Genomic DNA, 54631 nt, shown 5'->3' with positions numbered 1-54631 from the left:
GCTCGCGCCGCCGTAGGGCGAATTGTTGGTGTGCAACAGGGTTGTGCGGTACCAGTCCAGGCCGGCAACGAAACGGTTCTTCAGGCCGCCGAGCGTGCCGTCGAGCGTGGCATCGAACCGGTTACCGGTCTGCTCCTGGTCGTGCAGGATCTCGACGTAGTCGCTGCGGCCGACCCGCGTGCCTGCCCTGTTGAACGTGTAGGCCTCGGTGTTGCGCCAGTGGCGCCCGGCCGTCAGGTGGTAGAGCTCATTGCGCAGCTGAATGCTGTCGCCGAGCTGGTATTCGGCCTTGGCGCGCCACATGCGGTCGTCATACTTCACGACGGAATCGTCCACGTTGAAATTGGTGCGCCGCAGGCGACCGTCGAGCACGCCATCGACGAGCGGCGTGCCGAAGTAGCGGGCATCGTCATTGCGGCCGCCGTCGAGCGACAGCGTGAACTTGAGCGCGCTGCTCGGGCGCGCCGCAAGGGCGAGCGCGTAGTTCTGCCGGTCGTAATTCTCGAAGCGCCGAAAGCCATCGCTCTTGCCCGCGTCGACGTAGACGGAATAGGCCAGGCTGTCATTGATCGGCCCGCGCAGGCCGATACTGCCTTGCCGGGTGCCGAAGGAGCCCAGGCTGAAGAAGGCTTCTCGCTCCGTGCGGTCGAACCGGGGCTTCTTGGTGATGTAGTTGACTGCCGCTCCGATCGCACCGTCGCCAAAGAGCACCGAGGCCGGCCCCCTGAGCACCTCGACCGACTCGAAAGGCCAGGTGGAGAACGGATAGGTCACAGTGCCGGACGCCACCACCAGCCGGGTGCCGTCGACCAGTTGCGCCACCGAGTTGTGCCCCGCGAAGCCCCGCGCGACCAGGCGGGTGCCGCCGTTGCCGGGCGCCGGCGATTCGGTGACGCCGGGGAATCGAACGGCGACATCCTGCGCACGGGCCAGGTTGCGTTCGGCGATGTCGGCGCTGCCCAGGCTGCTGACGCTGGCCGGCGTCTCGCGCGGCGCAAGGCCCAGGCGCGAGCCGGTCGCGCTCGGTGCGTCGAGGCCCAGGCTGCTGCCGGGAGCGGTTTCGCCGGCCGATACCTCGACGGCCGGCAACGCCGCCTGGGCGCGCGATGCGACGGGGTGCATCGCCAGGCCGGCGATGCATGCCATGGCGCGCATCGCCCTGTGGCGGCGGATCGATGGGCAGTTCGCGGATGGTTTCATGCTGCGGCCAGGCATTGTTCGAGTCCCTGCACCAGCACATCCCTGGGCAGCTGCTTGCCGATGAAGACGATGCGGCTGTGGCGCGGCTCGTCCTGCTTCCAGTTCGCCCCGGCCTCGGTGCCCATCAGCATGTGAACGCCCTGGAGCACGACACGGGTGTCCAGGCCGGTCACCGCGATCACGCCCTTGTAGCGCATCAGATGGGTGCCGTAGATCCGAAGGATGGCGCCGAAGAAATCCTCCAGCCGCGCCGCATCGAAAGGCCGCTCGGCGCGAAACACGAAGCTGGAGACATCATCGTCGTGCTCGTGCTCCACATCGGTCAGGAAGTCGGGTTCGATCTCCAGGATGGCGTTCAGGTTGAACCCGCGGATGTCGAGCAGCTGGTCGATCGGCGCCTGGCCGAAATGCGCCGCGGTGATCGGCGCGCGTGCATTCATGCGCACAAGGCGTTGCTCGAGCGCCCTCACCTCGTCGGCCGACACCAGGTCGGTCTTGGACAACAGGATGCGGTCCGCGAAACCCACCTGCTCCTGCGCTTCATGGTGCTCGTCGAGCTGCGCCATCGCATGCTTGGCGTCGACCAGCGTCACGATCGCATCGAGCAGATAGGTCTGGCTGATCTCTTCATCGACGAAGAAGGTCTGCGCCACGGGCGCCGGATCGGCCAGCCCGGTGGTCTCGATGATCACGCGCTCGAAGCTCGCGCTGCCGTTCCTGCGGCGCTCCGCGAGCTCGCCGAGGATGCGCACCAGATCGCCGCGCACCGTGCAGCAGATGCAGCCGTTGTTCATCTCGATGATCTGTTCACCCTCGTCCTGCATCAGCAGTTCGTTGTCGATGCCGGCTTCGCCGAACTCGTTTTCGATCACGGCCACCTTGTGGCCGTGCTGCTCCTTCAGGATGCGGTTGAGCAGCGTGGTCTTGCCGCTGCCGAGAAAGCCGGTGAGGATGGTGACGGGAATGAGGCTCATGGATGGGCTCTGAGTGAAGGTTGATCGGGCGCTCGACAAGCTCAGCGCTTCGCCGAGAGAGCCGAGGCAATGGTTGCGGCGTTGTGCGCGAACAGCTTCAGGTAGGTGTCCGCCTCGGTTCCCGGCGCCGACAGCGCGTCGGAATAAAGCCGGCCGCCGACGGTGACACCGCCTTCGCGCGCAATGCGCTGGACCAGGCGCGGGTCGGAAATGTTCTCGACGAACACCGCGCGCACGTCCTCGCGCCGGATCTGGTCGATCAGGCGCGCAACCGAGGCGGCCGAGGCTTCGCTGTCGGTGTTCATGCCCTGCGGCGCAAGAAACTCGACGCCGTAGGCGGCGCCGAAATAGCCGAATGCATCGTGCGAGCTGATCACGCGGCGATGCTGGCGCGGCACCGCGTCGAAACGTGCGCGAACATCGCGGTCGAGCGCCTGAAGCCGCTCGATGTAGCTGGCGCAGCGCTGGCCAATCTCGGCTGCGAACGCCGGCCGTGCCCGCACCATGGCATCGCGAAGGTTCGCGGCATAGCGCTGCGCGTTCGCAAGGTCCTGCCATGCGTGCGGATCGGACGCGCGGCCCATGCGGCGCACCGGCACGCCCTCGCTGGCCACGAGGACGGGACCGCGATAGCCGGATGAGCGCACCAGGCGGTCCATCCAGCCTTCGAACCCGAGCCCGTTGACGACGACCAGCTCGGCATTGGCGAGGCGACGCGCATCGGCCGGGCTCGGCTGGAAGACGTGCGCGTCGGAATCCGGGCCGACCAGGGCCGCGACGTCGACCGTGCTGCCGCCGATCTCGCGTGCCATGTCGGCGAGGATCGAAAAGCTCGCAACGATGCGCAGCGGATGCGGCGCAGTGGATTGGGCAAGCACCGGCAGCGGCAGTGCGATGAGCGACGCGGTGAAGAACCGGCGGCGCGCGGAATCTGATGGGAAGTTCATGTCAGGCATTTCGATGAGCGCGTGAACGCAAAAACCGGGCGAGCAGTCCGCCATTCGGGCCGAAGGCCAGCGACAGCAGGTAGGCCACGCCCGCCACCAGCACGATCGCGGGACCCGAGGGCCACTGCGCATGGAAAGACAGCAGCAGCCCGGCAAAGCCGGACAGCAGCGCCATGCCGGCGGCAACGAGCGCAAGGCTCCAGACTTCGGCAGCCCAGAAGCGCGCCGCGGTGGCCGGCAGCATCATCAAGCCGACCGCCATCAGCGTGCCCAGCGCCTGGAAGCCCGCCACCAGGTTGGCGACGGTAAGAACCAGAAAGACGCCGTGCACCAGCGAGCCGGGCCCGCCCACATTGCGCAGAAAGCCCGGGTCGAGGCATTCCACGAGCAGCGGCCGATAGACCACCGCCAGCACGACCAGGGTCAGGCTCGCGACGCCGGCCATCAGCAGCAGCGCCGCGTCGTCCACGGCAAGGATGGTGCCGAAAAGCATGTGCATCAGGTCGACGCTGCTGCCGCGGGTCGACACCAGCAGCACACCCAGCGCGAGCGCAATCAGGTAGAAGGCCGCGAAGCTCGCGTCTTCGCGCTGAGACGTCACGCGCGTGACGAAACCCGCCGCCAGCGCCACGGCGAGCGCGGCGAAGAATCCACCGGCACTCATCGCCGCCAGCGAGAAGCCGGCAAACAGAAAGCCGAGCGCTGCGCCCGGCAGCAGCGCGTGCCCCATCGCGTCGCCCACGAGGCTCATGCGCCGCAGCACCAGCAAGGTGCCGATCGGCGCGCTGCCCAAGCCGAGCGCCAGCGTGGCCACCAGCGCGCGGCGCATGAAGCCGTATTCCACGAAGGGCTGCACCAGCAAGGCCCCGGCGTTCATGCCAGAACCTCCGTGCTGCGCACTGCGGTGCGAGCTTGCTTGGGGCGGCCCGGCGCTGCGTTCATGCCGCCTCCTTGCACACGGGCGCATCCTCGTCCCACGCCTCGGCCATCTGGCGCGCGCGAAACAGGTTCTCGGCATGCAGCACTTCGGCCGTGGGCCCCCAGGCCACGCAGCGCCGCGCCATGAGCAGGGTGCGATCGAAATGCAGGCGCACCTGCTCGAGGTCGTGCAGCACCGCGATGACGGTGCGCGCCTCGGCATGCCAGCGCGCGACCACGGCCAGCAGGTCGGCGGTGGTGCGCGCGTCGATTGCATTGAACGGTTCGTCCAGCAGGATCACCGGTGCGTCCTGCAGCAGCACGCGTGCAAAGAGCACGCGCTGGAACTGCCCTGCCGACAGCTCGGCGATGCTGCGGCGCTGGAAGCCGCCAAGGCCGACGGCCTCCAGCGCCTCTCCCACGGCGTCGCGCTGCCGCGCGACGATGCCCTTGAAGCTGCCGAGCCGCCCCCAGTGCCCGAGCGCCACCAAGTCGAACACCCGGATCGGAAAGCTCCGGTCGATCTCGGCCTGCTGCGGCAGCCAGGCAATGCGATCGTGCGAAACGCCATCGAGAGAAATGCGGCCCTCGCTCGGCCGGATGCGCCCCATGATCGCGGCGAGCAGACTGGTCTTGCCGGCACCGTTCGGCCCGACGATGGCGGTGAGCGAGCCCGGTGCGAACTCTCCCGACAGGTGATGCACGGCGGGATGACCGCGATAGGCCACCGTGAGGTTGTTCAACAGGATGGCGGGAGGAAGCATCGGGGCCTTGTTCATGTCAGCGCCCACGCAACAGCCAGCCACAGCGCCGCGGACAACGTCAGCGCGCCTGCCACTCGCATCCACACGCTGGCCATCAGCAGGCTTTGCGGCTTCTCCCGGGAGGCATTGCGCATTGCTTCAGGTTGGCGGGTCGACTGTTCCATACCCCGGACTATATTGCAATTGAGAATTCATTCGCAATAACAACAAGTTCTTTCGCATCTCTGGATGACTCAATATATGATTAGTCACCATACAATATGGTGGCTATGGAAAAACTCGAACAGAAATACTTGGCCCTTCTGGGCGAAGCCGAACGGCGCCAGCTCCCTGACCTGGACAGCATCCGGCTTTGCTTTCAGGTGCTGTCGCTCGCCTCGTCCATCGACCGCGACTGCGCCGCGCTGCTGGCCCCGCTCGGTCTGTCCGAAGGCCGCTTCGTGCTGTTGTTCCTGCTCGACGCTGCCAGTGACGGCCTGGCTCCCAATGCGCTGGCCGAGCAGGCTGGCGTGACGCGCGCCACCGTCACCGGCCTGCTCGATGGATTGGAGCGCGAGTCGTTGATCGAGCGGCATGCCGATTCAAGCGATCGGCGTTCATTGAACATTCGACTGACGCGCAAGGGCAAGCAGATGGCCCGGAAGGCGTTCGATCAGCACGGCCGCTGGATTGCAAGCCTGTTCCTCCATCTGTCCGTACAAGAGCGAAAGACGCTGAATGGCCTGCTGCAAAAGGTGGCGGCAGGAATGGCCGACCGCAACGATGGGGCGGGAGGTCGGCCATGACCAACGGCGCCGCGCATCACAACCTCAAGCAAAGGAGCTTTTCATGTCCCACTACCTCGTTGAACTCTATTCCCCCAAGCCCGGCTGGCTGGCGTTGTCGGCGGCGCAGCGCAGCCGGTTCCTGGATGGAATCAAGGCAGGCATGAGCGGCCTGAGCGAGCTTGGCGTCGAAATCCTGATGCTGGGCCAGACCGAACCGGGCATCGACCAGGCCAGCGGCCATCGCTTCCTCGGCATCTGGCGCTTCCCCGATGCCCAGGCCCGCGAAGCCTTGCTGGCAGGCATCAAGGCGACGGGTTGGTACGACCATTTCGAACACGTGAATGCCGCCGGTGCCGGGGGCGACTTTTCAAGTCATCTCGTGGAGCTGGCGAATGCTTGAAGGCTGATCTTCCGGTGCGGGCTCGGAATCGCGTCAGGGCTGCGCGCCCTGCCCTATGTCACCGCGCCAAGCTCAATTTATTCGTTCATGCGCCACGCCAGCCTTGGCCACATTTCCAACCGATCCAGCACCAACACCAGCAACCGCGCCCGCGGGGACGGCGCGTAGAGAACCCTGCGGGAAAACTCACCGGGAGTTCGTCATTGGCCGTGCAACGCATCACCGCTGCCTGCCGCCGGTGGACCGATCCCACGCACCTGATCTATCCTGCCGCAGATCCGCCGATTCAGCATGATGACTTCACCCCTGCCCGTCAGTTCAACCCTTCGGACTGCGATCGACGAGATCGTCGACGCTGCCGGAAAGGCCGATCGCCTCGATCGCGTCGCCAAGGTGTTGCGCGACATCACTGCCCGCTTCCATTCGCTCGGCGAGCTGGTCCACGAGGCGGGTGACGATGAAGTCCTGCTGTGCGCGAACGACACACTGACGATCTATCACATCACGCTCACGCCGGGTCTGCAGTACCCGCCTCACAACCATCTGATGGACGCCCTCATCGGCATCTATCGGGGCAAAGAGACGAACTTCATTTATCCACTGTCCGACGGCCGGCTGCGAGTTCCGCAACGGAGCGAAGCCATCGCACCCGAGGTGGTTCACCTGCCTCCCGATACCGTGCACGCGGTGGCGAATCCGGGCACGGCGCGCTCGGGCGCATTGCATGTGTACCTCGGCAATCTGCTGCACACGAAGAGGCAGATGTGGCGCTTCGCGGGAGATCGGCCCGAGGCGTTCGACAACGACCGGTATCTGGCCGAGGCGCGCCCCATCGAGCCCTGACTGCCTGCCGCCGGGATTCATCAACAGGTCCCCAACGCCCGCAGGGTCAAGGGCTTGGCTGTGATCGGCAGGAGGTGGAACATGGGCGTCATGTCTTCGCCAAGGCACCGATACATCAGCGTCGGCGGAACGCAGATCTTCTACCGCGAAGCAGGGCCGCCGAAAATGCGAGACGTCCAATGAAAGAACAGGTCTTGCTGTGGAGCACCTGATGCCGACCCGACCCTATGCCATCGTTGAAGCGCCCTCCACGCTGGGCCTGGCGACCGACGGCGTGGAGGGCTTGCCCGGCCGGCTGCTGGAACTGGGCCTCGCGGACCGCATCCATGCGCGGTGTGCCGGGCGACTCGCCGTTCCGCCGAAAGACCCGAAGCCCGATCCAGCCACCCTGACGCTGAATGCCGGCGCGATCGCGTCATGGTCGCCCACGCTCGCGGATGCCGTGGAGAAGGTGCTGGACGCGGGCGAGTTCCCGGTGGTGCTGGGCGGGGACTGCACGATCGTGCTGGGCTCGATGCTCGCGCTGCGCCGGCGCGGTCGCTATGGCCTGTTCTTCATCGACGGCAACGCCGATTTCTTCCAGCCCGAGGCCGAGCCCAACGGCGAATGCGCGTCCATGGACCTGGCCCTTGTCACCGGCCACGGGCCGGCGCTGCTGACCGACCTGGAGGGCCGCCGTCCGCTGGTGCGGCCCGAAGACACCGTCGCCTTCGCATTTCGCGACCACAAAGACCAGGCCCAATTCGGCAGCCAGCCTTTGCCGGCGGAGCTCATGGCCTGCGATCTCCCCACTATCCGCCGCTTGGGCGTCGAAGCCGCCACCCGTGCGGCCGTTGACCACCTGACGCGGGCCGAGCTCGACGGTTTCCTCATCCATCTGGACGCCGATTGCCTCGACGATGCGATCATGCCGGCAGTCGATTTCCGCGTCCCGGGCGGGCTGTCATGGGACGAACTGTCGACGGCGCTCCGGCTCATCCTGGCGAGCGGAAAGGCGCTCGGCATGGAGGTCACCATCTACAACCCGCGCCTCGACGAGGACGGCAGCGCCGGCAGCGGCCTTGCAGCGGTGCTGGCCACAGCGCTGGGCATGGCCGCGCCTGCTTGATGGGTCGGGGCATAGTATTTACCGCCACTTCTACCGTCGAAAACCGAGCGCTTTTTGCTGGCCTCCGATCACGACCGGGTCGGTGGCCACAGGCGAGCGGTATGCACCAAGGTCAAGATCCAGACGGTATCAGCCCGCACCTCATAGACCAGCCGATAGCTCTCGTGTGGGATCAACTCGCGGGTGCCCGGGATCTGTCCGGCCCGTCCCAGCAGGGGGTGCTCGGCCAGCCGGCGGACGACTGCCGAGAAAATCTCATCCATGCGGATGGCGGCGAGCGGGTTGTCCTGAGCGATGAAGTCGACGATGTCGGCGCGGTCTTGCTCGGCGGACAAGGTCCACAGGACCCTCATGCGTCAGCGCCGCCGGCTTTGGCCCGCAGCGCAGCGCGGCGGGCAGCAAAGCGTGCCTCGACGTCGGCATCACTGGCGTATTGGCCGGAAGCGATCTGCTCGCGCGCCGTGTCGACCTTGTCGCGCAGGAAGGCGTCGTACTCACGGGCCTGCCGTTGACGCTCGATGAACTCGCGCATCAGTTCGCGCACCACCTGCGACGCCGGGCGGTGGCTGGCTTCGGCCTCGGCCATGAAGGCGTCGCGCAGCGACGACTCGAGCTTCATGGTGAACATGGCTTCTTTGGACATGGCCGGCTCCGGAAACGTTGATATCGACGAAGTATATACAACGTCAATACTTTCTGCCACGCTGCCGTCGCCGATAGGGCTGCCCGTTCGCTCCCATCCTCCAGCGCCAGTACGCGGCCTCGAGCAATCGGCGTCAATCAGCAACGCCGGGTTGCCGTCAGAAATATCGTCAAAAGAAGCGCTGCATTCTTCGTTGAGCACTTTCGGAAGGGTTTTTGCTGCAACAAAAAACCCCATATCTTTCAACAACTTAGAGTTCTCGAGAAGCACCATTGATGTCGTGCTCACGGGCATCAGAACTCGATCTAAGTCATTGATTTATATAGGCAATATCCGCGCCCCTCACTCCCACTCGATCGTCGCCGGCGGCTTGCTTGACACGTCATACGTCACGCGGTTGATCCCGCGCACTTCGTTGATGATCCGCCCCGACACCTTCTTGAGCAGCGCATAAGGCAGCTCGGCCCAGTCGGCGGTCATGAAGTCGCTGGTCTGCACGGCGCGCAGCGCGACCACGTAGTCGTAGGTGCGGCCGTCGCCCATCACGCCCACGCTCTTCACGGGCAGGAACACGGTGAAGGCCTGGCTCGTGAGGTCGTACCAGCTCTTGCCGGACTCGTCCTTGAAGTTGCGCAGTTCCTCGATGAAGATCGCATCGGCGCGGCGCAGCAGGTCGGCGTATTCCTTCTTCACTTCGCCAAGGATGCGCACGCCCAGGCCGGGGCCGGGGAACGGATGGCGGTACACCATCTCGGGCGGCAGGCCGAGCGCCACGCCGAGTTCGCGCACTTCGTCCTTGAACAGGTCGCGCAGCGGCTCTAGCAGCTTGAGGCCGAGCTGCTCGGGCAGGCCGCCCACGTTGTGGTGGCTCTTGATCGTGACGGCCTTCTTGCTCTTGGCGCCACCCGATTCGATGACGTCGGGATAGATGGTGCCCTGCGCCAGGAAGGTCGCGCCCTTGTGGCCGCCATCACCCGCCTTGAGCTTGGCGGCCTCCTGCTTGAACACGGTGACGAACTCGCCGCCGATGATCTTGCGCTTGGCTTCGGGGTCGCTCACGCCCGCGAGCTTGCCGAGGAACAGGTCGCTGGCGTCGACGCGAATCACCTTCGCGTGCAGCTTGCCCTCGAACATCTCCATGACCATGTCGCCTTCGTTCAGGCGCAAGAGGCCGTGGTCGACGAACACGCAGGTCAGCTGGTCGCCGATGGCGCGGTGAATGAGCGCGGCGGCCACGCTCGAATCGACGCCGCCCGAGAGGCCGAGGATGACTTCCTCATCGCCCACCTGCTCACGGATCTTCTGCACGGCTTCGGCGACGTGGTCGCGCATGACCCAGTCGGGCTTGGCCTCGCAGATGCCGAGCACGAAGCGCTCGATGATCGCCTTGCCCTGCTGCGTGTGCGTGACTTCGGGGTGGAACTGCAGCGCGTAGTAGCGGCGCGCCTCGTCGGCCATGCCGGCGATGGGGCAGCTGTCGGTGCTGGCCATGAGCTTGAAGCCCGGCGGCAGCTCGGTGACCTTGTCGCCGTGGCTCATCCACACGTTGAGCATGCCGTGGCCTTCAGGCGTGGTGAAGTCGGCGATGTCCTTCAAGAGCGCGGTGTGGCCATGCGCGCGCACGGACGCGAAACCGAACTCGCGCTTGTGACCGCCCTCGACCTTGCCGCCGAGCTGGTGCGCCATGGTCTGCATGCCGTAGCAGATGCCGAGCACCGGCACGCCCAGGTCGAACACGGCCTGCGGGGCCTTGTCGGTGGTCTCTTCGTACACGCTGGCGTGGCTGCCCGAAAGAATCACGCCCTTCAGATGGCCGTCGGCCGCGTATTCGCGCACCCATTCGTCGCTGACGTCGCAAGGGTGCACTTCGCTGAGCACATGCGCTTCACGCACGCGGCGTGCGATGAGCTGCGTGACTTGCGAGCCGAAATCGAGGATGAGGATCTTGTCGTGTTGCATGGAGAAGACTCGGTCAGAGCGTTGAAATGTCGAACAGCTTCACGCCCGCCTTGGGCGCGGCCTGGATGAGTTGCTCGTCGAAGGTGGCGAGCGGGAGATTGAGCGACTTGGCGAGCCAGAGGTAGCCCGCTTCGTAGAGCGAGACGCCGGCGTCGATGGCCACGGCCAGCACCGCCTTGTGCTGCGCCGGTGCGAGTTCGTGCAGTTCGACGCGATGGCGGATCGCGTCGAGCACGCTCCACAGCCCTTCGACCGCGGACGTTGGAATGCGGCCGCTGCGCACGCCATTGGCAAGGATGTTGGCGCACTCCCATTGCCAGGCGTTGGGCGCCTGCGGCTCCACTTCGTCGCGGCGGATGGCGGCGTAGAGCTTGCGGGTGTGTTCGCTGGCCTGGTCGGGCAAGAGCCAGGCGGCGGTGACGGACGCGTCCATGACGAAGGCTGTCACGATTGGCGCCCTTCGTCCCGCAGTGCACGCACGGTGCGGCCGGGCTGGATGCTGGCGTGCAGCGCGTCGATCTGGCCGAGTTCGCGCTCGATCTGCTCGTCGGTGATGACCGGCTTGCGCCGCACCGGCAGCATGCGCACCACCTCCTTGCCGTGGCGGGTGATGCGAACCTCCTCGCCCTTTTCGACCAGGTCGATCAGGGCCGAGAAGTTGTTCTTGGCTTCAGCGATGCCGATGGATTGCATTTGGGCCAGAAAAATTGAAACTGGCCCGAATTCTAAACCAAGTCTGGCCTGACTTTCAAGGTCTGGCCAGATTGGGCTGAGGCCGGCGCCGGGCCGCCCCAAGCCGGCCTACGGCCCCCTCGGGGGGCAGCGATCCACACGCAGTGGGAGAGCGTGGGGCCATTTATTCAGCCCGGTAGTTCGGCGCTTCCTTGGTGATCTGCACGTCGTGCACGTGGCTCTCGCGGATGCCGGCCGTGGTGATCTCGACGAACTCGGCCTTGTTCTTCATGTCTTCGATGGTGGCGCAGCCGCAATAGCCCATGCTCGCGCGCAAGCCGCCCGACATCTGGTAGACGATCGACACCATCGAGCCCTTGTACGGCACGCGGCCTTCGATGCCCTCGGGCACGAGCTTGTCGGCATTGGGATTGCCGGTGGTCGATTCCTGGAAATAGCGGTCGGCGCTGCCCTGCTGCATGGCGCCGATCGAGCCCATGCCGCGGTAGCTCTTGTAACTGCGGCCCTGGAACAGCACGATCTCGCCCGGCGCCTCTTCGGTGCCCGCGAACATGCCGCCCATCATCACGGTGCTGGCGCCCGCGGCAATGGCCTTGGCGATGTCGCCCGAATAGCGGATGCCGCCATCGGCGATGAGCGGAATGCCGGTGCCCTGCAGCGCGGTGGCGACGTTGTCGACCGCCATGATCTGCGGCACACCCACGCCGGCCACGATGCGCGTGGTGCAGATCGATCCGGGGCCGATGCCGACCTTGACTGCGTCGGCACCCACGTCGGCCAATGCACGCGCTGCATCGCCGGTCGCGATGTTGCCGCCGACCACGTCGACCTGGGGGTAGTTCCTTTTGACCCAGCGCACGCGCTCGATCACGCCGGCGCTGTGGCCATGCGCGGTGTCGACCACGATGGCATCGACGCCGGCCTTCACCAGCGCCTCGACACGCTCCTCGGTGCCCTCGCCCACGCCGACCGCCGCACCCACGCGCAGCCGGCCCGAGGGGTCGCGCGCGGCGTTGGGAAAGCTGGTCTGCTTGGTGATGTCCTTGACGGTGATCAGCCCCTTGAGCTCCCACGCGCTGTTGATGACCAGCAGGCGTTCGAGCTTGTGCTTGTTGAGCAGCGCCTTGGCCTCGGCCAGCGTGGTGCCGTCGGGTACGGTGATGAGCTTGTCGCGCGGCGTCATGATCTCGCTCACCGGGACGTCGTAGCGGTTCTCGAAGCGCAGGTCGCGCCCGGTCACGATGCCCACCACCTTGCCGCCGTCGAGCACCGGGAAGCCCGAGATGCCGAGTTCGTCGGACAGCTGCATCACCTGCAGCACGGTGTGCGTGGGCGTGATCACCACGGGATCGCGCAGCACACCCGATTCGTAGCGCTTCACCTTGGCCACCTGCGCGGCTTGCTCGGCGGCGGTGAAGTTCTTGTGCACGATGCCGATGCCGCCTTCCTGCGCGATCGCGATCGCGAGGCGTGCTTCTGTCACCGTATCCATCGCGGCGGAGACCAGCGGCAGATTCAGCGTGATGTTGCGGGAGAAACGGGTGGCGAGGGAGGTGTCCTTGGGCAGGACCTGGGAGAACGCTGGCACCAACAACACGTCGTCGAAGGTGAGCGCTTTGCCGAGAAGGCGCATGGGTGAAGCTCCAAAAGACGGATTGTAGCGACCGTCGGTACTTACCCGCCCCGCCGGGGGCTTCGGCCGGCCTTGGCCGGGCCGGCAAGGCGGCGAAAACGTAGCCAATTTCCAACTCGCCGACAACGAAAGCCGGTGCCACCGGTGTTGCAAAACGTAAGGCAACGCTAAACTCGCCGCATGAAATTCGCGCATTGGCTCGTACTGGGATGTGTTTGCCTGCTGCCGATGTCGGCCAGCGCGCAATGGCAATGGATCGACAAGAACGGCAAGAAGGTCTTCAGCGACCAGGCGCCGCCGGCGGACGTGCCGGAAAAGAACATCCTGCGCCGTTCGGGCTCTCCGCCGCCTCGAGGCGGTTCGGCGCCGGCCGCTGCCGAAGCCGACGCGCCTGACGCGGCGGCACCCAAGGCCGCAGCCGCGCCCAAGCCCGCGGGTGTCGACAAGGATCTCGAGGAAAAGACCAAGAAGGCGCAGGCCGAGGAAAAAGCCAAGCAGGCCGCCGAGGCGGAAAAGAACGCCAAGGCCAAGGCCGACAACTGCGACCGTGCGCGCCAGGGCAAGGCCACCTTCGACAGCGGCATCCGCGTGGCCAAGATCAATGCGAAGGGCGAACGCGAAATCATGGACGACCCGGCCCGGGCGGCCGAGCAGAAGCGCCTTCAGTCGATCATCGAGAGCGACTGCAAATAGGCAGCTCGCGCCGATTCAGTAGCCGGCCTTGCCGCCCTTGCGGCGGTTCGCGAAAAGACCGGTGCCGCGCGCGCCCTGGCGCTGAAAGCGCTCGCGGCGCGCCACCTTCGGATCGACCGCCAGTGGCCGGCACAGTTCGATGCGGTCGCCGTCTTCGAGCGGCTGGTCCCAGCCGACCTCCCTGCCCCAGATTCCCGGCGTCATGGCGTGGCGCCAATCCAGCTGCGGAAAGCGCTGCGCAAGCTCGCTGGCCCTCACGGCATCGTCCACGGTGGCCTCGGGCACGAGCCGCAGCACCTGCTCGAACACCTCGCGCGGTGCGGGCGAGCAGCTCAGTGTGACTTCGATCATCATCAGGAAGCGCCGTAGACCTGCTCGGCGCGCTTGACGAAGGCTTCGACCAGGCTGGAAGCAACGGTGTCGAACACCGGCCCCACCAGCGCCTGCAATGCAAAGTTGCTGAAACCGTAGCTCAGGTGCAGCTCGACGCGGCAGGCGCGCTCGCCGGGCTCGCCCACGGGCACGAACTTCCAGAGGCCGTCGAGGTTGGAGAACGGCCCGTCGACCAGCTTGAGGTGCACTTCGCGCCCCGGCACATGGGTGTTGCGGGTGGTGAAACTCTGATGCAGGCCGGCGAAGGCCAGGCCCACTTCGGCGGTCATGCCGGCCTCGTCCACCTCGATGACCCGGGACTTGTCGCACCAGGGCAGGAACTGCGGATATTTCTCCACATCGGTGACGAGCGCGTACATCTCTTCGGCGCTGTACCAGATGAGGACGGACTTGTTGACGGTTTTCATAGAATCGGGACAGCGTGCGCGACGGATTGTATTGAAGCCATGCGTCCCCACCTTCCCGAGCCATGGCCACCAAGAAACAAGATACCTCCTCCCGCATTGCCGACAACAAGAAGGCCGCGTACAACTATTTCTTCGAAGAACGCTTCGAGGCCGGCATCGTGCTCGAAGGCTGGGAAGTCAAATCCCTGCGCGAAGGCAAGGTCCAGCTGACCGACGGCTACGTGGTGATCCGCGACGGCGAACTCTTCGTCGTGGGCTTGCAGATCAACCCGCTCAAGAGCGCTTCGACCCACGTCAACCCCGATTCCATCCGCACCAAGAAGCTGCTGCTGCACAAGGAAGAGATCCGGCGCCTGGTCGGCAAGATCGAACAAAAGGGCTACACGCTGGTGCCGCTCAACCTGCACTGGAAGGCGGGCAAGGTCAAATGCGAAATTGCGCTGGCCAAGGGCAAGGCCGAGCACGACAAGCGCGACACCATCAAGGACCGCGAAGGCAAGCGCGAGGTCGAGCGCGCGATGAAAAGCCGTAGCCGCTAGTTCTTTTTATTTTGCGCGGCATGGAATAAAACGCCGGTTGCAGGCGTTTGTGCGGTGTCATCGGATCGTCGGTGCCACCACAACCTCCAGGAGTCTTCCATGTCGCCTTTGCGCCCTTCTCCCGCCGGCCTTGCCGCCGCGCTGCTCGCCGGCCTGCTCGCGCTTCCCTCGTTCGCACAGCCCAAGGCGGCCGACGGCGCGCTGGTCGGCCCCAACGGCATGACGCTCTACACCTTCGACAAGGACACGGCCGGCAGCGGCAAGTCGGCCTGCAATGGCGGCTGCGCGGCCAACTGGCCACCCTTCATGGCCACCGACAGCGACAAGCCGGCCGGCGACTTCACCATCGTCACGCGCGACGACGGCAAGAAGCAATGGGCCGCCAAGGGCTGGCCGCTCTACTACTGGTCCAAGGACAGCAAGCCGGGCGACAAGACCGGCGACGGCGTCGGCGGCGCCTGGAAAACCGCCAAGCCCTGACCCGCGCCCGCATCCGCTTCGCATGGACGCGCGCCTGCTGGCCGACCAGATCCCGAGCCTGCGCCGCTATGCACGCGCGCTCACGGGCAATGCCTGGGCGGCCGACGACCTGGTGCAGGACACGCTCGAGCGGGCCTGCAGCAAGTGGCGGCTCTGGGTGGTGGGCAGCGACCTGCGCGCCTGGCTGTTCACGGTCATGCACAACATCTTTGCGAGCCAGCTGCGGCGCACGCCGCCGCCGCACAGCGTGGTGCCGCTGGACGACGCGGCGCAGGAACTGCACGGCGGCGCCGATCCCGGCCGCGACCCCGGCATGGGCCTGGACCTGCAGCGCTGCCTGATGCAGCTGCCCGAAGAGCAGCGCGCCGTGCTGCTGCTCGTGACGCTCGAAGATCTTTCCTATGCCGAGGTGGCCAGGGTGCTCGGCATTCCTGCCGGCACCGTGATGTCGCGCCTGTCGCGCGCCCGGGTCCGGCTGCAGGAGCTGATGGACGGCGCCTCGGCGCCGAATCGCCCCGGCCTGCGCCGCCTCAAGTGAAACCTGCCGCTGAAATCATGAATCGCCCTGCCCCGCCCCCCACCGACGACGAGTTGCACGCCCTCGTCGATGGCCAGCTGGCACCGGACCGCCGGTCCGCGGTCGAAGACGCCGTGGCGCACGACCCCGCCCTTGCGGCGCGGGTGGCGGCCTGGCGCACCCAGCGCGACGCGCTGCGCCGGCTGCATGGCGAACTGCTCGACGAGCCTGTTCCTGCCCCTTTGATGAGTGCCCTCGATCGCAACCGGCCCCGCCGACATCGGCAAGGCAGCTGGATGCGATGGGGCGGCATGGCGGCCGGCGTGCTGATTGCCTTTGCCGCCGGCTGGCTCGGCAGTGCCCAATGGTCGATGCACCGCGCCGCTGCGGCCCAGTTGACCAGGGCCCCTGCGATGCGCGAATTCGTGCACGATGCATCGATTGCGCACGCCGTCTATGCGCCTGAAAAAAGGCATCCGGTCGAAGTGGCCGCCACCGAGCAGCAGCACCTCGTGCAGTGGCTGTCCAAGCGCCTCGACAGGCCGCTCAAGGTGCCGGACCTGACGGCCATGGGCTACACGCTCGTCGGCGGCCGCCTCTTGCCCGGGGAAAGCGGCGCGCGCGCCCAGTTCATGTTCGAGGACAGTGCCGGCGAGCGCATCACGCTCTACATCGGCACCCTCGACAGCCAGGCCGCCGCCGGCACGGCCGCGGCGCGCGAAACAGCCTTCCGTTTTGCGTCCGAAGGGCCGGTGCCCAGCTTCTATTGGATCGACCAGGGCTTCGGCTATGCCGTTGCCGGCAAGCTGCCGCGCGATGTTTTGCTGAAACTCGCGACGCTCGCCTACCGCGATCTGTCTTGAGGCCGGCATAAACTGCCGTGTCGCGCAACCACCTGCCTTGTTTTCGCGATTTTTCAACTGAAGGAGAAACTGCATGAAATTGCTCAGCGCCTCGATCCTCGCGGCGGCCCTGCTCGCCGGCTGCGGCGGCATGTCCAACAAGACCGCCAGCGCCCCCGACACCCCCACCCGTACCGCCGATGGCGTGCTGGTCGGCCCGAACGGCATGACGCTGTACACCTTCGCCCGCGACACGGCCGGTGCAGGCACCTCCGCCTGCAATGCCCAGTGCGCCGCCAACTGGCCACCGCTCCCGGTGGCCGAAACGGCCAAGCCGATGGGCGGCTACACCATCATCGCGCGCGAAGACGGCAAGAAGCAATGGGCCTACAAGGGCTGGCCGCTCTACTACTGGACGAAGGACAGCAAGCCGGGCGACAAGACCGGCGACGGCGTCCTGAACGGCGCCTGGAAGGTGGCGCGGCCCTGATTCCGTGATCCCCTGATTGCTCGAAGGCCCCGGCAGACGCCGGGGCTTTTTTGTTTCCGCTCGCTGGCGCGGCTCAGTGCGCGCTGGGAAGCGCGTCGTCGGCCACCGTGGCGCGGCGCCCGCGCAGCGCCAGCAGCTCGTTGAACACCAGCGCGCCAATGACCAGCGCGCCGCCGGTCAGCACGCTCGCAGCCGGCTCCTCGCCCGCGCCGATCCAGGCCAGCGCAATGCCGAAGATCACTTCGAGCAGCGCGAGCAAGGCTACTTCGGGCGCCTTGAGCACCTGCGCGCACAGTACCGCCAGCACGCAGGGAATGGCCAGCTGGAAAACGCCCAGGAAAGCGAGCAGGCCGAGGTCGTGCGCGTTCGCCTGGAACGGCAGGGCAAAGGGCAGCGTGAGCAGCGCGCTGAGCGCCGCGCCGATCAGCACCGCGGGAACCAGGTCGATGTCATGCCCCTTGGCGCGCTCATGCTGAACCACCGTCCAGTTGGTGGCACCCGCCAGCGGCACGCACAGCGCGACCAGCGTTCCGGGCAGCGATCCGCCCGCGGCTCCGCCCTGCATCAGTTGCGTGCCATACATCCAGGCGATGCCCAGGCCGGCCACCACGATGGCCGCCCAGGTGCGCATGGGCAGGCGATGGCCGATGAAGAGTCGCGCCGCCAGCGCGGTGAGCAGCGGGCCGAGCGACATCGTGACCAGCACGCTGGCCGTCGACGCCAGCGTGAGCGCCACCATGAAGGCCGTGAACATCACGGTCCAGCAGACACCCGAGATCCAGAGCTCGCGCCCACCCGAGCGGATCTGTGAAAACACCGCCCGGCCTCGCCAAAGCGGCAAGATCACCAGCAGCGCAAGCATCGTGAAGAAGCTGCGCCAGAAGGTGATCTCGAAACTGTGCGCCTGAGCGAGGTGCCGTGTGACGACGCCCGCCGTGGCCCACATGAGGGTCACGGCGACCATCAGCCACACAGCCCCGCCGTGGGTCAGGCGCATGGGCCCTCGAGGGTCAGGCCGCCTGGGTGTCGCGGCCAGCGCGCTTGCGCTCATGTTCCTTCAGGTGGCGCTTGCGCAGGCGCACGCTCTTGGGCGTGATTTCGACCAACTCGTCGTCCTCGATGAATTCCACGCCGTATTCGAGCGTGAGGTCGATCGGCGGCGTGACCTTGATCGCATCTTCCTTGCCCGAGACGCGGAAGTTGGTCAGCTGCTTGGTGCGCGTGGCGTTCACCACCAGGTCGTTGTCGCGGCTGTGGATGCCGACGATCATGCCCTCGTACACCGGATCGTTGGCCTTGACGAACATGCGGCCGCGGTCGTCCAGCTTGCCCAGGGCGTAAGTGAAGATCTCACCGTCGTCCATGGAGATCAGCACGCCGTTCTTGCGGCTGCCGATGTCGCCCTTGTGCGGCTCGTAGCTGTCGAAGATGTTGCTGATGAGGCCCGAGCCGCGCGTCAGGTTCAGGAATTCGTTGGTGAAGCCGATCAGGCCACGTGCCGGAATGCGGTATTCGAGGCGCACGCGGCCGCGGCCGTCCGGTTCCATGTTGACCAGTTCGCCCTTGCGCTCGCCCAGGGCCTGCATCACGCCGCCCTGATGCTGGTCTTCGATGTCGGCCGTCACCAGTTCGATGGGTTCGTGCTTCTCGCCGTTGACGGTGCGGAACACCACGCGCGGCTTCGACACGGCCAGTTCATAGCCTTCGCGGCGCATGTTTTCCAAGAGGATGGTCAGGTGCAGTTCGCCGCGGCCCATGACTTCGAAGATGCCTTCTTCGTCGGTTTCCTTTACGCGCAGGGCCACGTTGTGCTGCAGCTCCTTTTGCAGGCGGTCCCAGATCTGGCGGCTGGTGATGTACTTGCCTTCGCGGCCGGCCAGCGGGCTGGTGTTGACGCAGAAGTTCATGGTCAGGGTCGGTTCGTCGACCTTGAGCATGGGCAGCGGCGCCGGATTGGTGGGGTCGGTGATGGTCACGCCGATGCCGATGTCGGCCACGCCGTTGATCAGCACGATCTCGCCGGGTCCGGCTTCCGTGGCCTGCACGCGCTCCAGGCCCTGGAAGGTCAGCACCTGGTTGATGCGGCCCTTGACGGCCTTGCCGTCCGGGCCTTCCATGACCACCACATCCATCATGGGCTTGAGCGTGCCCTGGCTGATGCGGCCCACGCCGATGCGGCCGACGAAGGTCGAGAAATCGAGCGCGGAAATCTGCAGCTGCAGCGGCGCTTCAGGGTCGCCCTTCTGCGCCGGCACGTGCTTCAGGATGGTGTTGAACAGGGCCGACATGTCGGGGCCCCACTGCTCGCCGGCAGCGCCCTCTTCCAGCGACGACCAGCCGTTGATGCCCGAGGCGTAGACCACGGGAAAGTCGAGCTGCTCGTCGGTGGCGCCGAGCTTGTCGAACAGGTCGAAGGCGGCGTTCACCACCTTGTCGGGGTTGGCGCCCGGCTTGTCGACCTTGTTCACGACCAGGATCGGCTTGAGGCCGAGGGCCAGCGCCTTCTTGGTCACGAAGCGCGTCTGCGGCATCGGGCCTTCCTGGGCGTCGATCAAAAGCACCACGCCGTCCACCATGGAGAGCGCGCGTTCCACTTCGCCTCCGAAGTCCGCGTGGCCGGGAGTGTCGACGATGTTGATGTGCGTGCCTTCCCAGGTCACGGCGCAGTTCTTGGCCAGGATCGTGATGCCACGCTCTTTTTCAATGGCGTTGTTGTCCATCACCGTGTCGACGACTTTCTCGTGCTCGGCGAAGGTGCCCGACTGGCGCAGCAATTGGTCGACCATCGTGGTCTTGCCATGGTCGACGTGGGCAATGATGGCGATATTGCGGATTTGCTTGGTACTCATGGTGTCGCTTCGGTCTGTTGTGCGTTCAAAAGAATTTGCTGGATTTCGATGGGGTTCAGCAAGCGCCCCGGAATCAATTCGTTGGCGGCGACGTGCGCCGTGCCGAGGAAAGCAGGCGGCGTGTCGCCGAACACCGCCACATGGTCGGCATCGGGCCAGGTGCCGCGGCGGCGCAGGCCGGACAGAAAGCGCCCCGCATCTTCGCTGCCGAGCGTGACGATCGTATGGCCCTCGACCAGGGATTCGGCAGGCAACAATTGCGCCAGCCGCTCTTCCTCGCCCATGGCTTCGAGCGCTTCGAGCGTGATGCACTGCGCCACGCCGAAGCCGCCGGTGGCCGTACGGCGCAGCGACGTGAGGTGGGCACCGCAGCCCAGCGCCTCGCCAATGTCTTCGCCCAGCGTACGGATGTAGGTGCCCTTGCTCACGCAAGCCTCGATCCTGATGGCGTTGCCTGCCGATTCGGAGGCTGCCTGCGTGATCTTCAACGCATGAATGACCACGTCGCGCGGTGCCCGCTCGATCTCGATGCCTTCGCGCGCGTACTCGTACAGCGCCTTGCCGTCTTTCTTGAGCGCGCTGTGCATCGGCGGAACCTGTCGGATCGGGCCGGTGAACTGCGCCTCGACGCGGGCCAGGTCTTCAGGCGTGACGTGCACCGGGCGCTCGGCAATCACCTCGCCCTCGGCATCGCCGGTGGAGGTCTTGATGCCAAGGCGGGCCGTGGCCTCGTAGGTCTTGTCGGCATCGAGGTGCAGCTGGCTGAACTTGGTGGCTGCGCCAAAGCACAGCGGCAGCACGCCGGTGGCCAGCGGATCGAGCGTGCCGGTGTGGCCTGCCTTTTCGGCGCGCAGCAACCACTTGGCCTTCTGCAAGGCCTGGTTGCTGGAGAGTCCCAGCGGCTTGTCGAGCAACAACACCCCATGCACAGGGCGCCGCTGCACCCTTGTGCGTGGCGCAGGAGCGTCGCCCCCACGGTCTTTCACTGCGTGTAAATCCCCGCCCCCCAAGGGGGCCTTCGCACCTTGGGGCGGCCCGGCGATGCTCACGCTATTCGTCTTTCGAACGCGAAGCGACGGCCTGCGCGATGAGCGCATTCATGTCGGCCGCACGCTCGGTGGTGCGGTCGAACAGGAAGTGCAGCGTCGGCACGGTGTGGATATGAAGGCGCTTGAACAGGCCGTTGCGGAGGAACCCCGCGGCCTGGTTCAGCGCTTCGGTGGTTTCGGTCACGTCGCCCGTGAGCATGCTGAAGTAGATCTTCGCATGCGCATAGTCGGGCGTGACCTCGACCGCCTGGATCGTGACCATGCCCACGCGCGGGTCCTTCAACTCGCGCGCGATCAGCTCCGTCAGATCGCGCTGGATCTGGTCGGCAACCTTGAACGCGCGGTTGGGGGCGGCGGCTTTTCTTTTAGGCATGTAAGGAGCGAGGACTCGGCATGGTCTCAGACTTCATCGAGTTCGTGAACCCTTCGCGAAACACCGCGGAACCGGCTTTGCCGGGCCGCAGGTGTTGCCCCCGGAAGGGGGGTGGCGAAGCGACACGAAGTGCGCGAAGACTGGGGGTGATCAAAGTGTCCGCGCGATCTCCTTGATTTCAAAGAACTCGAGCTGATCGCCCTCTTTGATGTCGTTGTAGTTCTTGAGCTTGATACCGCACTCGAAGCCTTCGCGCACTTCGCGGACGTCGTCCTTCATGCGCTTGATCGAGTCGACTTCGCCGGTGTAGATCACCACGTTGTCGCGCAGCAGGCGGAAATGCGCGCTGCGGTTGACCGAACCCGAGGTGACGTACGAACCCGCGACCGTACCGATCTTCGAGGCCACGAACACCGTGCGGATCTCGGCCGAGCCGATGATTTCCTCGCGGCGCTCCGGTGCCAGCATGCCCGACATCGCGACCTTGATCTCGTCCACGGCGTCGTAAATGATGCTGTAGTAGTTCAGCTGCACGCCATTGCCTTCGGCCAGCTTGCGCGCACCGGAATCGGCACGCACGTTGAAGCCGATCACGATCGCCTTCGAGGCGATCGCAAGGTTGATGTCGCTTTCGCTGATGCCGCCCACGCCGGCATACACGATCTGCACCTTGACCTCTTCGGTCGCAAGCTTGAGCAGCGACTGAGCCAGCGCTTCCTGCGAGCCCTGCACGTCGGCCTTGATGATGATGCGCAGCGTCTGCACTTCGCCGGCCGAGAGGTCGGTGAACATGTTCTGCAGGTTCGCGGCCTGGGCCTTCGCCAGCTTGGTGTTGCGGAACTTGCCGGCACGGTAGGTCGCGATTTCGCGCGCACGGCGCTCGTCGCTCATCACCATGAACTCGTCGCCCGCCTGCGGCACTTCGGTCAGGCCCTGGATCTCGACCGGAATCGACGGACCCGCGGTCTTGATGGACTTGCCGTCTTCGTCCAGCATGGCGCGCACGCGGCCATAGGTCGAGCCCGCCAGCACCACGTCGCCGGTCTTGAGTGTGCCGGACTGCACCAGCACGGTGGCAACCGGGCCGCGGCCCTTGTCGAGCTGCGCTTCGATGACCAGGCCCTTGGCGGCGGCATCCACCGGCGCCTTGAGTTCCAGCACTTCAGCCTGCAGCAGCACCTGCTCGAGCAGCTCGTCGATGCCCTGGCCCGTCTTGGCGGACACCGGCACGAACGGCACGTCGCCGCCGTACTCTTCGGGCACGACTTCCTCGGTCACCAGTTCCTGCTTCACGCGGTCCGGGCTGGCATCGGGCTTGTCGATCTTGTTGATGGCAACCACGATCGGCACACCCGCGGCCTTCGCGTGCTTGATGGCTTCCTTGGTCTGCGGCATGACGCCGTCGTCGGCCGCCACCACGAGGATGACGATGTCGGTGGCCTGCGCACCGCGGGCACGCATGGCCGTGAAGGCCTCGTGACCCGGAGTGTCGAGGAACGACACCATGCCGCGTTCGGTCTGCACATGGTAGGCACCGATGTGCTGCGTGATGCCACCGGCTTCGCCCGCAGCAACCTTGGCGCGGCGGATGTAGTCGAGCAGCGAGGTCTTGCCGTGGTCGACGTGGCCCATGACGGTCACGACCGGTGCGCGCGGCAGGGCTTCGGCGGTTTGCGCCGACACGTCCTCGTCGGTGAAGGCTTCGGGGTCGTCCAGTGCGGCAACGACCGCGTTGTGGCCCATTTCCTCCACCAGGATCATCGCGGTGTCCTGGTCCAGCGACTGGTTGATGGTCGCCATCTGGCCGAGCTTCATCAATTGCTTGATGACCTCTTGCGCCTTGACGGCCATCTTGTGCGCGAGCTCGGCCACCGTGATGGTTTCGGGCACGTGCACTTCGAGAATGCGCGCCTCCACCGGTGCGGCCTGCACATGCTCTTCGTGGCCTCCGCGATCATTGCTGCCACGGCGGCCGCGCGGGCCTCCGCGCCAGTTGCCGCGGCCGACACCGCCGCTGGCATCGCCGCGGGTCTTGATTTCCTTCTTCTTGGCCGGATCGCCCGCCCAGCTCGACGAGAGCTTGGCCGACTTGACTTCCTTGCCGGCACCAGCGGCGCCAGCGGCTGCGGCAGCACCCGGTGCGGCCGGCGCACCGGGACGCGCTGCGGGCGCGGCCGGCTTGTGCAGCGTACCCTTGACCGCGGCCTTTTCGGGCTGCGGCTTCTCGGGCGCCTTGTGCGGCACCAGCACGCGGGCCGGCGCGTTCATCATGGCGCGAATGGCTTCGGCCTCGGCGAGTGCCTTGCGGCGGCGCTCGTCCAGGTCCTTGGCGCGGGCGGCTTCCTCGTCGGCACGGGCCTTCGATTCGGCGGCGGCCTTGGCCTTCGCGTCTTCCTTGGCTTGCGTGGCTGCCGTTTGTGCGGCCAGCTTGGTGTCGGCGGCCTGCTGTTCGGCGGCGGCAGCAGCGGCTGCGGCAGGCGCGGCGACCGGCTTGGCCGCTTCCTTTGCAGGCGCGGTGGCAGCGGCGTCAGCGGCCTTCTTCTCGGCGGCGGCGCGTGCGGCTTCCTGCTCGGCCTGCTCTGCGCGCTCGGCCTTTTCGGCCTGTTCGCGTTCGCGGGCTTCGGTTTCTTCGCGCAGGCGGCGCTTCTCGACCAGTTCTTCTTCCTGGCGGCGGATCAGCTCGGCCTGGCGGCGCGCCTCTTCCTCGCGGCGAGCCAGTTCGGCTTCGTCGATGCGGGGTGCGGCGGGCGCCGGAGCGGGCGCTTCAGCCGCCTGTTGCGCCTCGGGCGTGGCCGGGTGGCCATCGTCGCGCTGGATGAAGGTGCGCTTCTTGCGCACCTCGACCTGGATGGTGCGGGCGCGGCCGGTGGCGTCGGCCTGCTTGATCTCGCTGGTCGACTTTTTCGTCAGCGTGATCTTCTTGCGCTCGGGCTCGGCGGTGCCATGGCTGGCTTTGAGAAAGCCGAGCAGGCGCTGCTTGTCAGCCTCGGTGAGTGCATCGGTGGGTGCCGCCTTGGGCACACCTGCACTCTTGAGCTGGTCAAGCAAGGTTTCGGGAGTCTTCTTGAGTTCGTTCGCGAACTCGGCGACAGTGGTACTGGACATATTGATTTCGTGCCTCCATGACCGTCACTCTTGGCCGGCGAACCAATGTTCGCGGGCTTTCAAGATGAGGGCTTTGGCGTCATCGGCGCTGTGGCCGGTGATCTCGGTGAGTTCATCGACCGCGAGGTCGGCGAGGTCGTCGCGGGTGTGTACACCCGCCTCGGCCAGCTTGGGAATCAGCTCGGGGTCGAGGCCTTCGAGGTCGCGCAGATTCTGCGAGACGGTCTCGACGCCCTCTTCCTTGGCGATTTCCATGGTCAACAGCGCATCCTTGGCGCGCGTGCGCAGCTCGTTGATCGTGTCTTCGTCGAAGGCTTCGATCTCCAGCATTTCGGAGATCGGCACATAGGCCACTTCTTCGAGGCTGTTGAAGCCTTCGGAGATCAGGATGTCGGCGATTTCCTCGTCGACGTCGAGCTTTTCCATGAACAGCTTGCGGCTGGCGTCGGTTTCGGTCGCCTGCTTCTGGGCCGATTCATTGGCGTCCATGATGTTGATCTTCCAGCCCGTGAGGTCGGAAGCCAGGCGCACATTCTGTCCGCCGCGGCCAATGGCGATGGCGAGGTTTTCCTCGTCGACCACCACATCCATGGCGTGCTTTTCTTCATCGACCACGATGGACGACACGTTGGCCGGGGCCAGCGCGCCGATCACGAACTGGGCCGGGTCTTCGCTCCACAGCACGATGTCCACGCGCTCGCCGGCGAGCTCGTTGGTGACCGCGTTGACACGCGTGCCGCGCACGCCGACGCAGGTGCCGATCGGGTCGACACGCTTGTCGTGCGAGAGCACGGCGATCTTGGCGCGCGAGCCCGGGTCGCGGGCGCAGCTCTTGATTTCGAGCAGGCCTTGTTCGATTTCGGGCACTTCCTGGCGGAACAGCTCGATCATGAACTCGGGCGCCGAGCGCGACAGGATGATCGGCGCGCCGCGCAGCGTCAGGTCGACCTCCATGATCATGGCCCGCACGCGGTCGCCGTTGCGCAGGTTTTCCTTGGCGATCATCTCGCTGCGGCGCAGGCGCCCTTCGACGCGGCCGGCCTCCACGATGATGTCGCCCTTGTCCAGGCGCTTGACGGTGCCCACGAAGATCTTGTCGCCGCGCGACATGAAGTCGTTGAGCAGCATCTCGCGCTCGGCGTCGCGGATCTTCTGCAGGATGACCTGCTTGGCAGCCATCGCGCCGATGCGGCCGATCGGCACCGAGTCCACCGCTTCCTCGATGTACTCGCCGACTTCGATGTCGGACATTTCTTCCTTGGCTTCGAACAGGAGGATTTCCTGGTCGGGCAGCTGCAGGCCGGCTTCGTCGGGAACGACGTGCCAGCGGCGGAAGGTCTCGTAGTCGCCGCTGTCGCGGTCGACCGAGACGCGGATGTCCACGTCGCCCTGGTGGAGCTTCTTGGTGGCTTGCGCCAGCGCGGACTCGACCGCGCCAAAGACCACGTCGCGCTCGACGTTCTTCTCGCGCGAGATCGCATCCACCAACATCAACATTTCGCGATTCATGCCACCCACTCCTCTAGTCAGTCCGGAACATTCGTTCCGTCGTCAATATCCGAAAAACCCGGTTGGGTTTTGGCCCTGCGGCCCTTGAAATCCACAATTGGCGCGAGCCGCGCATCGCGCAGCTCATCCAGCACGAAACCGAGCGCCTGCAACTTTGCAGGTGCGCGCTTCTTGCTGACTTTTTGACCCGGTTTCGGCTCGGGCGCATCGCTCCAGACGATTTGCCAGCCCGGGGCTCCATCGGCCCCTTCCGCCTTTTCGGCACGCTCCAGCGTGCCGCGAAACTTCTTGCGAGTGGCAGACACCTGCCCCGCCGCCGCGGCACCCATGGGCGCCTTGAGCGTGATGTCGATCACCTCGCCCACGAAACGCTCGAAATCCTGCTCATTGCGAAGCGGACGGTCAATACCCGGCGAGGAAACCTCGAGCCGCTTGTAATCGACACCATCGACCTCGAGCGCAAACTGCAGTTGGCGCGTCACCTTTTCGCAATCCTCGACCGTCACGAAGGGTTCGGGAATGCCTGCAGCCACAGCTTCCGATGTGGGGGCAGTCCAGGGCAAATCAATTGTCACGCGCAGCAACCCTCCGGCCGAGCGTTCGATCTCGACCAGGTCGTAGCCGAGACCGGCCACGGTTTGTTCCACTGTCTGCTGCAATGCCACGTGTTCGAAAGTGCCTTGTAAAAATGCTTATGCGTGCCACCCGCCCGCCACGGGTGTCACGCATCGAAAATGCATAGACCAAAAAAAACGGGCGGTTGGTACCCGCCCGTTTGGTCGTGAGCCTCGAATTATATGCTATTCCCGTGATAAATGAAGTGGCTTGGGCTGCTCAAAGCGCCACTTTGCGCCGGGATTTTGACCAGACCAGCGCAAACAGCACCGAACCGAGCGCCAATGCGGCGGCAGCCACCAGCAGCGGGAGCTCGAAAGACCCGGTCCGCTGGGCCAGCGGCGCCGCAAACAGAGGGCCGATGATCTGCCCGACGCCATAGGAAGCCGTCGCATAGCCGATCAGCCCCGCCGCGGCGTTGCCGCGCAGTCGGCGCGCATCCCGCATGGCAAAAAGAGTGATGGCCGTGAACGGCATGCCGAGCAGCAGGCTGCCAAGCGCAAAGCCGACGATGGTGGGCCATGCCACCGACAGCACCACGCCCAGCGCCTGCAGCGCGTACGCGGCCGCCAGCAGCAGCCGGTTGTCCCAGTGGACGGGTGCGCGGGCACCGATCAGCGCACCCGGGATGATCGCCAGGCCGAACAGCGGCCAGAAGAAATCAGGCCAGGGCGAGCCCGGCAGCGCCTGGCGCGCGATCACCGGCAGGAAGGTCGCGGTGATGATGTAACCGAAGCCGGCCAGCCCGTAGAGCGCGACCAGCCAGACGGCATCGCTGCGCGCAGCAGCCGGCGCGGCCGGACTTGCCTGGGCCGCCGATGGGCCCGCAGAGCCTCCAGCCGACGGCAATTCGCCATCGTCGAACACGCGCCAGATCGAGGCCACCAGCACCACCGCCAGCAGCCCGAGGCCGATCCATCCCGCTTCGGAGCCCCAGCGCCCGAGGGCACCGCCAAGAAGCCCGGTCATCGCGATGCCGATGCCAGGCCCGGTGTAGATCACGCCGGCCAGGGCCGGGGAATTCGTCTCGGCCAGCCGCCGCAACCCCCATCCCGATGCAAAAACGAAGACCCAGGCGCTCATCACGCCGGCCGCCGCACGCAGGATGCCCCAGCTCGTGAAGCTGTGGAGCACGCCCATGCCCACCAGCAGGACGGCCGTTGCCACCAGGCCGCCGCGCACCATGCGCTTGGCCTTGATGCCGATGGCGGCGCAACTGACCGCGCCCAGAAAGTAACCAAGGTAATTGAGCGAAGCCAGCACGCCGCCCGCCTCGAGCTGGAGCTTTCCTTCGTTCAGCATGATCGGCAGCATGGGCGTGAAGGCAAAGCGCCCCAGGCCCATGGCCACGGCCAGGGTCACCATGCAGGCCAGCGCCGCGCGCCAGGCACCGCGCCTGTCTCGTCCGATCTCCGACATTTCCTTCGATCCCGTTGTTCTATTCCAGCAGCGCGGCGGCCACCAGTTTCTTTGTGTAGGGGTGCTCGGGCGCGTCGAGCACGCGCTCGACGGCTCCGGCTTCGAGGATGGCGCCGTCCTTCATCACGATGACCTGGTGCGCCATGGCGCGGATCACCTCGACGTCGTGCGTGATCAGCAGGTAGCTCAGGCCCCGCTCGCGTTGCAGGCGCTGGAGCAAACCCAGCACCTGCTTCTGGATCGTCACGTCGAGCGCGCTGGTGGGCTCGTCGAGCACCAGCAGCTGCGGATCGACGATGAGCGCGCGCGCAATCGCGAGCCGCTGGCGCTGTCCGCCCGAGAACTCGTGCGGATAGCGGTCGAGCAGCGAAGGAAACTGCGCCTCGCCCAGACCCACGTCGGCCAGCGCCGCCAGCGCCCGCGCGCGGCGCTGCGCCGTGCCGAGCTCGGGCGCGTGCACGCGCAGCCCCTCGCCTACGATCTGCTCGACCGTCATGCGCGGCGAGAGCGAGGAGAACGGGTCCTGGAAAACCACCTGCATGACACGCCGCAAGGCCAGGTCGGAACTTCGGTCCACTGCCCAGCCCTTGCCGTCCACTTTCAGCGCGCCCTGGTGTTTCAGCAGCCCCAGGGCGGCCAGCGCCAGCGTCGACTTGCCCGATCCGGACTCGCCGACCACGCCCAGCGTTTCGCCCGGCGCGATGCGGAAATCCGCGTTCTGCACCGCGATGAATTCGCCCTTGCGGAACCAGCCGGCAAAACCGGGCCGGGACACCGGGTAGCTCACGCGCAGGCCGGTGGCCTCGAGCACCGGCCGCGCGCCGGCACCCGCCGGCACGGCGGAGACATTGCGCTCGGGGTGGCTGTCGATCAACTTGCGGGTGTAGGCATGCTGCGGCGCTTCGAACACCGTGGCCACCGCCCCCTGCTCGACGATGTGGCCGTCTTCCATCACGGCAACCCGGTCGGCGAACCGGCGCACCAGGTTGAGGTCGTGCGTGATCAGCAGCACGGCCATGCCGTGCTTTCGTTGCAACTCGGCGAGCAGTTCGAGGATTTGCGCGCGCACCGTGACGTCGAGCGCGGTGGTCGGCTCGTCGGCCAGCAGCAGGCGCGGCTTGCAGGCCAGTGCCATGGCGATCATGGCGCGCTGGCGCTGGCCGCCCGAAAGCTGGTGCGGAAACGCCCTCGCCCGCCGCTCCGGCTCCGGAATGCCGGTGTCGGCCAGCAGCTGCACGGCGGCCGCCTGTGCCGCGCGCGCCGACAGGCCCTCGTGCAGTTCGAGCACCTCGGCAATCTGGTCGCCCACGGTATAGAGCGCGTTGAGGGCGGTCATCGGCTCCTGGAAGATCATCGCGATCTCCTTGCCGCGGATGCCGCGCAGCGCCCGTTCCGGGATCGCGAGCAGATCGCGCCCGCCCGGTGTGTTGGCGGTGTCGAACAGCGTCGCCGTGCCGGCCACGTCGGCGTTCTGCGCCAGGCGCAGCAGCGACAGCGCCGTGACGGTCTTGCCCGAACCCGATTCGCCGACGAGCGCAAGCTTTTCGCCCGCGGCAATGCGGAAGTCGATGCCATGCACCACCTCCTTGCCGCCGAAGGCAACACGCAGGTCTTTCACGTCCAGCAGCGGCCGGTGGTGCGTCATTTCGTCGCTCACTTGTCGGCCTTCCGCGGATCGAGGGCGTCGCGCAGCGCGTCGCCCATGAAGGTGAGAAGCATCAGCGTCACGACCAGCACGCCAAAGGTGGACAGCGAGATCCACCAGGCATCGATGTTCGCCTTGCCCTGGCTCAGCAGTTCGCCGAGCGACGGCGTGCCCGGCGGCACGCCCAGGCCCAGGAAATCGAGCGAGGTCAGCGCCAGGATGGCCGCGCTCATGCGAAACGGCAGGAAGGTGACGACCGGCACCATGCTGTTGGGCAGGATGTGGCGCCACATGATCTGCAGGTTGCCCACGCCCAGCGCACGCGCGGCGCGCACGTAGTCCATCTGGCGGTTGCGCAGGAACTCGGCGCGCACGTAGTCGGCCAGGCCCATCCAGCCGAACAGGCTCAGAAGGATCAGCAGCAGCGCCACGCTGGGCGCGAAGATCGCGCTGAAGATGATCAGCAGGTAGAGCTCGGGCATCGATCCCCAGATCTCGATGAAGCGCTGGAACGCGAGGTCGATCTTGCCCGCGAAGTAGCCCTGTACCGCCCCCGCGGCCACGCCCAGCACGGTGCCGATGAAGGTCAGCGCCAGGCCGAACAGCACGCTCACGCGAAAGCCGTAGATCAGCTGCGCCAGCAGGTCGCGGCCGCGGTCGTCGGTGCCGAAGAAGTTGTCGCCCGACGGCGCCGCTGGATTGGGTTGGGAAGCGAAATAGTTCAGCGTGCGCGGACCATAGCGGTTGGGCGCATAGAGCGCCCAGTTGGAGCCCTCGGTGATGCGCTTCTGGATGAAGGGATCGAGGTAGTCGGCTGGCGTCTCGAAATCGCCACCGAAGGTTTTCTCGGAGTAGTCGCGCAGCACGGGGAAGTAGGTCTGCCCGGCGTAGCGCACGACCAGCGGCTTCTCGGTGGACAGCAGTTCGGCGAACAGGCTCAGCACCACCAGCGTCGAGAAGACCACCAGGCTCCAGAACCCCAGCGGATTGCGGCGGAAGCGGCGCCAGGCGCGGCGGCCCGGGCTCGCGGAAACAACGGCGGCGCTAGTCAAACTTGACCCTCGGATCGACCCAGACGTAGCAGAGGTCGGAAATCAGCTTGGTGACCAGGCCGATCAGCGTGAACAGGTAGAGCGTGCCCAGCACCACGGGATAGTCGCGGCGGATCACGCTCTCGTAGCTCAGAAGGCCCAGGCCGTCGAGCGTGAACAGCGTCTCGATGAGCAGCGACCCGGTGAAGAACGCGCCGATGAAGGCCGACGGAAAGCCCGTGATGATCGGAATCAGCGCATTGCGGAACACATGCTTCCAGAGCACCTGCCGCTGCGACAGCCCCTTGGCGCGCGCCGTCAGCACGTACTGCTTGCGGATTTCCTCGAGAAAGGAGTTCTTCGTGAGCATGGCGGTGACGGCAAAGCTGCCGAGCACCATCGACGTCACCGGCAGCGCGATGTGCCACAGGTAGTCGACGATGCGCGCGCCCCAGTTCATGCTTTCCCAGTTGGGCGAGGTGAGGCCGCGCAGCGGAAACCACTGCAACTGCCCGCCGAAGAATCACCAGCAGTGCCACCCCGAGAACAAAGCCCGGAATGGCATAGCCGATCAGCACGATCAGCGTGGTGACGAAGTCGAAGCGCGTGCCGGCCCTCACGGCCTTGGCCACGCCGAGCGGCACTGCAATGAGATAGCTGATGAAGAAGGTCCAGAGGCCGAGGCTGATGGACACCGGCATCTTCTCCTTGATGAGCTGCCAGACGTCCTTGCGCTGATAGAAGCTGGTGCCCAGGTCGAAGCGCGCGAACGACTTCAGCATGGTCCACAGGCGTTCGTGGGGCGGCTTGTCGAAGCCGTAGAGCTTCCTGATGTCTTCGACGCGCTGCGGGTCGAGGCCTTGGCGGCCGCGGTAGCCGGCCCCGCTGGACGCGGCCCGCTCGCCGCCCGAATCGCGCCCCTGCAGCTGCGCCACCATCTGCTCGACCGGACCGCCCGGCACGAACTGGATCACGCCGAAGGTGATGACCAGCACGCCCAGCAGCGTCGGGATCATCAGCAGCAGGCGCTTGAGGATGTAGCTTGTCATTCGATGTTCATGCCGGGTGCGGCCGCGTCATTTGTTGGCGGGCGAAGCCCACCACGTGGTGAGCGCCCAGTCGCCGGCATCGTAGTACGGCGGAAGGGCCGGCGGCAGCACGAACGGGGCCGGCCGGTAGCCGACCAGGAAGGCGTTGCCGTAGTACTGCGGAATCGAGTAGTAGCTGTTGGAGAGCACCCGGTCGAGCACGCGCATGGCAGTGGCCAGCTCGGGCCGCGTGGTGGCCACCAGCACCTTGCCGACCACGGCGTCCACGGCCGGATCGGCAATGCCCCAGATATTGGACGAACCCTGCGTGTCGGCCGCCTTGGAGCCGAACAGCTCGAGCAGCTCGCCGCCCGGCGCGCTGTTGCCGGGCAGGCGCAGTGAGGTCATCTCGAATTCGAAGTTCTGCATCCGCTGCTGCGAGAGCGAGAAATCGACCGTGCGGAACGTCATCTCGATGCCGAGCTTGCGCAGCGCCGTCTGCAGCGGCGTCACGACGCGGATCAGCCCCGGCTGGTCGTTGAGGAACTCGATCGTGAAAGCCTCGTTCTTCGCGTTGCGCAGCGCGCCGTCGCGATAGGTCCAGCCGGCCTCTTCCAGCAGCGCCCTCGCCTTGCGCAGGTTCTCGCGCAGGCTGTTGGGCGGCGCCGTGCTCGGCGGCTGCGGGGCCGAGCCGAACACCTCGGGCTTGAGCTTGCTGCGCAGCGGCTCCATCAGCGCCAGTTCGTCGGGCTTGGGCAGGCCCTCGGCGTGAAACTCGCTGTTCGGGAAATAGCCCTGCACCCGCGTGTAGATGCCGTAGAACAGCTGGCGGTTGAGCCATTCGAAGTCCATGGCCAGGCCGATGGCCTGCCGCACGCGCACGTCCTTGAACTTGTCCTTGCGGATGTTGAAGACGTAGCCCTGGAAGTCGCCGGGGTTGTGGTTCTCGAAGGCGCGCTTGACGATCTCGCCGCTGTCGAACTGCTTGCCCTTGTACTGGCGCGCCCAGTTGCGCGAGGTGAATTCGCGCATGAAATCGAACTCGCCGGCCTTCAGGCCCTCGAAGCGCGCGGTTTCGTCCAGGTAGACCCTGAAGGTGATGCGATCGAAGTTGTACAGCCCCTTGCGCACCGGCAGGTCGACGCCCCAGTAGTCGGCGCGGCGCACGTAGGTGATGTCGCGGCCCAGGCGGTCACTCGCCGGCTTGTACGGGCCGGAGCCGATCGGCATCTCGGTGACGATCTGGTCGAAGGGCTTGCCCCCGCCCCATTGCCGGCTGAAGACCGCCATGCCGCCGATCACCAGCGGCAGTTCGCGGTTCGGGCTCGCGAAGTCGAAGCGCACGACGCGCTCGCTGGTGGCCGTCGCCTTCTTCACTTCGGCGTAGATGGTGCGGTACTGCGGTGCGGCCAGCGGGCCGGTCAGGGTATTGAACGAGTGCACGACATCGGCGGCCAGCACCGGCGAGCCGTCGTTGAAGCGCGCCTTCGGGTTCAGGCGGAAAGTGGCCGAGAGGCGGTCGGGCGCCACCTCGACGTCTTCGGCAAGCAGGCCGTAGACCGTGGTCGGCTCTTCGGAATTGCCCGTCATCAGGCTCTCGAACATCAGCGAGCCGATGCCCGAGGGCGCCGTGCCCTTGAGCGTGAACGGGTTGAGCTTGTCGAAGTTGGTGGGCCGCGTGGGCGGCACCATCCGGATCTCGCCCCCCTTGGGCGCGTCCGGATTGACATAGCCGAAGTGGGTGAAGCCCGGCGGATACTTGATGTCGCCGAACTGCGCGTAGGCATGGGCGGCCCATGAAGGGGCCGCCGAGAGCGCCAGAAAAAAGAGCAGCCAAACCCGCATGCGAGAATTCTGCCCAAGATTTTCACGAGGCAACTTCATGGGCTTTCTTTCCGGCAAAAAACTGTTGATCACCGGCGTGTTGAGCAATCGCTCCATTGCCTACGGCATAGCCAAGGCCTGTCACGAACAAGGCGCCGAGCTGGCTTTCAGCTATGTCGGCGAGCGATTCAAGGACCGTATCACCGAATTCGCCGCTGACTTCGGCTCCAAGCTTATTTTTGACTGCGACGTGGGCGACGACGCGCAGATCGACAAGCTGTTCGCCGATCTGGCGCAGACCTGGCCCAGGTTCGACGGGTTCGTGCACAGCATCGGGTTCGCGCCGCGCGAAGCCATCGCGGGCGACTTCCTCGAAGGGCTCTCGCGCGAGGGCTTCAAGATCGCGCACGACATCAGCGCCTACAGCTTCCCGGCCATGGCCAAGGCCGCCCTGCCCTATCTCAACGACAAGTCGGCCCTGCTCACGCTGACCTATCTCGGCGCCGAGCGCGCGCTGCCCAACTACAACACCATGGGCCTGGCCAAGGCCTCGCTCGAGGCGTCGGTGCGCTACACCGCGGCTTCGCTCGGGCCCAAGGGCATGCGGGTCAACGGCATCAGCGCCGGCCCGATCAAGACGCTGGCGGCCAGCGGCATCAAGGGCTTCGGCAAGATGCTGTCCGCGGTGGCCGACGCCTCGCCGATCCGGCGCAACGTGACCATCGAGGAAGTCGGCAACGTGGCCGCCTTCCTGCTGAGCGACCTGGCCAGCGGCGTCACCGCCGAGATCACCTATGTGGACGGCGGCTTCAGCAACGTCGTCGCGGGAATGGCCGAGTAATCGATTGGCAGCGGCCTCTTGCTGAACCGACGCTCCCTGCTGCTCGCCGGCCTCGGCGCGCTCGCGGCCCGCGTGGCCGCCGCGCGCGAGGCCGCGCCGGCGTTGATGCTGGCCGAGGTCTACCGCCCCGGCACGTCGCTGGCCGACTACTGGGTCAGCGAAAAATTCGACGGCGTGCGCGGTTACTGGGACGGCAAGCAGTTGTGGACGCGCGGCGGCGAACCGGTGGTGGCACCCGCCTGGTTCATCGCGCCGCTGCCCAAACAGCCGCTCGACGGCGAGCTGTGGGCCGGCAGGGGCCAGTTCGCACATGCGGTTTCCACCGTGCGCAGCCAGACGCCCAACGACACCGCCTGGCACAGCATGCGCTTCATGGTGTTCGATCTTCCGGCCCAGGGCGGCGATTTCACGGCACGGCTCGCCGCGCTGCGCAAACTGCTGCCGATCACCGATGCGCCGTGGGTGGTGCCGGTGCCTCAAGAGCGCGCAACCACCCATGCGGAGCTGCAGGCGCTGCTCGGCAAAACGGTGAAGATGGGTGGCGAAGGCCTGATGCTGCACCGCGGCGGCTCGCTCTACCGCGCCGAACGCAACAGCGACCTGCTCAAGGTCAAGCCCCACGACGATGCCGAGGCCCGGGTGGTCGGGCACATGCCCGGAAAAGGCAGGCACAGCGGCCGATTGGGGGCGCTCCTGGTCGAAACACCCGAGGGCAAGCGCTTCAAGCTCGGCGGCGGCCTGACCGACGCCGAGCGCGACAATCCGCCCGCCGTCGGAAGCTGGGTCACCTACCGCTTCAACGGCACCAACCCCGGTGGCCTGCCGAGGTTCGCCCGCTTCATGCGGGTGCGCATCGACCCGCCCTCCTGAAGCGCGGCGCGCCCACGGCGCGCGCGCACGCTCGCTTCCTTATTTCTTCGGCGCCGCCACGCAGTCCGCGTAGTAGCGCTTCTTGCCGGTTTCGTCGATGCGCGCCACAAGGCCGTGGATATCGGTCTCGAAGCCCGGGCACTGCAGGTTGAACTCGCGCGAGAACTTCAGGTAGTCGACGATCTTCTTGTTGAACACCTCGCCCGGAATCAGGAGCGGAATGCCCGGCGGGTACGGCGTGATCAGGCTCGTGGTGATGCGGCCTTCGAGCTCGTCGATCTCCACGCGTTCGGTCTTGCGGTGCGCGATGTGGGCGAAGGCGTCGCTCGGCTTCATGGCCGGCGTGAGGTCGCTCAGGTACATCTCGGTGGTGAGCCGCGCCACGTTGTAGCGTGCGTAGAGCTGGTGGATGTGCTGGCACAGGTCGCGCAGGCCCAGGCGCTCGTAGCCCGGATGCTGCTGGCAGAACTCCGGCAGGATGCGCCACATGGGCTGGTTGCGCGCGTAGTCGTCCTTGAACTGCTGCAGCGCCGTGAGCAGCGTGTTCCAGCGGCCCTTGGTGATGCCGATGGTGAACATGATGAAGAAGCTGTAGAGCCCGGTCTTCTCGACAATCACGCCGTGCTCGGCCAGGAACTTGGTCACCACGCTCGCGGGAATGCCGGTCTCGGCAAAGTTGCCTTCGAGATCGAGGCCGGGCGTCACGATGGTCGACTTGATCGGGTCGAGCATGTTGAAGCCATCGGCCAGGTCGCCGAAGCCGTGCCAGTTGCGCGGCGACTTCTTGGTCTTGCGCTTGGCGTCCTTCTCGCCCTTCATGATCCAGTCGTCGGCGCGGCCGATGCCTTCGTCGACGAGCTTCTCGGGCCCCCAGACCTTGAACCACCATTCGTCCTTGCCGAACTCTTCCTCGACCTTGCGCATGGCGCGGCGGAAATCGAGCGCTTCGAGAATGCTCTCCTCCACCAGCGCGGTGCCGCCGGGCGGCTCCATCATGGCGGCGGCCACGTCGCAGCTCGCGATGATGGCGTACTGCGGGCTGGTCGACGAGTGCATCAGGTAGGCCTCGTTGAACAGGTCGCGGTCGAGCGCGCGGTTCTGCGAGTCCTGCACCAGCACGTGGCTGGCCTGGCTGATGCCCGCGAGCAGCTTGTGGGTCGACTGCGTGGCGAACACGAGCGAATCCTTCGGCCGCACGCGGCGCTTGCCCATGGCGTGGTAGGCACCGTAGAACGGGTGGAAGGCGGCATGCGGCAGCCAGGCTTCGTCGAAGTGCAAGGTGTCGACGTAGCCGTCGAGCATGTTCTTGATGATCTCCGTGTTGTAGATCACGCCGTCGTAGGTCGACTGGGTGAGCGTCATCACGCGCGGCTTGACCTTCTCGTGGTCCACGTCGGCGAGCAGCGGATTGGCCTTGATCTTGGCCTTGATGGCGCTCTGCTCGAACTCGCTCTTGGGAATCGGGCCGATGATGCCGAAATGGTTGCGGGTGGGCTTCATGAACACCGGAATCGCGCCGGTCATGATGATCGCGTGCAGGATCGACTTGTGGCAGTTGCGGTCGACCACCACCACGTCGTCCGGCGCCACCGTGTGGTGCCAGACCATCTTGTTGCTCGTGCTAGTGCCGTTGGTCACGAAGAAGCAATGGTCGGCGTTGAAGATGCGCGCCGCATTGCGCTCGCTGGCCGCCACCGGGCCGGTGTGGTCGAGCAGCTGGCCGAGTTCCTCCACCGCGTTGCAGACGTCGGCGCGCAGCATGTTCTCGCCGAAGAACTGGTGGAACATCCGGCCCACCGGGCTCTTGAGGAACGCCACGCCGCCGGAGTGGCCCGGGCAGTGCCAGGAGTACGAGCCGTCTTCCGCGTAGTCGATCAGCGCCCTGAAGAACGGCGGCTGCACGCCTTCGAGATAACTCTTGGCCTCGCGGATGATGTGGCGCGCCACGAACTCCGGCGTGTCCTCGAACATGTGGATGAAGCCGTGCAGTTCGCGCAGGATGTCGTTCGGAATGTGGCGCGCGGTCTTGGTTTCGCCGTAGATGTAGATCGGCACGTCCGCGTTCTTGCGCCGCACCTCGCCGATGAAGGTGCGCAGGTTCAGCACGGCCGGGTCGAGGTCGGGGCCGACCGTGAATTCCTCGTCGTCGATCGACAGGATGAAGGCGCTGGCGCGGCTTTGCTGCTGCGCGAACTGGCTCAGGTCGCCGTAGCTCGTGACGCCCAGCACCTCGAAGCCCTCGCTTTCGAAGGCCTGCGCGAGCGCGCGAATGCCGAGGCCCGAAGTGTTTTCGGAGCGGAAGTCCTCGTCGATGATGACGATGGGGAAGCGAAATTTCATGAGCAGGGCTCCGGACAGGCAATGAGGCGAGGCGCGAAGTGTACGGAATTCGGATGAAGGATCGAGTCAGGTTTTGACACAGAATGTCGTGCATTCACCAAAGAGGAGAAGTCATGGCGAATTCCACCATCTGGTGGCTGATAGCGGGGGCGGCCATCGTGCTGGAGTTGCTTTCCGGCACGGTGTACCTGCTGCTGCTGGCGACCGGCTTCGCGGCGGCAGCCATTGCAGCGCACCTGGGCGCCGGCACCGTCGCGCAACTGGTCGTGGCGGCTGTCGTGGGCGTGGGTGCGGTCCTGGTCTGGTATGCCGTTCAGCGGCGGCGCCCGGCCGCGCCGCCGACGGCGGCCAACCGCGATGTCAATCTGGACATCGGCGAGACCATTCACGTCGAGGCATGGAACCCCGACGGCACCGCCACCGTTCGCTACCGCGGCGCCCAGTGGACCGTGATTCCGCGCGCGGGCCAGGCCCCTGCCACCGGCGAGCATCGCGTGGTCGAGGTTGTCGGCAGCCGCCTCGTGGTCGACAAGACCTGATCAGAACAGAACAGAACAGAACAGAACCCTAGAGGAGAAACACCATGGAATTTTCGGTACCCATCATCATCCTGGTCATTGCGATCATCTTCATCAGCCAGTCGGTCAAGTTCGTGCCGCAGCAGAACGCATGGGTGCGCGAGCGCCTGGGCAAGTACCACGGCACCATGACGCCCGGGCCCAACTTCCTGATCCCGTTCATCGATCGGGTCGCCTACAAGCACAGCCTGAAGGAAATTCCGCTCGACGTGCCGAGCCAGATCTGCATCACGCGCGACAACACCCAGCTGCAGGTCGACGGCATCCTGTATTTCCAGGTGACCGACCCGATGCGCGCGAGCTACGGCTCGTCGAACTACATCGTGGCCGTGACGCAGCTGGCGCAAACCTCGCTTCGCAGCGTGATCGGCAAGCTCGAACTCGACAAGACCTTCGAGGAGCGCGACGTCATCAATGCGCAGGTGGTCGCGGCCATCGATGAAGCGGCACTCAACTGGGGCGTGAAGGTGCTGCGCTACGAGATCAAGGACCTGACGCCACCCAAGGAAATTTTGCTGGCCATGCAGGCGCAGATCACCGCCGAGCGCGGCAAGCGCGCCCTCATCGCCGCGTCCGAAGGCCGCCGCCAGGAGCAGATCAACATCGCCACCGGCGAGCGCGAGGCCTTCATCGCCCGCTCCGAAGGCGAAAAGCAGGCCCAGATCAACAACGCCCAGGGCGAGGCTGCCGCCATCACCGCCGTGGCCACCGCGACGGCCGATGCCATCGAGCGCGTGGCGGCCGCCATCCAGAAGCCTGGCGGCGAGCAGGCCGTGCAGCTCAAGGTGGCCGAGCGCGCCGTGGATGCCTACGGCAAGGTTGCGGCCGATTCCAAGACCACGCTGATCGTGCCGAGCAACATGACCGAAACGGCAGCCCTCATCGCTTCGGCCATGCGCATGGTTCAGGCCGGCAAGCCGCAAAATCCGGCCTGATCGACTGCTACAATCGAGGGCTCAGGAGCGGTGGATGAGCGGTTTAAGTCGCACGCCTGGAAAGCGTGTGAGGGTTAATAGCCCTCCGCGGGTTCGAATCCCGCCTGCTCCGCCAGAACCCTATATTCCATGCGGGTTCCGAGACCATTTCGATCTGTATTCACCATGACATCCACCATGGAATGAGGCGCTTGTTTAGGCCTCTAGATCGGTAGTGAAAACCTTAAACGGCCCTCTTGAGGGCCGTTTCTTTTTTGCCGCGCTAACGCGGCTCGCCGTCACCTCGTGATGTGTTGCTTCTACCGGGTGCGGAAGCCGAGCGTCCGGCCCGACTCGTCAGAAGACTTGACCCGACCGCCTGATGAAGTCGAGGAACGAGCGGCACGGCACGGCCACGCCGCCCATGTTGCAAACGGCCGGAATCTTGTAGCGGCGCCGGTCCGCCGGAAGTTGCGCCTGCACGCTCTCGTTGCTGAGCAGTTCGTGCCGAGTGCAGCGCGCCGTCGCGATGATGAGCAGGTCGTTCTCGCCAACGCCGTTCGGGTGGTAGTCGTCGCCGACGACGCCGATCAAGCCCTTGATGCGATTCGCCTCCAGCGTGACTGCATTGCTGACTGGTAGCACAAGGATGCCGGCCGCACGAAGCCACGCGCCGCAGTCAGGCGAGACGTGCGTCGTCTCTTCCAGCGCAACGAACGAAATCTTGATGCGCGCCGCATGAATCTCCGCAGCCAGAAAGGTCCAGAGCCTTGGAAAGATCGCGGTGGGATAGTTATCCCAGGCGTACACGGCAGAGGACGCGTCAAGCACCAGCAACGTGCCGCTCCAAGGTGTGCAGGTCCGAGAGCTTCAGCCCGTCCAAGTACGAACACGCCTTGGTCGCAGTGATCCGACGCGCGTTGAGCGCGTTCAAAACCGTCCCGACGAACATGTCACCGAAGATGTGCTTTGGCTCGCGGTGGCGATACGCCCTATTCCCGCCAGCCTCTTCCTCATCGTCTGCCATGCCGCGCACGTGGGCTCGGTAGGCCGTGTAGTCATCACGCGCGAGACGCCCGGCGTCCAAGAGGCGCCGAAGAATCACTTCGCCACTCACCCCCCATCGCTGCCGGTAAGGCGCGAGCCACCCGTCGAACTGCTCCACGGCGTCCGGGCGCTCATCGTCACGGACCTGCGCCAACCGCGCGTCAGGAACCAGAAGATTCCCAGCGAATGCGTTCGCGTCTCGCTCGTGCCCGTGGCGCGAATGCATGTCAGCGTCGTCATCGATCGAACTAGCCCGATGAAGCATCAGGTGCCCCAGTTCGTGCATGAGCGTGAAGGTCTGCTGAGTCTCCCATCGCGACTTCTTGACGAAGATCACGGGGCACACATCGCTGTACAGGCTGAAGCCCAAGATCGGACTGTCCTTCGCGATCTGCCAACGCCCAGCGTACCCATTGCTGCGGAAGACCAAGATGCCTTTGGCCTCGACGGCAGCCCTGAAAGCATCGAAGGTGTTCGCCCGTTCGAGGTTCAACCAAGCACGGACAGCAGCAGCCGCAGCAGCAGGTTGATCGGCCCTGACGTTGATCGGCCTGAAGATCGGGTAGTCGTCGGCATGAAGCTCTTCGCGTAGTGCAAGGTACAACTCGCGCTGACGCTCGGCACGCTCGATCAGCTTGCGAACAGCGTTCGATATTTCGGGCTTCTGATTGGTCAGCGTGCGGTACTGGACCGAGTGAACGCGGTTCTCATCAACCGGGCCTTGGTCAAGAAAGAAAAGAGCACCGCGACCAAAATAGTCCGCGAGCTTGCGCAACTGGGGGAAGGTCAGCCCTGTCCCGTCTTCCATCAATTTGGCGAACGCCTTTTCCGGCACGCCCGCCTCGGCCGGGAGATCGTCGAGCGAGACGCCGCGATCGGCCGCGCACCAGCGGATGCGGTCCCGATTGATCGACTCGATGCGGTCCATGGCGTTGTTCTGTTTTGACTTGGTGGCGACGGCGGCGGCTACGCGCCCGCGTTAGGCCTACTCGATAGTAACTGACTGTTGCTCAACCCTAGCCAGTAGCCTGCCGTGGGCCGCTCGCCACGGGCCTGAGCCACTCACTTGCAGCCTCAGCCGGCGTCATCGCGCGCAGTCGCGGATCGCGCCAGAGGTCGGCGGCGACCTCTTCCAGCGTCTCGGGGTCGACCGTGCGCCACTGACGCTGAAGCCGGTGCGCACAGGCATCGATCCAGAGTTCGGCAGGCATCTAGTCCATGCCTTCATCATAGGTGACAACTGTATATTTGTCCAGTATTTACTAGGGCGCACCTGAGACGCAATGGCGCCCCGCCAGCCCGCCTCGCGCAGGCTTTTTCGTGGACGTGTGTCAGGCGCCAGTCGTGTGGACGGCGCCGCTCGGGTGAGTTGCCACCACCGATCAGACTGGCACGGCTGGAACAACTGGCCCGGCCGGCATGCCCGGCAAATCGAACATGTGCAAGCCGCTGCTCTCGCGCTTCTTCCGGCGGGCCTCGATCAAGGTCCGCTTGTGCTTCATGGCGATCACCGGGTCCCAGTCACCTCTGGGCCGAGCTTGGATTTTTGCCACACCTCGTAGTTCGGCCGCCAGCTCTGCCGCGCTGATGCCCAGCCCGGCATATTGGTACTGACGCTCTTCGAAGTACTCCCAGTAGTCGGGGGCGTCCGCGAAATCGCCAGCAGCGCTGATCGCCCCGTCGGCGAGTTCAACCTGATAAGGCACGTCCAGAATTTTGAGCAGCAGGTCCGGCCGAACGACCTTCCACTCAACGTCGTGAGCTTTCACGTCGAACTTGGGACTTGCCACCGACGTGTGCAACATGCCGTGCTCATCTTCTTCGCCATCGTCGCCCGCCACCGAAGCGCAATCTGCCGCGAACTTCTCAAGCTGGGCGGCGACCTGAATCGCCAGCAGCACGAGGTCTTTCCGATCCTTTTTCCACAGCATCAGCCAATCCTTGCCCAAGGTCAGGCTTGAGCCGACTACCACGCCGATGAGACTTGCGATTCCACTGTCCATACGCCTGCATGAGTTCGTTGTTGAGCTGGCTCAGAGAGACGGTTCGAGCCAGACTGATTCCAATCGTATCTGGAATCAATTGGGTGACCGATGCGCGACTACATCGGCAACGACCCGGCCGGGTTCGTGATCAGCTTGAAGCTGCACCGCCGTCACCTGAGCGAAAGCCAGCGTGCCGCCGTTGCAGCGAACTGGCGAACCTGACCGAAGGCGGCGACAGGAAGTCCGATCACTCTGCAAATTTGCAGAGTGGTGCGATCAGTCAAGCCGACGCGGCCGGCATGTTGAACGTCAGCACGCGCAGTGTTGCCGCCGCTGCCAAGGTGCAGCAATCCGGCGTACCCGAACTCTCGGCCGCCCTCGATGCTGGCGAGGTCAGTGTGAGCGCTGCCGCTGTGGTCGCGGCGCTCCCGTTGAGCAGTTGCAGGCAGTCGCGGCGTCTGGCCTGCGAGCGGCGATATAGGTACGAACGTTAGCGTAGGTTAACAAGCGCCAAGCCGCCTCGCGCATGACGCATGCACGGGGCTTGCGCGCGCATCGCATTTAAGGCGCGATCGGCCAGGAAGCCGCAGCCAGCCTAGCGATTCGCGTTTTCGGAAAACGACCCCCAGCTGCGCGTCCTTCCGCAGCAACCATCGGTGCAGCAACTACTTCCGCAGCCCCAAATCATCATGGATCAAGTCGAAAAACCCATCGAACCCTTGCTGGACGACACGCAGGTTGCAGCCGTCCTCGGCATCAGTGTCGAGACGCTCGCCGCGTGGCGCCATACCGGCCGCGTGACGCTGCCATTCGTGCGTGTCGGCGGCCGGCTCGTACGTTACCGAAAGACCGATGTCGAGGCCCTGATTGCCGCTGGCGTGCAGCCCCGTCCCGAACCAGAAGAAGTCTGACATGCGCCGCACCATCGCCAACCTGATCGAGGCAACGCGCCTCAACTTCGGCGCCCACGCGGCTCCCAGCCTCGTCAGCGCCCTCAATTCCCCAGATCGGTGTCTCGCCAACCACTTCAGCCAAAAGCCCGCCAATACCCGCCTCAAGGAACTTCGCACCATGCTCTTCACGCCCAGCCCCCTCGCCCAAGACAACCTGAGCCCCGCTGAAATCGACAACATCTGTGTGGTGTTCACCGATGGCTCTGTCCAACGCGCAGCCGCCCGCCTGAATCTGACGCGCCAGCGCGTCGCCGAAGTTGCTGGCTACCGCAGCGCGATTGCCGAGGCCGTGGCGGCTGCTGGCGACGTGGGCGGCGTCACGCCTGAGCAGATCGTCGCGGTCCTTGCTGGCCTGATCGGCGCAGCCGACGAAGAGCTTGCTGCTGTGCGCGAGGACCACGCCGCACATGATGCATCCCGCAAGGGCCGCCGCGATCAACTGGCGCCGCTGACCTCCGCCGTCACCGCAATGCAAAACCGCCTTGCCGTCGAGCGCGACTCGCTGCTCCACCGCCTCGACGCCGCCGCGCGCCTCGTGAACGGCCCCGGCGACGCCATCCGCCAGCGCTACAGCATGCTGGTGGCGAGCGGCCTGAAGGCCGAAGAGATCAATGGCCTCGGCGCATATGACCCATCCGAGGATGCTCGCGACAAGCAAGCGGCCATGCGCATTCGCTTCGATGAAGTCACCGCGATGCTCGACAAGTGTCGCGCCTATTCCGATGACCCGCGCCGCAGCGTAGTGCACCTCGATGGCCTTGGCTTCGATGCCCTGATCGCGGCGACCTACCCTGAGCGTGCCGCAGAGGTTCCGGCGTGAACGCTGCGGAAGGCCGCCGCTTCGCCCGCGTTGTGCTCGGCGCTCCAGAGGCGGATGAGCCGCATCCCAGCGTAGTCGCCGAGACGCTGGCCGTTCGCCGCGATAAGCGCCTGCGTGGCCTCGCGAAGCGCGCGACATACCAACTGCGCTACCTGATTGACGTGGCCGCGTTTGAGCACTTCCTCTCTCGTGCTGCGCTGGTGGCCCTCGAAGGCGAGAACCCCGCCGCGTGGCTCGAAGCGCAAGCGCGGGACATCTGCCAGGAACAGGCGTTAACTCGTGATGAGCATGCCCGCGTGGCATTGCGCGTTACCGTCGCCACGGAGGCCCACCAATGACGACCCGCATCGCAAAGATGCCTGCCAAGAAAAGCCCGTCGCGGCCAACAAAAGCCTATGTCCCCGGTGGTTTCCTCGCGCGCGGCCGAACTGGCTTCGTCGCCATAACTTTGCGCCCGGACAAGAGCGGTCTTGACCTAACAAAACCTAACAAATCCGCTCCTTTCTCGCAGGAGCAAAGGAACGGCTTTTTGTTAAGTTTTGCTAAGGTGTTTTCGCGCTCAAAGCAGCATGCGCTCGGCTGCGGCCAGGGGGCGCCGCAATGAAAGCACCTCGTGTCGGAAACGCGGTCTCGGCCCTGAACGCCCAGCGCCTGCGCGAACTCGAATCGCGGCGACAGGCTACGACGATCCTTCAGCCCGGCGAGGTCGCGGGCAAATTGTCCCCCGCGCGCATGCTGACCACCTCTCTCGGTGGGCAGGTACGCCCGATCACGCCGGCCGACCTCGCTGCCTTCCGCAAGAGCGTCGCGCAGTTGGGCGACAAGGCGCGCCAAGGGCTGACTGCGCGAGAGGCGTTGGCGCTTTCGCGAACCGTGGACGTTGAGCGAGCGAAAGCAGAGATTCGATACAGCCTCCCGTCGCGGCTCCAGGCCGGCAAGGTGCACTTCGTGACGAACAGCGGGCCACAGTCGAAGGTCAGCCGACATCACGTCAACGTCGAGTTCACCCAATACGCGGCAGCGCTGGCTCGGCCGGGCACGCCGGCCCAGTCCGCTCAGTGGCTGTGCAAGGAATCACCCTTGCGCTTCGAGTGCGATTGCGAGCATTTCCGCTACTTTCTACGCTTCGTCGCCACCGCTGGTGGCTGGGTTGCTGGCCGCGCCGAGCACGGCATGCCGAAGCTCACGAACCCAACGCTCGACGGCGCCTGTTGCAAGCACCTTGCGCGCGTTCTGACGGACACGCAGTTCAGCGTCGGTTTGCGTCGGCGCATCGCGCAGATGGTGGAGGCCGACCGCGCGCGCATTGATCGCCCCGGCAAGCTCAAGTCTAAGATTTTCGTGGTGCCACAGGCTGAGGCCGAACGAATGCTGCCGAAGAACGCGCGCCGCATCGTGGTGCCTGTTGTCGGCCGTGGTGCATCGCTGCCGAAGCCCGCCACAAAGGCAGATGTCGCCCACGCCATGAAGGCTCTGCAAGGCCGCGAGGGCATCGATAACGCCGTGATTCTGCGGGCGCTCCAAAACCTCATGAACCAACCCCAAAGGGCGACCCAATGAACGACGACACCCAACCGACCACCGACGCCCGCGCGCTCGATGCTGAGCTTTTCGACCGCCTCGCGCTCAACGCCGACGGCCAGCCGTTTGACGACAACGATCCTGAAACGTGGGAGGCGGCCGACGAGGCCGAGCCGGAGGTCGTGCACCTTGGTGCGGCGCGATTCAAGATCATCGATGCTGATGCGTTCGACCTGGCTGTCGCTGCCGGCGCAATTGAGGAAGGCTCGCCGCCGACCCTGTGTATGCGCGTCGCGCTCGACCCAGGCGCGCAGGCGCCCATGCCGGCCATCGGTCAGTTCCTCGTCGTCGCAACCGATGAGCCGAACGTGAGCATCCTGCTGCGCGTCTGGCTTACGTATGACGACCTGCACGACCCGGCTGCACCGGACCTCGGACCACATGCGATGCGGAACGAAGCGCTCGACGTGCTCGAAAAAGATCAGGCGCTGCTCGTGCAAGTCTTCGACGAAGGCGACGAGGTGACTGCATGAAGTCGTTCCACAGCCATGCCCTTCGTGCGCGAGGGGCCGCGCAGCAAGCGGCCCGTGATGCTGAAGCCCGAGCGATCCGGTCAGCCACTGCGAACGAAAGGACCGTCGCTCCCCAGCCTCTTGCGGAAGTGCGACCGCCACGCTCTGCGCTGAAGCGCGCCTCTCCGATTCCGCCTGCTCCTGAGGTCCAACAAGGACCGGATCAATTCCTGCGCAGCATCGCGCGCCGACTGCAAACCTGAACGGACAAAAGACACCATGGCAAAGAACGCAAACGGCACCATGCCCCCGCTCACCAGCGACTGGGGCGGGCTGTCGCCTCACCTGATCGCGTCGATCTTTGCGGTCAAGAAAACCCCCTCTGAAGACCGGCGAGCGATCCCCTCTGGCAGCGTGACATGTCGCAGCCGGAGGTACTCACGCCGCTCACCGACGGCAACATTGAGGCCGTCATGAACTGGCAGTCGCCATTCGAGAACGTCGGCCCCGATCAGAAGTTTTCTTCGTTCTCTGCGCTCTTGCAAGTCGGCGGATTTTCAACGCTGATCGCTCAGTTGAAGCGTCTGTTCCCGCAGGCGAATCTCGACGCCGTGTCTGATGCCGCGACAACCCTCGAAGGACGCAGCAACATGACGAAGTTGAACAGCACGCAGGTGTTCAATGGCGCGGCACCTGTGAAAATTCCGGTGACTGCACATTTCCGAGCGTTCCGAGATGCTCACGCGGAAGTTCGAGCACCGATGGACCAACTGATGCAGTGGTCCCTGCCGCAGAAGATTGCCGAAACGATCATCAGCGCCGGCAAGCTGTTCCCTTCCGAGACACCACAAATCGTCGGAATGAAGTACGCGGACATGCTGTTCATGCCGCTGGTGATCGAGCAGATTTCCCACCCGTTGACGGGGCCGCGCGACGCACAGGGCCGGCTCGCGCACGTTTCGCTGACGATGCAACTCGCCACGCTGACCGCCCTCGACCGCAACGACTGGCGTGCCACGCGCAATCTCGCCGATGTCATCTGACCCAGCTACAACACCCTCTGAGTAAACGACATGGCATCCAGCAGCTTCAAGCATGACGATCAAGGCTTCTTGGTCGGCGAACTCATCGAGACCAATCGCGACCTGATGCGCTTGCAGCAACAGGGCGTAGCCGTGTGGAAGACGATCCGCACCGATGTGAAAGCCATTGCCCGCGCGGTCGGCGCTCAGGTGGCGACAACTAACCGCGTGAGCCGGCCCGGCGCCAGCCCGCGCCCCTCAATCTCCCCGGTGACGCGCACGCCTGCCGTGGTGGCGGTCGGCCGCTCCGGCGCCGCACAACGCAGCAACACCTCGGTCGGCCGCGCTCGCCTCGCGATGCCGACCGTGACGACTCAGCTGCGCGGCTCGAACGGCCGCTTCAGCGCGGGTCAGCGAGCGGGCAGCAACGCCGCCACCTTCGGCAGCGCGAGCACCATGCGAAAGCTGTCCGAGGGTGTCAGCCGGCTGTCGGCGCGGTTGCCCGACACTGACCGGGTTGATCCGACGCTCGACGCTGCGAAGGAAGTCAAGGCCGTTGTCTCGCCGCTGGGCCGTGGCCTGTTCGGCATGTTCGGTCGCGGCGCCGAGCGTCGAAAAGAGCGTTGGTACGCGCGCATTCTGAAGGCGCTGAAGCCCACAGGCGCGAAAGCTCAGGCGGGAGGCGGCGCCAGTTTCTTCGGCGTCGGTGGCAGCGGCGCCGGTGGCGCGCTGAGTAACATCCTCGGCACTGCCGGTGGCAGCATGGCTGGCGGCCTGCTCGATCGTTTGCTCGGCAAGGGCGGCAAGTTGCTGCGCCGCATCCCCCTGCTCGGCGCTTTGCTCGCGGGCGGCGGTGCCCTCGCGGGCCTCTTTGGCGACGACGATCCGTCGAAGTCGGCCGACGAGAACCGCACCGGCCGCTTCCGGGGCGTCGGTGAAGCAGGCGGCATGCTTGCGGGCGGCCTCGCGGGCATGAAGGCTGGCGCGTTGATCGGCGCATTCGTCGGTCCAATCGGCGCGGCCGTCGGCGGCTTCCTCGGCGGGGTGGGCGGCGCGCTGCTCGGCGAGAAGTTCGGGGCGAAGGTCGGCGAGTGGACGAAGACGCTCGTGGACTCCGACATTCCCGGGAAGGTGGTTGCCGCGTGGAACGTCACGACGGCCGCCATGGGTGCCGCGTGGGGCTCATTTGCGCAAGATGCAAAGACCTTGTGGGCCGGCATCACCGACAAGGCCTCCGCTTGGTGGGATGACACCAGCAAGGCGGCGAAGACCATCGCCGGGCAGGTGGCGACGCTGGCCGACGGCATGAACGACTGGTTCAAGGCCAAGACGGGCATCGATGTGAAGGGGATTGCTAACACGGCGGCCACCGACGTGAAGGAGGCGGCTGGCGACGCGTGGAATAAGACCAAGCAGGTCGCCCGCGCTGGCTGGTCAGCCGCCAAGGGCTACGGATCGGATGCGCTCGATGCGGCGAAGACCGGCGCCGCTGCGCTGGTTCCGAACACCATGAAGCGGGCTTACGACGCGGGCGCGGCGGCCGTGGACAAGATGGGCGCGGCGGTGAGCGGCAGCGGACTCGGCGGCGTGATCGCCAAGCACGAGGGCGGGTACGGCTCGTTCAATCGCGGCGCGGCCGGCGACTCGCGCGGCGCCACCATGGACTTTTCGAACATGACGGTCGATCAGATCATGGCCGCGCAGGCGCTCGAAAAGGGCGACAAGAACCGCCTGTTCGCGGTCGGAAAGTATCAGGTCATCCCCTCGACCATGAAGGAGGCGGCAAAGTCGATGGGCTTGAAGGGCGACGAGAAGTTCACGCCCGAATTGCAGGAGCGCATCTTCAATGAGCACCTGACGGACAAGAAGCGCCCGGAAATCTCCGGCTACATCCGAGGCGAACACGATGACCTCGGGGCAGCGCAGCGCGCCGGCTCGCGCGAGTGGGCATCCATTGCCGACCCGAAGACCGGAAAGAGCTTCTACGCCGGTAGCGGCAACAACCGGGCTGGCCTATCGGCGGATGCCTTCGGCGGGTCGCTCAACGATGCACGGGACCGGTACAAGGCGCTCATCGCGCAGGGCGTGGATCAGAAGGTGGCATATGCGACGGCACTGGGTGGAGGTTCGGCGGTCGCGGCAGGTGTTTCGACCCCGACTCTTCCGGCCGCGCCGTTCCTGAGCGTGCCGTCGGCCGCGCCTTCGAAGATTCCGGCAGCGCCTGAGCTTCGCGATCCGCCAGCCCCCTTGAACAGCGTCGGGCCGGGCCGGAGCGTGGCACAGATCACCCTACCCGAGACAACAGGTCAGAACGTACGGGATCGGGGCATCGCGCACATCGTGACCGGGGGGCTCGGCGCGGCAGGCCAGTGAGTCCCGGTGCCGCTACTAGCCGAGCAGCGGCGCCATGTCGCGCGCCACGAGGCGTTGAGCTTCGCGATCAGATGCCACCGATGCACTTGGATGTGATCTTGGCGAAGGTCGAGGCTTGGCCGCTCACCAAACGCCCTTGGACGCTTCCTGTTTGAATGCCATAGCCAGCGACCACGCTACCAACGACGATGTTGTCGCCTCCGAAGACCTTTGAACCAGTCGCGTTCACAATCGAGTTGCTGCCGGTGATCGGGTTGTAAATCACCAGGGTTTCGCCATCCATCTGCGTTATCTTGCCGCCGAATGCTCCGATATCCGAAGACCGTCGCAGGCTGATAGCTGATGCGTCGAGCGTTGATTTGTCGTACCCATTGGCGACACCCCATTCGCGGCAATTCTGGGGGTTCACGGTCTTCGTGCGCAGACTGCCTTCCCGAGCTTCTGTGACTCGCTTTTCGCAGGCGTCAGCAGCACCCAGGTCGCGCTGACTACGCCACCCCTCTTTGGCCGGCTCCAGTTTGCATTCACCGATGGCGTTCGCGTCCCCGGATGCCGCGCGAGCGACGATGGCGTCTACAGCCTTGTTGTCGGCGGCCTTCTTCGCCGCCACGCTCCGCTCAAGGGCTTCGGTGTTCTGGGCGAGACGCGCATCGCGAAGGGGCTTGACGGCAAGGAAGCACTGATTCGAGTTGAGGTAGAACGGATCGGCAAATCTCGTAGTCGCTTCACGGCAGGCCATCATCTCCGTGAAGTTGATATCGCCCTGTTTTTCGAGGTAGATCTGCTTCGCGATCTCGATGTACTCAGCTTGCTGCTGAGGGGGCACAGTGCCTCCAACATTGATCGGACGCCTTTGCGGTGTCTGCTGCGCGACTGAGGCGGCCGGCCCTTCCTGGGGCGCGCCGGCAGCTTCGTTGACAACGGCGCCAATAAACGCGCCAAGCAATCCCGCCTTCAGGTCGCGCGACGGGTCTGCAAGGGCGGGAGCTGATGACGCGGTGGCAGCGATCATTGCGATGGCGCAGAAAAATTTCATGGTGCTTCTCATCAAAGATGGGATGGGGCCGCGTTTGAAGTCCGCGACTATCGCCAGCGCGTCGTAAGAAAAGCGCCAGTGCGGCGCACTGTATCAAATGTCACGATTAGTGTGTTCACGAATAAGTCACACCCCTGCACCCTCGCAGGCAAGTGAAACCTCTTCGCATCAGATTCGGCAACCGTGTTCGTGACCTCCGTCGCGCGACGGGACTCTCGCAGGAAGAGTTCGCAGAGAAGTGCGGTTTCGCCAGAACCTACATGAGTCGAATCGAGACGGGCGGGGCCAATCCATCGTTGGATGCAATCCAAACGCTGGCGACAGCCCTCAAGACCCCGCTGGGCGATCTGTTCAAAGGCCTATAGGCCGCGCCTCGCCGAGCGCGGCGTCATCACACTCCCTCAGTTTGAGGATGTACCCAGCCCCGGCCCGTTGGCGCTGAAGCAATTCTCGGCAAGCGCGACACTGCACGTAGTGGTCGCGCAGCTTTCGCCGGAGTTCTCCACGCCATCGCTCTGCTACCCTTCGGCCGAACTGCCAGACTGGAGCGTGCAATGGATAGACGGGCCGAATTGATCGACGCAATTATTGTTGAGATTGGTCGCATCTTTGGTGAGAACGGCTTCGACGGAGACGCCTCACAGTACGAATGGCTGCTCGCAAACTATGGCATCACCGAAGAGGCGGATGTGCAATGGCAGCATGTCTGCGAGTACGAGCGCGCTGAGATTCCAGAGGACGACTATGAGGAAGCCGAACTGGAAGAGCTTTACACATGGCTTGAGGCCGATTCGACCGTGCTGGCATTCCTCGATCACATGCTGACGCAGTACCGCGCGCTGTCCACTGTCTACCCCCGCTAGCGTCGAGCACCTCAGCCGCGCGGGGGCGGATTTGAGATCGGACCCTTTGCCGGCGTTCTCAGGTTTCGCCGTCTTCGAGTGGCAACGGATCGGCATCGCCGATCTCAGCCAGCGCGCGGCGCAGATCGCCGTCAAGGCTGTCGTGCAGCGCGACCCGCTTTCGGGCGTCATCGAGTGCGGTTTCGAACTCCTGCATGAGGCGCACGACGGTCGCGCTGCCGCGTTGGTTCTGGAAGGCGCCGCTGTTGGCGCGCACGAACGCAGCGAGCGCCTCCAATAGACCCTCGCCCGCCGCGAGCAAGCCGCGCACGTTGCCGACGTTCGGGCCGACGATCCGGGCATGGCGCGCGACCTGATCGACCGTGGCCTCCGCCACGCGATGAAGCATGCCGCGCACGCCGCGCAGGGTCGCGTGCCTCAAGGCGAGCGCCGGATCACGCTCGGGCTCGTTGCTTTCGCCGACCAAGTAGTCGAGCGATACGCTGTATAGGTTCGCCGCTTTGATGATTTCAAAGATTGGCGGAAGGCGGCGTGAGTACTCCCATTGATTGAGTTGGGCCGGCGTGCTGTAGCCAAGTAGGCCCGCCGCCTCTGCTTGGCCGAGGCCGGATAGCTCGCGGGCCTTCAGCAGACGAGGACCAACTACTCGCCGCAATTTGACGTTTGCATCGCCACGAAAGATGGCGCGCGTGGTGCCCACATTGTCCGAGGGTGCGGCCTCGCCGCCCTCGGGTTCGTAGGTCACGCTGTCGTTTGCCGAGTCCGCCGCGCTGGCGGAAACCGATACCAGTCCGGCGAACAAATTTCCCATCGCCGGAATCTCGGCTTCCGGGCTTGCGGTAGAGGCGGCGTTCAAGCTGCACCGCCTTTCAGGACGACGAACATCGGGGTTTGCGGCTGGTGCTGGTTCTGCTCGAACTCGCGCGGAGTCTGATGCCATTTGCAAAAGCGGTCGGCCGGGTTGGCTGCACCGCTCTCCGCGCAGCCGTGCGGGCGTTTTACGCAAGAGTCGCACGTCCGACCACGATGAACCAGGGTCACGACGACAACGTGGTCTATGCCCTCATAGCGAAGGATGTCATGCACCACTCGGTGCGTCATTGTCTCGGATGCGAGATTCATTGAGTTGAGCATTACTGTGTCCCTCCGACCAGCGTCAGCACGGGCCGGTCGGCCCGATGGATGCCGGCTTCGAACTCGGTTGCTGTCTGGTGGTCGTCGCACCACTGATTGGCTGTCCCCCCGTCGTCTGCGGCTGGGTACAAATTCATGCATCTGCCGTACTCATCGACGCCGCCGTTCTCCAGCCATTCGCGGTCTTTGAGGCCGTCGGCAGAGCAATTCGAGCAGTTTCGCGAGACGTGAACGCGGACCTCGCCACCGTCGTGCGTGCCCGTGTTGTCGGTCCATGTGACGCGCGCGATGTGGTACATCTTCTTTTGCGGTGGGGGCGGGTTCAAGTTCTGGCGGCGTTCGTTAGCAACCATGGCCTCGGCGGCCCGCAACAGCTTTTGCGCCGGCGAGAGTTCTGTCGGAGGGGTCTGTTTTTCGGTCATGACGGGTTCCGGTTGAATGGCGATTGAGGTGGTTGGGTGCGGTAGTGGGTCATTCGAAGCTGCCGCTTGAGGTGCTTTTGCCAGCGCGTGCGGGCGGCGACCCGATCCAGTCTTCGAAGCGGGTCTGCTCGCCGATGTAGCTGAGATTCACGTCGCCAGTTCGGCCCTGTCGCGCCTTGCCAATGCGCAGCTTTGCGTAGTGCTTCCACTCATCGCCGAGGTCGGGCTTCGCCTGAATCGGGCGATAGATCAGCAAGATCACGTCTGCGTCCTGCTCGATCGCGCCGCTGTCGCGGAGGTCGCTCGGCATCGGCGTCTGATCCGCGCGCTTCTCAACATCGCGATTCAGTTGGGCCAGGAGGATCACGGCGATGTCGAGTTCCTTGGCGAGCGTCTTCAAGCCGCGGCTGACTTCTTCGAGTTGATAGGCGCGGTTCTGCTTCGGGTCCAGCCCGACCATCAAGCCGAGGTAGTCAACGATCAGCACACTCAAGCCGCGCTGGCGCTTGATGGCGCGGGCCTTGGCGCGAACCTGATTGATGTTTAAGCCGCCCTGATCGGACACGTAGAACTGCAAATGCTTGGCGCGCTCCGTTCCGTCAATGACGCGATCCCATTCGAGCCCGGCGCCCTTGCTCGGGCGGAGTACGCTCGAAAGGCTGACGCGGCCGAGCATGGCCGTCTGACGGTCCCGAATGTCCGAATGCGACATTTCCATCGAAAGCATCGCCACTGGACGTTGCTCGGCCATGTGCAAGCCGATCGTCAGGCCGAGGCTGGTCTTGCCCATGCCAGGACGAGCCCCGACTACTACCAGCGAGCCGGGCGGCAGGCCGCCGTTGAGACTTTCGTCGAGATCGCGCAGGCCGGTGGGCATAGATGTGCTCGAACCGGCCGCCCGGTCTTCGAGCACCTGCGTGTGCTGAAGCATGCCCTCGTAGGCGCCGATCCATTCGTCGCGTGGTGCGTCTGGAGTCAGCTTCGCAAGGGCGGCTTGAGCAGTATCGATGCGCTCGTCGATCGGCGTGTCATGCTGCTGCGCGATATCGGCGACCTCGCCGCTGGCGGCCAGCAGTTCGCGCGAGCGGTGGCGGTCGATCAGGATGCCCGCGTAGCGGTGCAGACTGGCATTGCCGGGCAGGTACGAGGCGAGCGCATGGATCTCGGCCATGCTGGCGCACTCGCCCAGCGCGGCTGAAACCGTGACCACATCGGCCGGCTGGCCGCCGCCGATCTGACGGGCGAGTTCCGCAAACACTACTCGGTGCAGGGCGAGGGTGAAGTGCTCGGGGCGCAGCAGGTCGCCGACGCGATCCCATGCGCGATTGTCGAGCAGCAGGCCACCAAGGATGGCTTGCTCGGTTTCGAGGGCGGAGTAGTCGGCGCGCGCGTTCACGATGCGCCTCCGGTCTTCTCGATGACGTGCTTCTTGCCCTTGTCGGTGAGCAGAAAGTCGAAGTCGCAGCGCCAGCCTTCATGCCCCGGCGCCTTCGCGCCGCGGCCCATGATGAAGTCATTTTCACGAGCGCGTTCGAAGTACGCCTTGATCCACGCCAGGGCTTGCTCGGCCGTTTCGGCGCGGCGAGTTCCGTCTGTCTTGGTCGAGGTCAACACCCAGCGCCAGAGTTTGCCAGTGGCCTTGCGGCGGCCGTCGTTCATGAGCTTCACACCGGGGAGTTCGGGAAGCGCCGCGTGATACGCGTCGACAACATCTTGAGTTCGACATGCCGGCAGGTCGGTCTT

At 65.3% G+C, this 54631-nt stretch carries 60 protein-coding genes, 1 tRNA gene and 1 pseudogene (2 of these 62 running past the window's edge); 25 read left to right on the top strand and 37 right to left on the bottom strand.

The annotated features are described in order from the left end of the window. From QFZ47_RS25960 to QFZ47_RS25935, 6 genes are all read right to left on the bottom strand, one after another. Positions 1–1146 carry the 5' portion of a TonB-dependent receptor gene (locus tag QFZ47_RS25960; protein WP_307658366.1) on the bottom strand. The gene continues 948 nt to the left of window position 1, outside the view, so only the first 1146 of its 2094 coding nucleotides appear in the window; its start codon is at positions 1144–1146; the stop codon falls past the left edge of the window. A gap of 50 nt (positions 1147–1196) precedes the next feature. Further along, positions 1197–2174 carry a CobW family GTP-binding protein gene (locus QFZ47_RS25955; protein WP_307658365.1) on the bottom strand — a complete coding sequence of 326 codons (978 nt, stop codon included), beginning with the start codon at positions 2172–2174 and terminating at the stop codon, positions 1197–1199. Positions 2175–2215: 41 nt separating this feature from the next. Then, complete coding sequence (locus tag QFZ47_RS25950) at positions 2216–3121, bottom strand: metal ABC transporter substrate-binding protein (RefSeq protein ID WP_307658364.1); 906 nt, start codon at positions 3119–3121, stop codon at positions 2216–2218. Position 3122: 1 nt separating this feature from the next. Next, entirely contained in the window at positions 3123–3998 is an 876-nt protein-coding gene (locus tag QFZ47_RS25945; RefSeq protein ID WP_307658363.1) for a metal ABC transporter permease, read from the bottom strand. A gap of 61 nt (positions 3999–4059) precedes the next feature. After that, entirely contained in the window at positions 4060–4803 is a 744-nt protein-coding gene (locus tag QFZ47_RS25940) for a metal ABC transporter ATP-binding protein (RefSeq protein ID WP_307658362.1), read from the bottom strand. An 11-nt stretch (positions 4804–4814) separates the two neighbouring features. Next, positions 4815–4937 carry a hypothetical protein gene (locus QFZ47_RS25935; RefSeq protein ID WP_307658361.1) on the bottom strand — a complete coding sequence of 41 codons (123 nt, stop codon included), beginning with the start codon at positions 4935–4937 and terminating at the stop codon, positions 4815–4817. Positions 4938–5072: 135 nt separating this feature from the next. Here QFZ47_RS25935 and QFZ47_RS25930 point away from each other — a divergent pair, with 135 nt between their 5' ends. The 4 genes from QFZ47_RS25930 to QFZ47_RS25915 all read left to right on the top strand — a co-directional run bounded on the left by QFZ47_RS25930 (position 5073) and on the right by QFZ47_RS25915 (position 7921). Continuing rightward, the gene (locus QFZ47_RS25930) at positions 5073–5588 is read left to right on the top strand and encodes a MarR family winged helix-turn-helix transcriptional regulator (RefSeq protein WP_307658360.1); all 516 of its coding nucleotides are present in this window, start codon (positions 5073–5075) and stop codon (positions 5586–5588) included. 43 nt (positions 5589–5631) lie between these two features. Beyond that, positions 5632–5970 (top strand): DUF6616 family protein, encoded by a 339-nt coding sequence (locus QFZ47_RS25925; protein WP_307658359.1) that lies wholly within the window; start codon positions 5632–5634, stop codon positions 5968–5970. 294 nt (positions 5971–6264) lie between these two features. Beyond that, a complete protein-coding gene (locus QFZ47_RS25920) occupies positions 6265–6813 on the top strand; it encodes an autotransporter (protein WP_307658358.1) in 549 nt (182 codons plus the stop codon). Between the two features lie 211 nt (positions 6814–7024). Beyond that, positions 7025–7921 (top strand): arginase family protein, encoded by an 897-nt coding sequence (locus QFZ47_RS25915; protein WP_307658357.1) that lies wholly within the window; start codon positions 7025–7027, stop codon positions 7919–7921. 68 nt (positions 7922–7989) lie between these two features. On the opposite strand, the gene QFZ47_RS25910 is transcribed toward QFZ47_RS25915, so the two are convergent. The 6 genes from QFZ47_RS25910 to guaB form a co-directional block, all read right to left on the bottom strand. Then, complete coding sequence (locus tag QFZ47_RS25910; protein ID WP_503169956.1) at positions 7990–8256, bottom strand: type II toxin-antitoxin system RelE/ParE family toxin; 267 nt, start codon at positions 8254–8256, stop codon at positions 7990–7992. A 14-nt stretch (positions 8257–8270) separates the two neighbouring features. Continuing rightward, positions 8271–8852 (bottom strand): hypothetical protein, encoded by a 582-nt coding sequence (locus QFZ47_RS28940; protein WP_442480559.1) that lies wholly within the window; start codon positions 8850–8852, stop codon positions 8271–8273. A gap of 54 nt (positions 8853–8906) precedes the next feature. Next, entirely contained in the window at positions 8907–10523 is a 1617-nt protein-coding gene (guaA, locus tag QFZ47_RS25900; protein ID WP_307658355.1) for a glutamine-hydrolyzing GMP synthase, read from the bottom strand. 13 nt (positions 10524–10536) lie between these two features. Continuing rightward, complete coding sequence (locus tag QFZ47_RS25895) at positions 10537–10956, bottom strand: type II toxin-antitoxin system VapC family toxin (protein WP_307659019.1); 420 nt, start codon at positions 10954–10956, stop codon at positions 10537–10539. An 11-nt stretch (positions 10957–10967) separates the two neighbouring features. Continuing rightward, complete coding sequence (locus QFZ47_RS25890; RefSeq protein ID WP_307658354.1) at positions 10968–11216, bottom strand: type II toxin-antitoxin system Phd/YefM family antitoxin; 249 nt, start codon at positions 11214–11216, stop codon at positions 10968–10970. Positions 11217–11379: 163 nt separating this feature from the next. Next, positions 11380–12849, bottom strand: coding sequence for an IMP dehydrogenase (guaB, locus tag QFZ47_RS25885; protein WP_021007387.1), 1470 nt, complete (start codon positions 12847–12849; stop codon positions 11380–11382). A gap of 180 nt (positions 12850–13029) precedes the next feature. Between guaB and QFZ47_RS25880 the strand changes: the two genes are divergently transcribed. Further along, the gene (locus tag QFZ47_RS25880) at positions 13030–13542 is read left to right on the top strand and encodes a DUF4124 domain-containing protein (protein ID WP_307658353.1); all 513 of its coding nucleotides are present in this window, start codon (positions 13030–13032) and stop codon (positions 13540–13542) included. Positions 13543–13557: 15 nt separating this feature from the next. On the opposite strand, the gene QFZ47_RS25875 is transcribed toward QFZ47_RS25880, so the two are convergent. After that, positions 13558–13893 carry an RnfH family protein gene (locus QFZ47_RS25875; RefSeq protein WP_307659018.1) on the bottom strand — a complete coding sequence of 112 codons (336 nt, stop codon included), beginning with the start codon at positions 13891–13893 and terminating at the stop codon, positions 13558–13560. A gap of 2 nt (positions 13894–13895) precedes the next feature. Continuing rightward, the gene (locus tag QFZ47_RS25870) at positions 13896–14342 is read right to left on the bottom strand and encodes a type II toxin-antitoxin system RatA family toxin (protein ID WP_307658352.1); all 447 of its coding nucleotides are present in this window, start codon (positions 14340–14342) and stop codon (positions 13896–13898) included. 62 nt (positions 14343–14404) lie between these two features. Between QFZ47_RS25870 and smpB the strand changes: the two genes are divergently transcribed. The 5 genes from smpB to QFZ47_RS25845 all read left to right on the top strand — a co-directional run bounded on the left by smpB (position 14405) and on the right by QFZ47_RS25845 (position 17210). After that, entirely contained in the window at positions 14405–14881 is a 477-nt protein-coding gene (smpB, locus tag QFZ47_RS25865) for an SsrA-binding protein SmpB (RefSeq protein ID WP_307658351.1), read from the top strand. Between the two features lie 99 nt (positions 14882–14980). After that, positions 14981–15361: a COG4315 family predicted lipoprotein gene (locus QFZ47_RS25860; RefSeq protein ID WP_307658350.1), complete on the top strand. Its 381-nt coding sequence runs from the start codon at positions 14981–14983 to the stop codon at positions 15359–15361. Positions 15362–15383: 22 nt separating this feature from the next. Continuing rightward, positions 15384–15899, top strand: coding sequence for a sigma-70 family RNA polymerase sigma factor (locus tag QFZ47_RS25855; protein WP_307658349.1), 516 nt, complete (start codon positions 15384–15386; stop codon positions 15897–15899). A gap of 17 nt (positions 15900–15916) precedes the next feature. Next, positions 15917–16741, top strand: a complete 825-nt coding sequence (locus QFZ47_RS25850) for an anti-sigma factor family protein (protein ID WP_307658348.1) — start codon at positions 15917–15919, stop codon at positions 16739–16741. A 73-nt stretch (positions 16742–16814) separates the two neighbouring features. Beyond that, the gene (locus tag QFZ47_RS25845) at positions 16815–17210 is read left to right on the top strand and encodes a COG4315 family predicted lipoprotein (RefSeq protein ID WP_307658347.1); all 396 of its coding nucleotides are present in this window, start codon (positions 16815–16817) and stop codon (positions 17208–17210) included. A 73-nt stretch (positions 17211–17283) separates the two neighbouring features. Here QFZ47_RS25845 and QFZ47_RS25840 read toward each other — a convergent pair whose 3' ends face one another. The 12 genes and pseudogenes from QFZ47_RS25840 to QFZ47_RS25785 all read right to left on the bottom strand — a co-directional run bounded on the left by QFZ47_RS25840 (position 17284) and on the right by QFZ47_RS25785 (position 33678). Continuing rightward, positions 17284–18207, bottom strand: a complete 924-nt coding sequence (locus tag QFZ47_RS25840; RefSeq protein ID WP_307658346.1) for a DMT family transporter — start codon at positions 18205–18207, stop codon at positions 17284–17286. 13 nt (positions 18208–18220) lie between these two features. Next, the gene (typA, locus tag QFZ47_RS25835) at positions 18221–20059 is read right to left on the bottom strand and encodes a translational GTPase TypA (protein WP_307658345.1); all 1839 of its coding nucleotides are present in this window, start codon (positions 20057–20059) and stop codon (positions 18221–18223) included. Continuing rightward, positions 20056–21045 (bottom strand): tRNA pseudouridine(55) synthase TruB, encoded by a 990-nt coding sequence (gene truB, locus QFZ47_RS25830; protein ID WP_307658344.1) that lies wholly within the window; start codon positions 21043–21045, stop codon positions 20056–20058. The genes typA and truB overlap by 4 nt, the downstream gene beginning before the upstream one ends. 64 nt (positions 21046–21109) lie before the next feature. Further along, on the bottom strand, positions 21110–21481 hold the full coding sequence (gene rbfA, locus QFZ47_RS25825; RefSeq protein WP_307658343.1) for a 30S ribosome-binding factor RbfA: 372 nt from the start codon (positions 21479–21481) through the stop codon (positions 21110–21112). A gap of 150 nt (positions 21482–21631) precedes the next feature. Continuing rightward, on the bottom strand, positions 21632–24586 hold the full coding sequence (infB, locus tag QFZ47_RS25820; protein ID WP_307658342.1) for a translation initiation factor IF-2: 2955 nt from the start codon (positions 24584–24586) through the stop codon (positions 21632–21634). Positions 24587–24610: 24 nt separating this feature from the next. Next, a complete protein-coding gene (gene nusA, locus QFZ47_RS25815; RefSeq protein ID WP_307658341.1) occupies positions 24611–26095 on the bottom strand; it encodes a transcription termination factor NusA in 1485 nt (494 codons plus the stop codon). Between the two features lie 17 nt (positions 26096–26112). Continuing rightward, positions 26113–26760, bottom strand: coding sequence for a ribosome maturation factor RimP (gene rimP, locus QFZ47_RS25810; protein WP_125965594.1), 648 nt, complete (start codon positions 26758–26760; stop codon positions 26113–26115). A gap of 169 nt (positions 26761–26929) precedes the next feature. Further along, a complete protein-coding gene (locus tag QFZ47_RS25805) occupies positions 26930–28129 on the bottom strand; it encodes a YbfB/YjiJ family MFS transporter (RefSeq protein ID WP_307658340.1) in 1200 nt (399 codons plus the stop codon). Between the two features lie 19 nt (positions 28130–28148). Then, a complete protein-coding gene (locus QFZ47_RS25800) occupies positions 28149–29774 on the bottom strand; it encodes an ABC transporter ATP-binding protein (protein WP_307659017.1) in 1626 nt (541 codons plus the stop codon). An 8-nt stretch (positions 29775–29782) separates the two neighbouring features. Beyond that, positions 29783–30826: an ABC transporter permease gene (locus tag QFZ47_RS25795; protein WP_307658339.1), complete on the bottom strand. Its 1044-nt coding sequence runs from the start codon at positions 30824–30826 to the stop codon at positions 29783–29785. Continuing rightward, positions 30819–31854 (bottom strand): annotated as a pseudogene (locus tag QFZ47_RS25790) (microcin C ABC transporter permease YejB). Before QFZ47_RS25790 ends, QFZ47_RS25795 begins: the two are co-directional and overlap by 8 nt. 27 nt (positions 31855–31881) lie before the next feature. Further along, positions 31882–33678, bottom strand: coding sequence for an extracellular solute-binding protein (locus tag QFZ47_RS25785; protein WP_307658338.1), 1797 nt, complete (start codon positions 33676–33678; stop codon positions 31882–31884). A gap of 37 nt (positions 33679–33715) precedes the next feature. Here QFZ47_RS25785 and fabI point away from each other — a divergent pair, with 37 nt between their 5' ends. Next, entirely contained in the window at positions 33716–34498 is a 783-nt protein-coding gene (gene fabI / locus QFZ47_RS25780; protein ID WP_021007408.1) for an enoyl-ACP reductase FabI, read from the top strand. A gap of 18 nt (positions 34499–34516) precedes the next feature. After that, positions 34517–35368 carry a DNA ligase gene (locus tag QFZ47_RS25775; RefSeq protein WP_307658337.1) on the top strand — a complete coding sequence of 284 codons (852 nt, stop codon included), beginning with the start codon at positions 34517–34519 and terminating at the stop codon, positions 35366–35368. Positions 35369–35407: 39 nt separating this feature from the next. Here QFZ47_RS25775 and QFZ47_RS25770 read toward each other — a convergent pair whose 3' ends face one another. Further along, a complete protein-coding gene (locus QFZ47_RS25770) occupies positions 35408–37708 on the bottom strand; it encodes an arginine/lysine/ornithine decarboxylase (RefSeq protein WP_307658336.1) in 2301 nt (766 codons plus the stop codon). Positions 37709–37821: 113 nt separating this feature from the next. Here QFZ47_RS25770 and QFZ47_RS25765 point away from each other — a divergent pair, with 113 nt between their 5' ends. From QFZ47_RS25765 to QFZ47_RS25755, 3 genes are all read left to right on the top strand, one after another. Further along, entirely contained in the window at positions 37822–38247 is a 426-nt protein-coding gene (locus tag QFZ47_RS25765; protein ID WP_307658335.1) for an NfeD family protein, read from the top strand. A 44-nt stretch (positions 38248–38291) separates the two neighbouring features. Beyond that, positions 38292–39221 carry an SPFH domain-containing protein gene (locus QFZ47_RS25760; protein ID WP_307658334.1) on the top strand — a complete coding sequence of 310 codons (930 nt, stop codon included), beginning with the start codon at positions 38292–38294 and terminating at the stop codon, positions 39219–39221. A 24-nt stretch (positions 39222–39245) separates the two neighbouring features. Then, a tRNA-Ser gene (locus QFZ47_RS25755) sits at positions 39246–39336 on the top strand. Between the two features lie 221 nt (positions 39337–39557). Here QFZ47_RS25755 and QFZ47_RS25750 read toward each other — a convergent pair. The 4 genes from QFZ47_RS25750 to QFZ47_RS25735 all read right to left on the bottom strand — a co-directional run bounded on the left by QFZ47_RS25750 (position 39558) and on the right by QFZ47_RS25735 (position 42250). After that, on the bottom strand, positions 39558–40031 hold the full coding sequence (locus QFZ47_RS25750; protein ID WP_307659016.1) for a DUF4411 family protein: 474 nt from the start codon (positions 40029–40031) through the stop codon (positions 39558–39560). Beyond that, a complete protein-coding gene (locus QFZ47_RS25745; RefSeq protein ID WP_307658333.1) occupies positions 40024–41175 on the bottom strand; it encodes an ImmA/IrrE family metallo-endopeptidase in 1152 nt (383 codons plus the stop codon). The genes QFZ47_RS25750 and QFZ47_RS25745 overlap by 8 nt, the downstream gene beginning before the upstream one ends. Before the next feature lie 88 nt (positions 41176–41263). Then, the gene (locus tag QFZ47_RS25740) at positions 41264–41458 is read right to left on the bottom strand and encodes a hypothetical protein (protein ID WP_307658332.1); all 195 of its coding nucleotides are present in this window, start codon (positions 41456–41458) and stop codon (positions 41264–41266) included. A gap of 171 nt (positions 41459–41629) precedes the next feature. Continuing rightward, positions 41630–42250, bottom strand: coding sequence for a hypothetical protein (locus tag QFZ47_RS25735; RefSeq protein WP_307658331.1), 621 nt, complete (start codon positions 42248–42250; stop codon positions 41630–41632). 671 nt (positions 42251–42921) lie between these two features. Here QFZ47_RS25735 and QFZ47_RS25730 point away from each other — a divergent pair. From QFZ47_RS25730 to QFZ47_RS25695, 8 genes are all read left to right on the top strand, one after another. Beyond that, complete coding sequence (locus QFZ47_RS25730) at positions 42922–43143, top strand: helix-turn-helix transcriptional regulator (RefSeq protein WP_307658330.1); 222 nt, start codon at positions 42922–42924, stop codon at positions 43141–43143. A gap of 1 nt (position 43144) precedes the next feature. Continuing rightward, complete coding sequence (locus tag QFZ47_RS25725; RefSeq protein WP_307658329.1) at positions 43145–44005, top strand: hypothetical protein; 861 nt, start codon at positions 43145–43147, stop codon at positions 44003–44005. After that, complete coding sequence (locus QFZ47_RS25720; RefSeq protein WP_307658328.1) at positions 44002–44343, top strand: hypothetical protein; 342 nt, start codon at positions 44002–44004, stop codon at positions 44341–44343. Before QFZ47_RS25725 ends, QFZ47_RS25720 begins: the two co-directional genes overlap by 4 nt. After that, entirely contained in the window at positions 44340–44609 is a 270-nt protein-coding gene (locus tag QFZ47_RS25715) for a hypothetical protein (RefSeq protein WP_307658327.1), read from the top strand. The genes QFZ47_RS25720 and QFZ47_RS25715 overlap by 4 nt, the downstream gene beginning before the upstream one ends. After that, positions 44606–45565 (top strand): hypothetical protein, encoded by a 960-nt coding sequence (locus QFZ47_RS25710; protein WP_307658326.1) that lies wholly within the window; start codon positions 44606–44608, stop codon positions 45563–45565. The genes QFZ47_RS25715 and QFZ47_RS25710 overlap by 4 nt, the downstream gene beginning before the upstream one ends. Then, a complete protein-coding gene (locus QFZ47_RS25705) occupies positions 45562–46059 on the top strand; it encodes a hypothetical protein (protein WP_307658325.1) in 498 nt (165 codons plus the stop codon). Before QFZ47_RS25710 ends, QFZ47_RS25705 begins: the two co-directional genes overlap by 4 nt. Positions 46060–46457: 398 nt before the next feature. Then, positions 46458–47081 carry a hypothetical protein gene (locus QFZ47_RS25700; protein ID WP_307658324.1) on the top strand — a complete coding sequence of 208 codons (624 nt, stop codon included), beginning with the start codon at positions 46458–46460 and terminating at the stop codon, positions 47079–47081. Positions 47082–47111: 30 nt separating this feature from the next. Further along, positions 47112–49433 (top strand): hypothetical protein, encoded by a 2322-nt coding sequence (locus QFZ47_RS25695; RefSeq protein WP_307658323.1) that lies wholly within the window; start codon positions 47112–47114, stop codon positions 49431–49433. A gap of 67 nt (positions 49434–49500) precedes the next feature. Here the strand turns inward: QFZ47_RS25695 and QFZ47_RS25690 are convergent, their stop codons facing one another. After that, the gene (locus tag QFZ47_RS25690) at positions 49501–50469 is read right to left on the bottom strand and encodes a hypothetical protein (RefSeq protein WP_307658322.1); all 969 of its coding nucleotides are present in this window, start codon (positions 50467–50469) and stop codon (positions 49501–49503) included. Positions 50470–50621: 152 nt separating this feature from the next. Between QFZ47_RS25690 and QFZ47_RS25685 the strand changes: the two genes are divergently transcribed. Both QFZ47_RS25685 and QFZ47_RS25680 read left to right on the top strand, forming a co-directional pair. Further along, positions 50622–50834 (top strand): helix-turn-helix domain-containing protein, encoded by a 213-nt coding sequence (locus QFZ47_RS25685; RefSeq protein ID WP_307658321.1) that lies wholly within the window; start codon positions 50622–50624, stop codon positions 50832–50834. Between the two features lie 189 nt (positions 50835–51023). Further along, entirely contained in the window at positions 51024–51332 is a 309-nt protein-coding gene (locus tag QFZ47_RS25680; protein ID WP_307658320.1) for a hypothetical protein, read from the top strand. A gap of 58 nt (positions 51333–51390) precedes the next feature. Here the strand turns inward: QFZ47_RS25680 and QFZ47_RS25675 are convergent, their stop codons facing one another. The 5 genes in view from QFZ47_RS25675 to QFZ47_RS25655 are tightly spaced (at most 49 nt apart) and all read right to left on the bottom strand, a layout consistent with a single transcriptional unit that may run on beyond the window. Then, positions 51391–52188, bottom strand: a complete 798-nt coding sequence (locus tag QFZ47_RS25675; RefSeq protein ID WP_307658319.1) for a helix-turn-helix domain-containing protein — start codon at positions 52186–52188, stop codon at positions 51391–51393. Beyond that, complete coding sequence (locus QFZ47_RS25670) at positions 52185–52454, bottom strand: hypothetical protein (RefSeq protein WP_307658318.1); 270 nt, start codon at positions 52452–52454, stop codon at positions 52185–52187. The genes QFZ47_RS25675 and QFZ47_RS25670 overlap by 4 nt, the downstream gene beginning before the upstream one ends. An 11-nt stretch (positions 52455–52465) precedes the next feature. Then, positions 52466–52888, bottom strand: coding sequence for a hypothetical protein (locus tag QFZ47_RS25665; protein ID WP_307658317.1), 423 nt, complete (start codon positions 52886–52888; stop codon positions 52466–52468). Positions 52889–52937: 49 nt separating this feature from the next. After that, complete coding sequence (locus tag QFZ47_RS25660; RefSeq protein ID WP_307658316.1) at positions 52938–54284, bottom strand: replicative DNA helicase; 1347 nt, start codon at positions 54282–54284, stop codon at positions 52938–52940. Beyond that, positions 54281–54631 carry the 3' portion of a hypothetical protein gene (locus QFZ47_RS25655; RefSeq protein ID WP_307658315.1) on the bottom strand. The gene runs 504 nt beyond the window's last position, so only the last 351 of its 855 coding nucleotides appear in the window; its start codon lies beyond the right edge, outside the window; the stop codon is at positions 54281–54283. The genes QFZ47_RS25660 and QFZ47_RS25655 overlap by 4 nt, the downstream gene beginning before the upstream one ends.

This window comes from Variovorax paradoxus, assembly GCF_030815975.1.
Lineage (GTDB): Bacteria > Pseudomonadota > Gammaproteobacteria > Burkholderiales > Burkholderiaceae_C > Variovorax > Variovorax paradoxus_N.
The sequence above is the reverse complement of the archived record's forward strand: the minus strand, read 5'-3'. Positions and strand labels throughout refer to the sequence as shown.

Bases quoted from the DNA above. Each gene is read 5' to 3' on its own strand.
- QFZ47_RS25845 (WP_307658347.1), top strand. From the start codon at position 16,815: ATGAAATTGCTCAGCGCCTCGATCCTCGCGGCGGCCCTGCTCGCCGGC.
- fabI (WP_021007408.1), top strand. From the start codon at position 33,716: ATGGGCTTTCTTTCCGGCAAAAAACTGTTGATCACCGGCGTGTTGAGC.
- QFZ47_RS25760 (WP_307658334.1), top strand. From the start codon at position 38,292: ATGGAATTTTCGGTACCCATCATCATCCTGGTCATTGCGATCATCTTC.
- QFZ47_RS25855 (WP_307658349.1), top strand. From the start codon at position 15,384: ATGGACGCGCGCCTGCTGGCCGACCAGATCCCGAGCCTGCGCCGCTAT.
- rbfA (WP_307658343.1), bottom strand. From the start codon at position 21,481: ATGCCTAAAAGAAAAGCCGCCGCCCCCAACCGCGCGTTCAAGGTTGCC.
- QFZ47_RS25670 (WP_307658318.1), bottom strand. From the start codon at position 52,454: ATGAATCTCGCATCCGAGACAATGACGCACCGAGTGGTGCATGACATC.
- QFZ47_RS25870 (WP_307658352.1), bottom strand. From the start codon at position 14,342: ATGAAAACCGTCAACAAGTCCGTCCTCATCTGGTACAGCGCCGAAGAG.
- QFZ47_RS25695 (WP_307658323.1), top strand. From the start codon at position 47,112: ATGGCATCCAGCAGCTTCAAGCATGACGATCAAGGCTTCTTGGTCGGC.
- QFZ47_RS25770 (WP_307658336.1), bottom strand. From the start codon at position 37,708: ATGAAATTTCGCTTCCCCATCGTCATCATCGACGAGGACTTCCGCTCC.
- QFZ47_RS25860 (WP_307658350.1), top strand. From the start codon at position 14,981: ATGTCGCCTTTGCGCCCTTCTCCCGCCGGCCTTGCCGCCGCGCTGCTC.
- nusA (WP_307658341.1), bottom strand. From the start codon at position 26,095: ATGAATCGCGAAATGTTGATGTTGGTGGATGCGATCTCGCGCGAGAAG.
- QFZ47_RS25875 (WP_307659018.1), bottom strand. From the start codon at position 13,893: ATGATCGAAGTCACACTGAGCTGCTCGCCCGCACCGCGCGAGGTGTTC.
- QFZ47_RS25705 (WP_307658325.1), top strand. From the start codon at position 45,562: ATGAACGACGACACCCAACCGACCACCGACGCCCGCGCGCTCGATGCT.
- QFZ47_RS25880 (WP_307658353.1), top strand. From the start codon at position 13,030: ATGAAATTCGCGCATTGGCTCGTACTGGGATGTGTTTGCCTGCTGCCG.
- QFZ47_RS25920 (WP_307658358.1), top strand. From the start codon at position 6,265: ATGACTTCACCCCTGCCCGTCAGTTCAACCCTTCGGACTGCGATCGAC.
- QFZ47_RS25730 (WP_307658330.1), top strand. From the start codon at position 42,922: ATGGATCAAGTCGAAAAACCCATCGAACCCTTGCTGGACGACACGCAG.
- QFZ47_RS25850 (WP_307658348.1), top strand. From the start codon at position 15,917: ATGAATCGCCCTGCCCCGCCCCCCACCGACGACGAGTTGCACGCCCTC.
- infB (WP_307658342.1), bottom strand. From the start codon at position 24,586: ATGTCCAGTACCACTGTCGCCGAGTTCGCGAACGAACTCAAGAAGACT.
- QFZ47_RS25930 (WP_307658360.1), top strand. From the start codon at position 5,073: ATGGAAAAACTCGAACAGAAATACTTGGCCCTTCTGGGCGAAGCCGAA.
- QFZ47_RS25955 (WP_307658365.1), bottom strand. From the start codon at position 2,174: ATGAGCCTCATTCCCGTCACCATCCTCACCGGCTTTCTCGGCAGCGGC.
- QFZ47_RS25950 (WP_307658364.1), bottom strand. From the start codon at position 3,121: ATGAACTTCCCATCAGATTCCGCGCGCCGCCGGTTCTTCACCGCGTCG.
- QFZ47_RS25800 (WP_307659017.1), bottom strand. From the start codon at position 29,774: ATGACGCACCACCGGCCGCTGCTGGACGTGAAAGACCTGCGTGTTGCC.
- typA (WP_307658345.1), bottom strand. From the start codon at position 20,059: ATGAGTACCAAGCAAATCCGCAATATCGCCATCATTGCCCACGTCGAC.
- QFZ47_RS25690 (WP_307658322.1), bottom strand. From the start codon at position 50,469: ATGAAATTTTTCTGCGCCATCGCAATGATCGCTGCCACCGCGTCATCA.
- QFZ47_RS25745 (WP_307658333.1), bottom strand. From the start codon at position 41,175: ATGGACCGCATCGAGTCGATCAATCGGGACCGCATCCGCTGGTGCGCG.
- QFZ47_RS25765 (WP_307658335.1), top strand. From the start codon at position 37,822: ATGGCGAATTCCACCATCTGGTGGCTGATAGCGGGGGCGGCCATCGTG.
- QFZ47_RS25665 (WP_307658317.1), bottom strand. From the start codon at position 52,888: ATGACCGAAAAACAGACCCCTCCGACAGAACTCTCGCCGGCGCAAAAG.
- QFZ47_RS25710 (WP_307658326.1), top strand. From the start codon at position 44,606: ATGAAAGCACCTCGTGTCGGAAACGCGGTCTCGGCCCTGAACGCCCAG.
- smpB (WP_307658351.1), top strand. From the start codon at position 14,405: ATGGCCACCAAGAAACAAGATACCTCCTCCCGCATTGCCGACAACAAG.
- QFZ47_RS25725 (WP_307658329.1), top strand. From the start codon at position 43,145: ATGCGCCGCACCATCGCCAACCTGATCGAGGCAACGCGCCTCAACTTC.
- QFZ47_RS25700 (WP_307658324.1), top strand. From the start codon at position 46,458: ATGTCGCAGCCGGAGGTACTCACGCCGCTCACCGACGGCAACATTGAG.
- QFZ47_RS25945 (WP_307658363.1), bottom strand. From the start codon at position 3,998: ATGAACGCCGGGGCCTTGCTGGTGCAGCCCTTCGTGGAATACGGCTTC.
- QFZ47_RS25915 (WP_307658357.1), top strand. From the start codon at position 7,025: ATGCCGACCCGACCCTATGCCATCGTTGAAGCGCCCTCCACGCTGGGC.
- QFZ47_RS25735 (WP_307658331.1), bottom strand. From the start codon at position 42,250: ATGGACAGTGGAATCGCAAGTCTCATCGGCGTGGTAGTCGGCTCAAGC.
- QFZ47_RS25680 (WP_307658320.1), top strand. From the start codon at position 51,024: ATGGATAGACGGGCCGAATTGATCGACGCAATTATTGTTGAGATTGGT.
- QFZ47_RS25805 (WP_307658340.1), bottom strand. From the start codon at position 28,129: ATGTCGGAGATCGGACGAGACAGGCGCGGTGCCTGGCGCGCGGCGCTG.
- QFZ47_RS25895 (WP_307659019.1), bottom strand. From the start codon at position 10,956: ATGGACGCGTCCGTCACCGCCGCCTGGCTCTTGCCCGACCAGGCCAGC.
- QFZ47_RS25940 (WP_307658362.1), bottom strand. From the start codon at position 4,803: ATGCTTCCTCCCGCCATCCTGTTGAACAACCTCACGGTGGCCTATCGC.
- QFZ47_RS25740 (WP_307658332.1), bottom strand. From the start codon at position 41,458: ATGCCTGCCGAACTCTGGATCGATGCCTGTGCGCACCGGCTTCAGCGT.
- QFZ47_RS25785 (WP_307658338.1), bottom strand. From the start codon at position 33,678: ATGCGGGTTTGGCTGCTCTTTTTTCTGGCGCTCTCGGCGGCCCCTTCA.
- QFZ47_RS25925 (WP_307658359.1), top strand. From the start codon at position 5,632: ATGTCCCACTACCTCGTTGAACTCTATTCCCCCAAGCCCGGCTGGCTG.
- guaB (WP_021007387.1), bottom strand. From the start codon at position 12,849: ATGCGCCTTCTCGGCAAAGCGCTCACCTTCGACGACGTGTTGTTGGTG.
- QFZ47_RS25890 (WP_307658354.1), bottom strand. From the start codon at position 11,216: ATGCAATCCATCGGCATCGCTGAAGCCAAGAACAACTTCTCGGCCCTG.
- QFZ47_RS25935 (WP_307658361.1), bottom strand. From the start codon at position 4,937: ATGCGCAATGCCTCCCGGGAGAAGCCGCAAAGCCTGCTGATGGCCAGC.
- QFZ47_RS25840 (WP_307658346.1), bottom strand. From the start codon at position 18,207: ATGCGCCTGACCCACGGCGGGGCTGTGTGGCTGATGGTCGCCGTGACC.
- QFZ47_RS25715 (WP_307658327.1), top strand. From the start codon at position 44,340: ATGACGACCCGCATCGCAAAGATGCCTGCCAAGAAAAGCCCGTCGCGG.
- guaA (WP_307658355.1), bottom strand. From the start codon at position 10,523: ATGCAACACGACAAGATCCTCATCCTCGATTTCGGCTCGCAAGTCACG.